Annotated in this window: 52 protein-coding genes and 1 tRNA gene (1 of these 53 running past the window's edge); 9 read left to right on the top strand and 44 right to left on the bottom strand. The window is 33.4% G+C overall.

From position 1 onward, the window contains the following. Window positions 1–469, top strand: the 3' portion of a protein-coding gene (locus LZQ00_RS03195) for a ferritin (RefSeq protein ID WP_234511879.1). It extends 86 nt beyond the left edge of the window; the window shows 469 of its 555 coding nt (coding positions 87–555); its start codon lies beyond the left edge, outside the window; the stop codon is at window positions 467–469. Between the two features lie 153 nt (window positions 470–622). On the opposite strand, the gene LZQ00_RS03190 is transcribed toward LZQ00_RS03195, so the two are convergent. After that, the gene (locus LZQ00_RS03190; RefSeq protein WP_234511877.1) at window positions 623–2827 is read right to left on the bottom strand and encodes an FUSC family membrane protein; all 2205 of its coding nucleotides are present in this window, start codon (window positions 2825–2827) and stop codon (window positions 623–625) included. Between the two features lie 269 nt (window positions 2828–3096). On the opposite strand from LZQ00_RS03190, the gene LZQ00_RS03185 reads away from it, so the two are divergent. Continuing rightward, window positions 3097–5271 (top strand): S9 family peptidase, encoded by a 2175-nt coding sequence (locus LZQ00_RS03185; protein WP_234511875.1) that lies wholly within the window; start codon window positions 3097–3099, stop codon window positions 5269–5271. Between the two features lie 66 nt (window positions 5272–5337). On the opposite strand, the gene aroQ is transcribed toward LZQ00_RS03185, so the two are convergent. Both aroQ and LZQ00_RS03175 read right to left on the bottom strand, forming a co-directional pair. Next, on the bottom strand, window positions 5338–5763 hold the full coding sequence (gene aroQ, locus LZQ00_RS03180; protein WP_234511873.1) for a type II 3-dehydroquinate dehydratase: 426 nt from the start codon (window positions 5761–5763) through the stop codon (window positions 5338–5340). 35 nt (window positions 5764–5798) lie between these two features. Then, window positions 5799–7445, bottom strand: coding sequence for a gliding motility protein RemB (locus tag LZQ00_RS03175; protein ID WP_234511871.1), 1647 nt, complete (start codon window positions 7443–7445; stop codon window positions 5799–5801). Window positions 7446–7645: 200 nt separating this feature from the next. Here LZQ00_RS03175 and LZQ00_RS03170 point away from each other — a divergent pair, with 200 nt between their 5' ends. Next, entirely contained in the window at window positions 7646–9070 is a 1425-nt protein-coding gene (locus LZQ00_RS03170; RefSeq protein WP_234511869.1) for a glycoside hydrolase family 125 protein, read from the top strand. A gap of 63 nt (window positions 9071–9133) precedes the next feature. On the opposite strand, the gene LZQ00_RS03165 is transcribed toward LZQ00_RS03170, so the two are convergent. Next, window positions 9134–9685 (bottom strand): hypothetical protein, encoded by a 552-nt coding sequence (locus LZQ00_RS03165; RefSeq protein ID WP_234511867.1) that lies wholly within the window; start codon window positions 9683–9685, stop codon window positions 9134–9136. Window positions 9686–10156: 471 nt separating this feature from the next. On the opposite strand from LZQ00_RS03165, the gene murI reads away from it, so the two are divergent. Beyond that, window positions 10157–10987, top strand: a complete 831-nt coding sequence (murI, locus tag LZQ00_RS03160) for a glutamate racemase (protein ID WP_234511866.1) — start codon at window positions 10157–10159, stop codon at window positions 10985–10987. A gap of 54 nt (window positions 10988–11041) precedes the next feature. On the opposite strand, the gene asnB is transcribed toward murI, so the two are convergent. After that, a complete protein-coding gene (asnB, locus tag LZQ00_RS03155) occupies window positions 11042–12730 on the bottom strand; it encodes an asparagine synthase B (RefSeq protein WP_234511864.1) in 1689 nt (562 codons plus the stop codon). 398 nt (window positions 12731–13128) lie between these two features. Here asnB and LZQ00_RS03150 point away from each other — a divergent pair, with 398 nt between their 5' ends. Together LZQ00_RS03150 and LZQ00_RS03145 are read left to right on the top strand one after the other, a co-directional pair. Continuing rightward, window positions 13129–13572 (top strand): VOC family protein, encoded by a 444-nt coding sequence (locus LZQ00_RS03150; RefSeq protein ID WP_234511862.1) that lies wholly within the window; start codon window positions 13129–13131, stop codon window positions 13570–13572. Beyond that, a complete protein-coding gene (locus LZQ00_RS03145) occupies window positions 13572–13952 on the top strand; it encodes a VOC family protein (RefSeq protein WP_234511860.1) in 381 nt (126 codons plus the stop codon). The genes LZQ00_RS03150 and LZQ00_RS03145 overlap by 1 nt, the downstream gene beginning before the upstream one ends. A gap of 128 nt (window positions 13953–14080) precedes the next feature. On the opposite strand, the gene LZQ00_RS03140 is transcribed toward LZQ00_RS03145, so the two are convergent. The 4 genes from LZQ00_RS03140 to LZQ00_RS03125 form a co-directional block, all read right to left on the bottom strand. After that, complete coding sequence (locus LZQ00_RS03140) at window positions 14081–15052, bottom strand: arginase (protein ID WP_234511858.1); 972 nt, start codon at window positions 15050–15052, stop codon at window positions 14081–14083. A 95-nt stretch (window positions 15053–15147) separates the two neighbouring features. Further along, window positions 15148–15783: a hypothetical protein gene (locus LZQ00_RS03135; RefSeq protein WP_234511857.1), complete on the bottom strand. Its 636-nt coding sequence runs from the start codon at window positions 15781–15783 to the stop codon at window positions 15148–15150. Window positions 15784–15891: 108 nt separating this feature from the next. Further along, window positions 15892–19740, bottom strand: a complete 3849-nt coding sequence (locus tag LZQ00_RS03130) for a TIM-barrel domain-containing protein (RefSeq protein WP_234511855.1) — start codon at window positions 19738–19740, stop codon at window positions 15892–15894. A gap of 298 nt (window positions 19741–20038) precedes the next feature. Continuing rightward, window positions 20039–22495 carry a mechanosensitive ion channel domain-containing protein gene (locus tag LZQ00_RS03125; RefSeq protein WP_234511854.1) on the bottom strand — a complete coding sequence of 819 codons (2457 nt, stop codon included), beginning with the start codon at window positions 22493–22495 and terminating at the stop codon, window positions 20039–20041. Window positions 22496–22845: 350 nt separating this feature from the next. Between LZQ00_RS03125 and LZQ00_RS03120 the strand changes: the two genes are divergently transcribed. Next, window positions 22846–23283, top strand: a complete 438-nt coding sequence (locus LZQ00_RS03120; protein WP_234511852.1) for a hypothetical protein — start codon at window positions 22846–22848, stop codon at window positions 23281–23283. 53 nt (window positions 23284–23336) lie between these two features. On the opposite strand, the gene LZQ00_RS03115 is transcribed toward LZQ00_RS03120, so the two are convergent. From LZQ00_RS03115 to LZQ00_RS03005, 23 genes are all read right to left on the bottom strand, one after another. Then, a complete protein-coding gene (locus LZQ00_RS03115; RefSeq protein ID WP_234511850.1) occupies window positions 23337–24017 on the bottom strand; it encodes a M15 family metallopeptidase in 681 nt (226 codons plus the stop codon). A gap of 64 nt (window positions 24018–24081) precedes the next feature. Continuing rightward, complete coding sequence (locus LZQ00_RS03110; protein WP_234511848.1) at window positions 24082–25161, bottom strand: WG repeat-containing protein; 1080 nt, start codon at window positions 25159–25161, stop codon at window positions 24082–24084. Window positions 25162–25260: 99 nt separating this feature from the next. Further along, window positions 25261–25686 (bottom strand): hypothetical protein, encoded by a 426-nt coding sequence (locus LZQ00_RS03105; protein ID WP_234511846.1) that lies wholly within the window; start codon window positions 25684–25686, stop codon window positions 25261–25263. A 117-nt stretch (window positions 25687–25803) separates the two neighbouring features. Then, entirely contained in the window at window positions 25804–26463 is a 660-nt protein-coding gene (locus LZQ00_RS03100; RefSeq protein WP_234511844.1) for a vancomycin high temperature exclusion protein, read from the bottom strand. A gap of 171 nt (window positions 26464–26634) precedes the next feature. After that, a complete protein-coding gene (locus LZQ00_RS03095) occupies window positions 26635–27222 on the bottom strand; it encodes a DKNYY domain-containing protein (RefSeq protein WP_234511842.1) in 588 nt (195 codons plus the stop codon). A gap of 5 nt (window positions 27223–27227) precedes the next feature. Next, window positions 27228–27965, bottom strand: coding sequence for a carboxypeptidase-like regulatory domain-containing protein (locus tag LZQ00_RS03090; RefSeq protein ID WP_234511841.1), 738 nt, complete (start codon window positions 27963–27965; stop codon window positions 27228–27230). A gap of 196 nt (window positions 27966–28161) precedes the next feature. Continuing rightward, window positions 28162–28485, bottom strand: a complete 324-nt coding sequence (locus LZQ00_RS03085; protein WP_234511839.1) for a hypothetical protein — start codon at window positions 28483–28485, stop codon at window positions 28162–28164. A gap of 141 nt (window positions 28486–28626) precedes the next feature. Next, the gene (locus LZQ00_RS03080) at window positions 28627–29127 is read right to left on the bottom strand and encodes a hypothetical protein (RefSeq protein ID WP_234511838.1); all 501 of its coding nucleotides are present in this window, start codon (window positions 29125–29127) and stop codon (window positions 28627–28629) included. A 182-nt stretch (window positions 29128–29309) separates the two neighbouring features. Beyond that, window positions 29310–30833: a hypothetical protein gene (locus LZQ00_RS03075; RefSeq protein ID WP_234511836.1), complete on the bottom strand. Its 1524-nt coding sequence runs from the start codon at window positions 30831–30833 to the stop codon at window positions 29310–29312. 155 nt (window positions 30834–30988) lie between these two features. Further along, window positions 30989–31759, bottom strand: a complete 771-nt coding sequence (locus LZQ00_RS03070; protein WP_234511834.1) for an energy transducer TonB — start codon at window positions 31757–31759, stop codon at window positions 30989–30991. A gap of 226 nt (window positions 31760–31985) precedes the next feature. Further along, complete coding sequence (locus LZQ00_RS03065; protein WP_234511832.1) at window positions 31986–32780, bottom strand: DUF2071 domain-containing protein; 795 nt, start codon at window positions 32778–32780, stop codon at window positions 31986–31988. A 262-nt stretch (window positions 32781–33042) separates the two neighbouring features. After that, window positions 33043–33687: a hypothetical protein gene (locus LZQ00_RS03060; RefSeq protein ID WP_234511830.1), complete on the bottom strand. Its 645-nt coding sequence runs from the start codon at window positions 33685–33687 to the stop codon at window positions 33043–33045. Then, a complete protein-coding gene (locus tag LZQ00_RS03055; protein WP_234511829.1) occupies window positions 33687–34238 on the bottom strand; it encodes a hypothetical protein in 552 nt (183 codons plus the stop codon). The genes LZQ00_RS03060 and LZQ00_RS03055 overlap by 1 nt, the downstream gene beginning before the upstream one ends. Window positions 34239–34337: 99 nt before the next feature. Beyond that, a complete protein-coding gene (locus LZQ00_RS03050; protein ID WP_234511827.1) occupies window positions 34338–34769 on the bottom strand; it encodes a hypothetical protein in 432 nt (143 codons plus the stop codon). Between the two features lie 33 nt (window positions 34770–34802). Beyond that, on the bottom strand, window positions 34803–35405 hold the full coding sequence (locus LZQ00_RS03045) for a hypothetical protein (protein WP_234511825.1): 603 nt from the start codon (window positions 35403–35405) through the stop codon (window positions 34803–34805). Between the two features lie 40 nt (window positions 35406–35445). Next, window positions 35446–36222 (bottom strand): hypothetical protein, encoded by a 777-nt coding sequence (locus LZQ00_RS03040; RefSeq protein WP_234511823.1) that lies wholly within the window; start codon window positions 36220–36222, stop codon window positions 35446–35448. Between the two features lie 327 nt (window positions 36223–36549). Beyond that, the gene (locus LZQ00_RS03035; protein WP_234511821.1) at window positions 36550–36687 is read right to left on the bottom strand and encodes a hypothetical protein; all 138 of its coding nucleotides are present in this window, start codon (window positions 36685–36687) and stop codon (window positions 36550–36552) included. A gap of 307 nt (window positions 36688–36994) precedes the next feature. Beyond that, a complete protein-coding gene (locus tag LZQ00_RS03030) occupies window positions 36995–37216 on the bottom strand; it encodes a hypothetical protein (RefSeq protein WP_234511819.1) in 222 nt (73 codons plus the stop codon). A 24-nt stretch (window positions 37217–37240) separates the two neighbouring features. Next, window positions 37241–37750, bottom strand: coding sequence for an SMI1/KNR4 family protein (locus LZQ00_RS03025; RefSeq protein ID WP_234511817.1), 510 nt, complete (start codon window positions 37748–37750; stop codon window positions 37241–37243). 166 nt (window positions 37751–37916) lie between these two features. Next, complete coding sequence (locus tag LZQ00_RS03020; protein WP_234511815.1) at window positions 37917–38492, bottom strand: hypothetical protein; 576 nt, start codon at window positions 38490–38492, stop codon at window positions 37917–37919. A gap of 86 nt (window positions 38493–38578) precedes the next feature. Further along, window positions 38579–39241, bottom strand: a complete 663-nt coding sequence (locus LZQ00_RS03015) for a hypothetical protein (RefSeq protein WP_234511813.1) — start codon at window positions 39239–39241, stop codon at window positions 38579–38581. Between the two features lie 69 nt (window positions 39242–39310). Further along, on the bottom strand, window positions 39311–39865 hold the full coding sequence (locus tag LZQ00_RS03010) for a hypothetical protein (RefSeq protein WP_234511812.1): 555 nt from the start codon (window positions 39863–39865) through the stop codon (window positions 39311–39313). Window positions 39866–39929: 64 nt separating this feature from the next. After that, a complete protein-coding gene (locus LZQ00_RS03005; protein WP_234511810.1) occupies window positions 39930–40922 on the bottom strand; it encodes a hypothetical protein in 993 nt (330 codons plus the stop codon). A 603-nt stretch (window positions 40923–41525) separates the two neighbouring features. Here LZQ00_RS03005 and LZQ00_RS03000 point away from each other — a divergent pair. Then, window positions 41526–42032: a hypothetical protein gene (locus LZQ00_RS03000; protein WP_234511809.1), complete on the top strand. Its 507-nt coding sequence runs from the start codon at window positions 41526–41528 to the stop codon at window positions 42030–42032. A gap of 99 nt (window positions 42033–42131) precedes the next feature. Here LZQ00_RS03000 and LZQ00_RS02995 read toward each other — a convergent pair whose 3' ends face one another. Continuing rightward, window positions 42132–42995, bottom strand: a complete 864-nt coding sequence (locus tag LZQ00_RS02995; RefSeq protein WP_234511807.1) for a hypothetical protein — start codon at window positions 42993–42995, stop codon at window positions 42132–42134. A gap of 60 nt (window positions 42996–43055) precedes the next feature. Then, window positions 43056–43844, bottom strand: coding sequence for a hypothetical protein (locus tag LZQ00_RS02990; protein WP_234511805.1), 789 nt, complete (start codon window positions 43842–43844; stop codon window positions 43056–43058). A gap of 413 nt (window positions 43845–44257) precedes the next feature. Between LZQ00_RS02990 and LZQ00_RS02985 the strand changes: the two genes are divergently transcribed. Beyond that, window positions 44258–45442 carry a redoxin domain-containing protein gene (locus tag LZQ00_RS02985; protein WP_234511804.1) on the top strand — a complete coding sequence of 395 codons (1185 nt, stop codon included), beginning with the start codon at window positions 44258–44260 and terminating at the stop codon, window positions 45440–45442. Window positions 45443–45679: 237 nt separating this feature from the next. On the opposite strand, the gene LZQ00_RS02980 is transcribed toward LZQ00_RS02985, so the two are convergent. The 10 genes from LZQ00_RS02980 to pckA all read right to left on the bottom strand — a co-directional run bounded on the left by LZQ00_RS02980 (window position 45680) and on the right by pckA (window position 57531). Further along, window positions 45680–46351 carry a hypothetical protein gene (locus LZQ00_RS02980; RefSeq protein ID WP_234511802.1) on the bottom strand — a complete coding sequence of 224 codons (672 nt, stop codon included), beginning with the start codon at window positions 46349–46351 and terminating at the stop codon, window positions 45680–45682. Between the two features lie 66 nt (window positions 46352–46417). Next, on the bottom strand, window positions 46418–47101 hold the full coding sequence (locus LZQ00_RS02975) for a hypothetical protein (protein ID WP_234511800.1): 684 nt from the start codon (window positions 47099–47101) through the stop codon (window positions 46418–46420). A gap of 330 nt (window positions 47102–47431) precedes the next feature. Further along, window positions 47432–49498, bottom strand: coding sequence for a WG repeat-containing protein (locus LZQ00_RS02970; protein ID WP_234511798.1), 2067 nt, complete (start codon window positions 49496–49498; stop codon window positions 47432–47434). Between the two features lie 115 nt (window positions 49499–49613). Next, window positions 49614–49907 carry a hypothetical protein gene (locus tag LZQ00_RS02965; protein WP_234511796.1) on the bottom strand — a complete coding sequence of 98 codons (294 nt, stop codon included), beginning with the start codon at window positions 49905–49907 and terminating at the stop codon, window positions 49614–49616. Window positions 49908–49924: 17 nt separating this feature from the next. Next, complete coding sequence (locus tag LZQ00_RS02960; RefSeq protein ID WP_234511794.1) at window positions 49925–50254, bottom strand: hypothetical protein; 330 nt, start codon at window positions 50252–50254, stop codon at window positions 49925–49927. 106 nt (window positions 50255–50360) lie between these two features. Continuing rightward, entirely contained in the window at window positions 50361–51365 is a 1005-nt protein-coding gene (locus LZQ00_RS02955; RefSeq protein ID WP_234511792.1) for a DUF4844 domain-containing protein, read from the bottom strand. A gap of 1131 nt (window positions 51366–52496) precedes the next feature. Beyond that, window positions 52497–52573: transfer RNA gene (locus LZQ00_RS02950), tRNA-His, on the bottom strand. A gap of 274 nt (window positions 52574–52847) precedes the next feature. Further along, complete coding sequence (locus LZQ00_RS02945; protein ID WP_234511791.1) at window positions 52848–54626, bottom strand: AMP-dependent synthetase/ligase; 1779 nt, start codon at window positions 54624–54626, stop codon at window positions 52848–52850. 286 nt (window positions 54627–54912) lie between these two features. Continuing rightward, window positions 54913–55929, bottom strand: coding sequence for a class 1 fructose-bisphosphatase (fbp, locus tag LZQ00_RS02940; RefSeq protein WP_234511789.1), 1017 nt, complete (start codon window positions 55927–55929; stop codon window positions 54913–54915). Window positions 55930–55962: 33 nt separating this feature from the next. Beyond that, complete coding sequence (pckA, locus tag LZQ00_RS02935; RefSeq protein ID WP_234511787.1) at window positions 55963–57531, bottom strand: phosphoenolpyruvate carboxykinase (ATP); 1569 nt, start codon at window positions 57529–57531, stop codon at window positions 55963–55965. Window positions 57532–57671: the final 140 nt, after the last annotated feature.

Raw genomic sequence — 57671 nt, 5'->3', positions numbered from 1 at the left:
TTATTTAATGTTAGCATGTTGGGCTGACGAGCATATGTTGGATGGCATAAATCGCTTTATGATGAAACATTCGCAAGAAGAACGTGTACATATGGCCAAGATAATAGAATATGTACAGGAAAGAGGAAGTATTGTGAAGATTGAGGCCATTAAAAAACCAAGTCCTGAGCCTACAAATATTTTGGAATGTTTTGAAATGGTTTTGCAACAAGAAATTGAAAATACAGAGTCTATTTACAGAATTGTAAACATGAGTATGCAAGAAGGAGATTGGGCGACTTGGAATTTTCTACAATGGCTTGTAAATGAACAACGGGAAGAAGAAAAACTAGCACTAGACTTATTGGATAAAGCAAAATTAGCGGGTGGTATAGAGATGACTGATAATGCAAGATTTGAATTGAATAAATTAATTGGCAATACAGGTCAAGAGTTTCCAGTTGCGGATCACGTCAATCCACTTGTGTAGTATATTGAAAAAGAGCTGCAAAAAATGCAGCTCTTTTTGAAAATCAATTTGTTTCTTATATCGTCACTTGTCTTCCAAACAATAAGAAATCTTGTAAAAATTAGATCAATTATTGTCAGGTTCCAAAATTTTAACAGTTACAGAATAACTTGTTTATAAAGAACGCTTTACCAATAGCGAAATATCTAAAGAGTTATGATATAGTTTATCAACAACATCTAGCATCAATTCCAATTGTTCACCTATTAGAGCAATATCACTAGTCATTACAGCAGAAGACTGTTCTTGATTCGTGTCACGATTAGGAAATATAATCGCATAAGGTTCTGTTGAAAACAGGCCATAACACTTCTTCAATTGTGAAAGAATCTGATCCATCAATCGATACTGATCTTGATTATAAAGTAAAGCAGAACCTTGTCCCATCATATTGGTAAAAGCCATGGCATAGGAAATCAACAAGTGTGTATAAATAGAAAAATCATTTAATTCTTTTGTGAACGGGCGTTGATGACGAGGTTCACTCAATATGCGTTCGTTCAATGCATTTAATTCTGCTAAACTTAAGTAGATTTCCTTTCGAGCTAATTTGTAATCTGCAAGCTCAATTTCATTACCTGAAAACTTGCAGAAACTAATCGATAAAAAATGAATATTGGCTTTGATCACTTCTTTTAAATATGGTTTTATCGAATTACTTTCCCAAGTAGGAAGAATAAAATAAAAAGATAAAAATGCAAGTATACAACCTATAATCGTATCCAATAAACGTTCTTTCAATAAAACTATACCAAAATCGTCTACACCTGTAAAGAAATAATAGATAATAAGGAAACATGCTGTTATAAAAAACGAACCGTAAACATATTTACCACGCAAAAAAGTAAAAGCTAACAACATATAGATCAGCGTCAATCCCAATAAAACATAGGTGTTAGTAATAAAAAAAATATTGAGCAATGCTAGTAACCCACCTAAAAAAGAACCCTTTAAACGATCGATACTACGCTGTTTACTTAAACTAAAACCAGGTCGAAGAATCACCAGGATAGTAATATAGATCCAAAAACTATGTTGCGTTAAAGCAGCATATTCAGGAAAAACGAGCGGTAAGATTTTTGTGATCACATAAGCGATCAACATCACAATAGCTACTCGTAAGGAATGTCTAAAAATGGGTGAATGAAAATTCAAATGTGCCTGTAACTGAAGCCATGAAAATTTACGCTGTTTAAAAAATTTTTCTTTATGAGCTAATAAATTTGAATGATCATCAAGTTTCGCAGATTTGGATAGGACGCGATGTATTTCTCGAATTTTCTGCATCACATACCGAATATTGACCAATATCTTTTTTAATACAAGGGCTGCTTCTCCCTCCTCTTGTTCCAACGCAATAACAGCAACATATGCTCGGTCCCATTGGCCTGTAAATTGAATTTCAGACTTGGGGGCTTTTAATACACTAATGGAAGTTGAAAGTCTTTCCATCTCTTGTGCACAACTAATCAACAAACCAGGAATTAATTGATAAGCCTTTGTATCTCCGTATTGATCACGAATGCGATAATAATCATGATGAGAAGCGTTTATTCTTTCGAATAATTCCATCGTGTTTGCAAAAATAAAGGTTAACTGACGGTATTGAGAGCTGGCAAATTGCTTATCTGTTGCTGCTGAAAACAATATTTCCCGTACACTCTCCTGATGTTGATTGAGTAGGACATTTACTTGAATAACTCGTTTATGTGTTTTTGCAATAGCCATATTGCTATTAAAGAAATCTGCTTTCACACGTAGTAAATTTCCAATTTCATAAGCACATTCGGCTAAAACTTGTTGGCTAACACGATAAGGTCGAATGAAACGAACAAGCAATACAAACAACATATACCAAATTGCTCCTGCTGTCATCAACAGCGCTTCCAGAATGGGATGACTGTGCTCATGTGTGAGGGTCAAGCTAAAAAATAACGTTAACAAGCAGGAAGCTCCAATTCCCATTGCACGAATGCCATAAGCCGTAAGCATACATGCCGCAAAAGAAGAAAAAGCAATAAAAAGACCAAGAGATAAATCTGAAAAAGGAAGTATACGTGTTAACATACTCATGGTAAAAATGAGAAACACATTCACCAACATGGATTTTCTACGCTCACGATATGGCCCAACCAAATCTGGTGTACTCGCAATGATAACACCTATGCCCACCGTAACACCATAATGGAGTTGATTAAAACAGGCAAAAATAAGGACAGGAATAAGGACTGCAATAGTAATTTTTAGTCCTTCATGAAATGGTTGGCTATTGATGAAGAATCTGGTCTTTTGCCATAATTTTTCTATGAGTTTGAACAATGTGGGTTAGTATATGAATTTGAAAATTTATTTAATAACTATGCTATTCACTATAGCCATTTTACAACGGCAAAATTACCAAATTTAATACCACAAAAACAATAATTATATTCTAAATAGTTTTAAAATTGAAATTAAAACATACCTATTATATTGTTTTACATCAAAAAACAATATCTTATTTTACAGAAAATATCTTTATTTTAGCAAAAATCTGCTAAATAATCAAAAGAAAAACAATAATTTTAAGCACTAAAAATTTATAAAGCATGAAAAAACTCACGCTACTGTTATTATTAGCAAGTTCTATGGCCTATGGACAGCGAAACTTGAATATAGAAGAGACAGTCTTTGGCCCCCGCACATATGCTCCAGCGAACATAGTGAATAGCAATTGGATTCCAAACAGCAACAATTTTAGCTATTTGGATAAAAGCTATCAAAATTTAGTTCAAAAAACGGCCTCTTCCAATTGGTCAGAACAAATATTATTGAGCAAAGCCGATTTACAAACTGCTTTGCAAACAAAACTACCGAACGAACAAATTAATTTGTCCTACTTCCCTATAGATTATAAGTGGGAAAATGCAAATACCATTAATTTTACGCTCAGCACAAAACAAAACCAATACTATATTGCTTACGATATCAAAAATAAAACTGTAGCACATGCTATTTCATCTGATGTCAATGGTACAAATCAAGAATATGCAGGTGATTATAGTAAGGTAGCCTTTTTAATTGGTAATAATATCAATATTAAAAATGCGGATGGAAAGCTAATCACAGTTACTGATGATACAACAGATGGCATCGTGAATGGCAGTGATTATACCCATAGACAAGAGTTTGGTATAAAAAAAGGGATGTGGTGGAATAGTCAAAATGATAAATTATTGTACTATCGTAAAGACGAAACGATGGTGACTAAATACCCCTTAATACAATGGGATACACGAACGGCTTCTGTTAAAGATATCCGTTATCCTATGGCGGGAATGAAAAGTGAAGAAGTAACTTTAGTCATTTATGACACCAAAAATGGACAAAAGATAACATTGGCAACAGGAGAATCCAAAGAACAATTTTTAACCCAAGTAACTTGGGATCCTTCAGGAGCATTTATTTATGTGGGTGTGTTAAATCGTGAACAGAACCATTTAAAATTAAACAAGTATAGCGCACAGGATGGTAGTCTTGTCAAAACATTGTTTGAAGAAACAGCAACTACATGGGTAGAACCACAAACAGATTTAGTATTCTTACCTAATAATCCTAAACAATTTTTATATCAAAGTGACAAAGAAGGCTTTAATCAGCTTTATTTGTACGATACCGATGGAAAATTAGTCAAAAAATTAGGTTATGAGAATCTTATTGTACATGAATTGGGTGATTTTTCTTCCAAGGGCGACAAAATTACCTATACCGGTGTAACCAATAATGGCCTTGATCGTCAATTGTTTGAAGTTGATCTAAAGTCGGGCAAAACGACACAATTAACACAGGATACAGGTACCCATCAAGCTAAACTGAATGGTGATGGTACTTATGTATTGGATCAGTATAGTAATTTGACCACGCCGAATGTCGTTCAAGTAAAAGCAGTAAAATCGGGTAAAATTGATAAGGTCATAACCGCAGAAAATCCATTTTTAGGCAAGATAAACCCACCAAAAATAGAGTTTATTACATTAACTTCTGCTGATGGCGTTACTCCTCTAACAGGTCGTATCATTTATCCAAATGATTTTGATCCCAATAAAAAGTATCCTGTTATGTACTATCTATATGGAGGATCGCATTCACAATTGGTTTCGAATAAATGGCTAGGAGCTGCAGGATATTTTGATCTATATATGGCGCAGCAAGGTTATATTGTTTTCACAATGGATAATCGTGGTACTGATGCTCGAGGTCGTGCATTTTCAACAGCAACACATCGTCAATTGGGACAAGCAGAAATGGCTGACCAAATGAAAGGTATCGAATACTTAAAGTCCAAATCATTTGTTGATCAAGGAAAAATGGGTATTTTTGGATGGAGCTTTGGAGGGTTTATGACCACTTCATTCATGGTTCATCATAACGATATTTTTAAAGCGGCAGTTGCTGGAGGCCCTGTAATCGATTGGAAATACTACGAAGTCATGTATGGGGAACGGTATATGGATATGCCGCAAGAAAACGCAGAAGGCTACAAATTAACCTCTTTAATTGATAAAGCGGATCAATTGAAAGGGGATTTATTGATTATCCATGGTGCCCAAGATCCTGTTGTAGTACAACAAAACAGTATGGAATTTGTAGAAGCTTGCATCAAAGCAGGTAAACAGGTTGATTATTTCCTATACCCTACACATGAGCATAATGTTTCTGGAAAAGACCGCATTCATATGTATGAGAAAATCGCAAAATATTTTGATCTTCATTTAAAAAAGTAACGAATACTTCATAAAAAAATCCCAATGACAAATCATTGGGATTTTTTATGTCTATACAATTTTAAACTATGAACGTGCTAAAAGCGCTTCCAGTCCCAAGCGATAACTGTCTAAGCCAAAACCGCAGATGACTCCGACACAGTTTTTCGCCAAGAAGGAATGATGTCTAAATTCTTCTCTGGTATGTACATTTGAAATATGTATCTCAACAACAGCAGTATTTACTGCAGCAATAGCGTCGCCAATAGCGACTGAAGTATGCGTGTAAGCACCTGCATTGAGTATGATTCCATCAAAATCAAAACCTACCTCATGAATTTTATCAATAATAAATCCTTCGGTATTACTTTGATAATAGCTTAATGCTACTGATTCATAAGCAGCTTTCAATGTTGAAAAATAACTCTCAAAATCTTGTGCTCCATAAATTGATTTTTCTCGTACACCTAATAAATTCAGATTAGGACCATTGATGATTAATATTTTCTTCATATCAAGCTTATTTGTGCTAAAATATCAATTAATTATTAAAAGTCACTGTACAACGATCTAAAACTTGAACGAAGACCAATAGAGAATACGCCCGATTTCATAGAAATGGGTTCATCATACTGAATCTTTTGATAACGTTGGGTATACCCCAATTCAAATCTTAAGTTATATTTAGGATTCAGCACGTAAGCAGCTTTGGCATCTGCATAAACAACTTGGCTCTTGATTCCTTGTCCAATATAATTGCCATGCATATTCGGAATGGTACGATAAGATTCGAAGATATTCCCTCCCATATTGCTTCCATCAGTAAGATCTAGACCTTTTTGATTATAATTTAATTGTGCTGAAAAATCAAATCGCTTCCAAGCATAATTCGCAATTCCTATAACCTCTCTAAAATTAGCACCTAAAGGATGTGCTAGAGGTTCTGCATTATTACTATAATTAGAACCTGAATCAAAATGGGCGTAGGTATATGGTCTTACGGTATTATATTCCACTAAGAAATTTAAGTTTTTCACATCAAACATATCATAACCTCTTATCCCCAATTGTACCCCCCATTTATTATGTGCGTAACCATTTCCTGCAAAAAATTCCTTAGCTGTGAACTCCCCTAACAGAAATTGTCCATAGGTGGTTACATTTTTTAGGACTTTATATTTGGCATTCAATCCCAAAAACATTTTATCAGGAGAAGTCGAATTATTCGATTCTACAGGACGCAAAAACATTAAGGGGTTGATATATGAAAAATCAAAGCCTCTTTTTCCTGCGGCATCGTAATTTGCCCAAGTAATTGCTTGAAAAAATCCGACAGAGAGTCTGTTTGTTGCATTATAATCAATGTATTGAAATACACCCCATTTCTTTCCATCCCCATAGCGTTGTGTCTCTCCTAAATCATCCGATCTTTTATTGGTTGGATCGTTCATATAAGCCCATACAGAAGTATATTGTACATTCCCGACCGTACCCGTTAATTTTAATTGCGAATAATTGGAAGAGAAATCAGATAATAATAACGATCGATAACCATCTCCTATAAAGTTTTTATCATAAGCTACGGTTGCTTGAAAATACTTACTAAAATCATAGGTCAAACTAGCCGTTGCATTCATCCAATCCTTTTTATTTCCACTTTGAAATTTCGTTGTTCCTTGTCCTGGCACGACCCTAGCATTATTAATATATTCATCTAAATACTGTGGGAATACGGCTTGATTTTCACTCGCACTTGTATAGAAGGTAAATTTATTCCCAATCGTAGCTCCTGCTTGAAAGCCTCTGGAGTTCATCCAAGTCCTGCGCTTATCTCCCATCACATCTTTACCAATTGTCAAATCGGGTAAGAAATCCGCATAAAATGTATAATCGTCCTTTGCTACTTCAATGAGATGTTCATTAAAAATTTTTCGCATAAACCAATTATCGGATGCCACTGGCTGATTCGCTTGTATAGAATCGAACTTCACCAATAATTCATCTTTAATGATAAATGGTTTGGAAGAGGTATGCAATCTCGTGGTGGGAGAATACAAGACGTCATTCATTTTTTGAGAAAACTGGTAGGAATAGGGTTGATATTTGATTTGAGCGCTTACTTCGTTTTCGCCTAACATACTCAGAGCAAATACTCCTGTCAATGCTAGAAATTTTAATGAACCTTTTTCTTTCATGAGATTTTTTTAAACAACAAAAAGGAGTAGCAAAATCTATTCCCAAAAACAAAATAACACTTTTTTTTGTAGTAATTGTTTTAGCAGAGAATAAAATAATTATGCTAAAACGTATTTGCTTTTGGTTTCAACGTTTTTTTATTATCTTGCCGTAATAGAAGACCAGTATGATAATAAATTACCTTTTTTGTATTTAAAAAATGAAACGCAGAACATTCATTCAAAATTCAGCTGTATTAGGAGCAGGATTATTTGCAAGCAAAGTCTCTTTTGCTACGATGCAAACTTCATTTCCGACGGTGCGTATTCCAGCAGATAAACGTTTATTTTCGAGTAAAGCTGTCGAAAATGCTATTGCAACGTTTGGTAAAGCGACCAGCAACAAAGAATTAGCTTGGCTTTTTGGTAACTGTCTCCCAAATACCTTAGACACTACTGTATTTCCTTATGTCGAGAACAATCGTCATTATACATATGTCATTACTGGAGATATTGATGCAATGTGGTTACGGGACAGTAGTGCTCAAGTATGGCCATACATGGCGTTTATGAAAGAGGATAAAAATTTAAAAAACTTAATAGCAGGGTTAATACATAAGCAAAGCAAGTGTATCAATATCGATCCCTATGCCAATGCTTTTTATAATGATCCAACAAAAAAAGGAGAATGGTTTAGTGATCATACCGACATGAAACCTGGTATCCATGAACGTAAATGGGAGATTGATTCGCTATGCTATCCAATAAGACTTGCTTATCATTATTGGAAAGAAACGAATGATGGAACTCCATTCAATGAGGAATGGGAAGCAGCGCAAGAAAAAATTTATAAAACATTTGTAGAGCAACAACGTAAGGATAGTTTAGGCCCTTATCATTTTATGCGTACAACTGGTCGTGGATCCGACACCTTACAGGTGGATGGCTATGGATATCCCGTTAAACCTGTAGGATTGATCTGTTCTAGTTTCCGACCATCTGATGATTCGACGGTATTTTCATTCTTAATTCCATCCAATCTTTTTGCTGTTGTCAGTTTAAGACAATCAGCGGAGATTTTGCGAAAAGTAAAAAACAATGCGATTTTAGCTGGTAAAATGGAAGCTTTAGCAACTGAAGTTGAACAGGCTGTTCAAAAACACGGTATTATAGATCATCCTCAATTTGGAAAAGTATATGCATTTGAAGTAGACGGTTTTGGATCATTCTTAATGATGGACGATGCCAATGTCCCTAGCTTACTTTCATTGCCTTACTTGGACGCCGTTAAAGTCGAAGATCCTATTTACCAAAGAACACGTCAATATGTGTTATCTGAAAACAATCCTTTTTTCTTCAAGGGTACTGCTGGTGAAGGAATTGGAGGCCCACATATTGGACGTGACTACATCTGGCCAATGTCCATTATGATGCGCGCCTTTACCTCAAATAATGATCAGGAGATCGTGCATTGTGTTAAAATGTTGATCGCTACACATGCGGATACAGGTTTTATGCACGAATCTTTTCATAAAGATGATCCTAAAAAATTCACCCGTAAATGGTTTGCTTGGCAAAATACTTTATTTGGAGAATTAATATGGAAAATTTATAAAGAAAAGCCTAACTTACTGAAATTGATTTAGTTATATGAGTTTTATGAGGGTTGATTTTACCCTCATAAAACATTTATATAGTTAATATATATTTTACCAATTATCATCGGTCTGTTTAACTATTTTAAACTGCGATTCAATAGCATGTGACATGATTAAGCTCTCTTTTTTAATAAAACCTTTCTTTAAACCATTGCCATTACCAACACTTTCCTCAATTGGAGTTTGTTCGTAATCAAGACCTTGTGTATTTATTCGACTTAGACTAACCACTGGTACATTACTACTAATATTTACAGCTGTTATTCTGTACCTGCCTTCTTTATAATCGATTGTAAAAAAAGCTTTAATCTCTCCCAGTGCATAAAATGATGTGGTCATCCTTGAAAACCCCACTTCTGACGGATTAGTTTTTATATCAGTCCCTAAAAATGTGATCTTATTTTCTTTTATTTGAATGTCTGAAAATTTAACATTTGATTGAACAGTATTTACAAGATCATCAAATGTCACATCTTTATTTTCATAAACCTTTTGCCAGTTCACACGCCCTTCAGGAGTAACGATGAAATTATTAGCTTCTAATTGTCCAAATGCTATCAAATAGTTAAATGACACACATATAAATAATAACAACTTTTTCATATGATTATAATTCTAAATATTTTTCTTTTTAATAAATTTTCTTATATTTTTTAAATCTGATACTCGATGAGCAATTATAAAATCCATCTTTTCAATGGATTTATCAATATCCGTTTTGTTCACATCTTGTGAACTTTAATTTACCGAGATTGTCTCTTGTGATTTAATCAAAATACAATATTCCAAGTATCATTCAGTGCTGAATTATTTTTTTTAATACTAAGAATTAATACTGGCTATACTTTCTTAAAACATAATGTTGCAAACATACGTGATTTTAACGCACAATATTTTCGCTTACAACAAATAAATTGCAAATATCTGTATTTAAATCTATTTTAAGTAACTTTTGTATTTATTTTATTGTTAATAATGGAAAATTTATAAAGAAAAGCCATCTTTGCTTAAACAAATATAGGATACCCTATTGCCATAAAAAAATGCTATAAGGAATCCTTATAGCATTTTTTTATGGAGCAAGAAAAACAATTAATTGGTCCAATTGGGATATTTGATTCGGGATACGGAGGTTTATCGGTATTCAAAGAGATTAAAAAACAATTACCACAATACGATTATATCTATTTGGGAGACAATGCACGTGTCCCTTATGGTACACGATCATTCGAGGCTGTATATGAGTTCACCAAAGAATGTGTTTTTAAACTATTTGATTTAGGCTGTAATCTCGTCATCTTGGCCTGCAATACAGCGTCAGCAAAAGCTTTACGCTCGATTCAACAACATGACTTGCCTCCAGGAAAGAAAGTATTGGGTGTTATTAGACCTACAACAGAAATTGTAAAAGCATTCACGACCTCCAATAAAGTGGGTATTCTTGCAACAACAGGTACTGTAAAATCTGAATCTTATAAAATTGAAATCAACAAATTCAATCCTGAGATTGAAGTTTTTCAACATGACTGTCCTTTTTGGGTCCCGCTAGTGGAAAATAATGAAATGGATACTGAAGGAGCGAAATACTTTGTGGAAAAAGACATTCATAAACTTTTGGAACAGTCGCAAGATATCGACACCATTATTTTAGCTTGCACCCACTACCCTCTTTTATTACCAATAATCAAACAATTTGTCCCAGAGCATATCAATATCATTTCACAAGGGCCTTTAGTTGCTGAAAGCTTAAAAACATATTTGGATCGTCATCCGGAGATCGATAGCAAAAGTTCTAAAAACGGAAGTATGCAATTTTTCACAACAGATGATCCTCGAGATTTTGAATCGAAGGCAGAAATATTTTTCGGTCAGAAAATTAAAGCTGATCATATAAAAGTTTCATAAAAAAAGACTTGTCTGTTAGGACGAGTCTTTTTTTATGAATGATATGAACTGATATTAACTTGCAATCACCTCTTTTTTCGCGTAACTGTCATTATGTACTGCAGCCACAGCTCTACCAGACGGATCATTTAAATTTTGGAATGAAGCATCCCATAATAACGCTTCTGGTGTACTACAAGCAACAGATTTAACCGAAGGAACTGTTTTCGCAGCAGCCTCTGATGGAAAATGCGATTCAAAGATCGTACGGTATAAAAATTCTTCCTTGTTTTTAGGTGTATTGATTGGAAAACGCGTTGCAGCCGCAGCAAACTCTGCATTGGATACCTTTTGCTCAGCTTGCTCTTTTAAGGTATCGATCCAACTGTACCCCACACCGTCTGAGAATTGCTCTTTTTGTCTCCAAGCAATACTTTCGGGTAGATAATCTTCAAAGGCTTTACGAACAACCCATTTTTCCATACGACCATCTTTGATCATTTTATCTTGTGGATTGATGGTCATCGCGACATCCATAAATTCCTTATCCAAGAATGGAACACGTCCCTCCACTCCCCAAGCGGCCAGTGATTTATTCGCGCGTAAACAATCATATAAATATAATTTCTTCAATTTCCGAACGGTTTCTTCGTGAAACTCCTTTGCATTTGGAGCTTTATGAAAATATAAATATCCACCAAACAATTCATCCGATCCTTCTCCTGAAAGCACCATTTTAATTCCCATAGACTTGATTACTCGGGATAATAAATACATCGGTGTAGAAGCACGTATGGTCGTGACATCGTAAGTTTCTAAGTGATAGATCACATCTCGGATGGCATCAAGCCCTTCTTGAATAGTAAAATTGATTTCGTGATGAATAGTACCAATGTGATCAGCAGCTTTTTGAGCAGCAATTAAATCAGGTGCTCCTTTTAAGCCTACAGCAAAAGAATGCAATTGTGGATACCAAGCTTCTTCTTCATCGCCAGATTCAATACGCTTGGAAGCAAATTTTTTCGTAATTGCTGCGATAACAGATGAATCTAAACCACCTGATAATAATACACCATAGGGTACGTCCGACATCAATTGACGATGTACAGCTGCTTCTAAAGCATCTCGTAATTTTGTAATATCCGTCTCTGCATCTTTTACTTGATCGTAAGATTCCCAATCACGTGAATACCAACGCTGAGGCTCTTTACTTTCTACACTATATAAATAATGTCCTGGAGGAAATTGATCTATTGTCGTACAAAATCCTTCTAACGATTTTAATTCAGATGACACGAATAATTGTCCCTTAGCATCCGAACCATAATATAATGGAATAATACCCATATGATCACGTGCTATAAAAAATGAACCATTGCGCGAATCGTATAATGCAAAACCGAAAATACCATTTAATTCTTCAACAAACTGAGGACCTTTTTCTAAGTATAAAGCCAATACCACTTCAGAGTCAGATTGCGTCGCAAAGTTATAATGAGGAAGACTGTCTCGAAGTTCTTGGTGATTGTAAATTTCTCCATTTACAGCCAACACAACTTTCCCATCAGGGCTATATAAAGGTTGACTTCCAGATTTTGGATCCACAATCGCTAGACGCTCATGTGCTAAAATTGCACTGTCTGAACTAAAAATACCAGACCAGTCTGGTCCGCGATGACGAATACGTTTAGACATTTCCAAAACCTGAGGTCTTAGGACTTCTACAGATTGCTTTAAATCAAATGCGCCAATGATACCACACATATTATTATTTTTTTATCGTTTTTATCTTTTGTTTGAACTATTGATACAAAGTAAAACAAATAATAATGAAATTCATAATTTATTTTAAATTTTATTAAAAATTTAATATTCAATCGTTTGTTTTATTGATAAACACATCGTAAAACCCTCAAAATACAATCAGAATAAAAATTATCAAATACATAAAACAAAATCACCGCAATCGAAGTTATTATTAAGGGGGTATATGCGAAGAAAGATTTTTTATCAGTAAAACATATATACAATTTATGAAAAACCATTTATAAGCAGTCAATCGACTGTTAATCCTAAAATATGCGTACTGGAACTATCTACTGACATAGAGTTGTCAATCTAATCCTTAAATTTGATTTATCTTAAATATAAAAATAAGAATTATGGCTATTTTACATGCTTATCTAAATTTTAATGGTAATTGCGAAGAAGCTTTCGAATTTTACCAGTCTGTTTTCAATACGCCTTCACTAGGAACACATCGTTTCGGTGATATGCCTGCTGATCCGAATTATCCAGTACCTGCAGATGCAGCAAACAAAGTCATGCATACAGCAATTAAAATCAACGATTCTGTGATGTTAATGGGATCTGATTGTATCGAAGGTTTTGGACACAAAGCAACAGCAGGTACAAATGCTTATCTGATGTTGGATACCCAAACAGCGGAAGAAGCTCAAAATTTATATGCAAAACTTACTGTAGGGGCTCAACATATTGAGATGCCTTTGGGAGAGCAATTTTGGGCAGAATTGTATGCATCTTTTCAAGATAAATATGGTATTGCTTGGATGATTCATTTTGAAGGAAACAAAAAAATGCAATAATGAAAAATACAGTTGTCTATTTTGAAATTCAAGCAAGTGAACCGTCCAAATTAGTGGTGTTCTACCAAGACATCTTTGGTTGGAAATTTACAAAAGATGAAAACTTACCTATTGTTTACTATCGCATAGAAACTGAAGGAATGATGGGTGGATTACTACAGCGCCCAGCGGAAACTCCTCCTACTCATTGTGGGACGAATGCGTTTACCTGCTCTATGGAAGTTGACAATTTTGATCAGACAGCCGAAAAGATTATAAAAAATGGTGGTCAGGTCGCCCTACCAAAATTTGCAATACCAGGACGTTGCTACCAAGGCTATTTCATCGATACTGATCATAATGTCTTTGGCATATTCGAAGTGGATGATCGTGCACATTAACAATTAAAGAGCATAAAAAAGATGAATAGGTACTATTCATCTTTTTTTATATCTATCTAAAAATATTTGGTATTGTTCATTGGTGATCCCCTACTTAACGTTAAAGACTACAATTATAGTTTAGATTGTCACATACTTTTACTGTATATCTTTTCGATTGATTTGGTGACTTTTTCTAATATATCAAAGGCTACTTCGGCCATTTTGTTTCCTTTATTATCTAATAGCGGATTAACCTCTACCACTTCAAAGCAGGTCACTTTGTGACAACTCAAAATGTTTTGAAGTAACAGAATAACCTCCGAGGGATAAAAACCTTTTGGGACTGGCGTACCTGTACCATCTGAGATAAGTTCGCTATCCATACTATCCACATCAAAGGAAACATATAGCATATCACAATCAGCAAGTCTTTTATTCATCTCTTCTACACAGTTTTCTACCCCCTTTTCGCGCACCTCTTCTACCGTATAGTTTTTGATGCCTAACGAATCAATCAAGCTATCCTCAGGCTCTTCTGTATCTCGAACACCAAAGTAAATTAAATGATTCGGTGTCAGCTTACCAATTTCTCCTCCTAATGCTTTTAGCTTATCCCAATAATGAACCGTCTCCACATCAACCTCATTAACAGCACAAGATGGATTATCCTGATTCATGGTTGCCGCCAAGGGCATTCCATGTAAATTTCCTGATGGAGTGGTAAAAGGAGAATGTATATCTGCATGCGCATCAATCCAAATTACACCTAATGTTCTATTTGGAAAGGCTGATTTTATTCCAGCGATAGTCCCGATGGCGGAAGAATGATCTCCTGAAAAAACCAATGGAAATTGACCATCTTCTAGGGTTTCCTCCACGACTGCACTCACTTCTTTACATTGTTTTAAAACCTGTTTAATTCTTTTCGCAAAAGGATTAAGTCGACGATCATAAACCGCATCATTGCGTGTCTGCACATCAACAAATGGATATTTATGAAAATATTGACTCCCTTTGTTAATAGCAGCAATTTCAATAGCATCGATTCCTAAATCTGAACCTCGAGTACCAGCCCCAATATCCGACCTATTTTTGATTATCTTAATGGGTACTTTCATAGCATGTAATTCTTTCTAATATGCTAAACGATTTACAGTATAGCAATATGTTTGAAATCTAATTTTGTTTTTCATCTCTCTTAGAACTTCTTCAATCAACATGGAGACCAATAATGCATCATATACAAGTGTCCATTTTTAAAGAAGATCTTGATATGTCCATCATCAAGTGGCATACCGGTAGGAATATTTAGTACCTGCAATGTTCCTTCTTGATATACATCCATATCGGATAAATCAATAGGTACATGCGGAAATAATTTAGCAAAATCGTCAACAGTCGTCTCTTTATTCAGAATATGTCCTTTGTAACGAATAAAACTCGTTCCTGAAAATCTAAAATTCTCCACCGCAACAGAATCAAATCGTTGTTCAAATTTGCTTTCGTTCTGATATAAATAAAGACAATTTTTCTTCCAATGATCCAAGCTATCTGTAGGAACATTGGGTTCTCCAAAGGCTCCTCCATTGCAAGGAGGATCATCAAATACACTGATACTACTATCGATCGTAGGACCAAAAACAGCATCAAATTCACTTTTCGAAAATACCCATCCTAATTTTCCACTAAACGCAATGGAATCATAGATCATGGCTAAGGTATCTTTAGCGATATTTGTCGTATCCTGAACAATTCCTGATGGCATGCGATGCACAATACTCGTTTTCTTATCCTGATTTTGACAAGATAACAGGACAAAAATCAACGGTATAAAAAGCACTATGCGCATCGTGATAGCTATGGATATAAAGATAATTAATTTCCCTATACAATTGAAAAGGAACACAAAAAAAGCTCTGAAATTTCTTCCAGAGCTTTCCTTTAAACAAATGAAAATTTAGAATTTCACTGTATTCAGATTTTTATCCACTAAAAATCCTTGAACAGCCTTCAATGTAAATTTAACATCTCGTTTTGCTTTTAATTTCAAAACGAATAAATCTTCATTTCCTGTTATTCCTGCTTGCTCCCCTACGTGTATAAAAGTTGGATATAACACTTTTTCACCACTGGTATGCAAACGGTCATTCGTCAGATTTTCCATACCTTTTACAGCTAAAGGTTGTACAGATACAAACTCATAATCCTGCGATTGATAAGGTAATCCAAAACTTAGCCCATAAACAGATTTCAGATTTTTACCTTTCACCGTAATTTCGATGATTTCATCTTTCTTAAAGCTTTGTTTTGAAGTAGACAAACTGATTTGACCAGCAATTTTTTCAATTTTAGTGTCATTGACTCCACCGTCTAACTGTGTTGCTACAACAGCGATATCATAAGCATCAATTAAATCATTTTTATTAATGTCACCATTACTCACATATCCTTCAAAATCAGCATCACCTTTTTTCAAACCTGTATAGTTCGTATAAGATGTCAAATCATTTCGATCAATCAATCGATCGTTATTGATATCTCCAGGAATATAACTTTCTGTACCTGGTACTTTGAATACATATAATTCACGACCAGAACCAAATCCGCCTACACCTTCCGTAATCGCCAATTTGACATAACGTGCTGTTGGGTGATTCGCAAAGTTGAAGATCTTTATATCCTCATTATTCACCCACTCAAAAGCACCAGCACTAGTCCAATTTTCTTTATCGGCACTGTAGTATACTTGTCCTTTCAATAAAATACCATTACCTCTTCCTGTTCTAGGTAAATAATGAAACTTATCCAGTTGATTGACAGATTTCAGATCTAAGATCATATCAAATGGAATAGCTTTTTTACCCCATGCTGTATGCCACATGTTTCCTTCATCAAAATCAAGTAATTTATCCATTTCTGAGCCCTCTTGATTCTCTGCAGATATCTCTCCTTTGATTCCATGAATAGCGAACTCTAATGGGTTTGTTTTTGTTACCGATTTAATTTCAGTCCAATCGGAAACTCCTTCTTTATTAACTGCTCGCAATTTGAATGAATAAGCCGTCTCAGGTGTTAACCCTTCAAAGAGTAAGGAATTATCTTTAATGGTTGTATAATGCATATTATTAAAATCAATTTCATAATAATCTGCATGATCTACTTTATTCCACGAAGGTGTTAATGTATAAGCGCCTTTATTTTCGTCTGTAACAACTGCATTTTGAGGTGTTGACATTTTACCTATAGAAACTCGAAAGCGGTCAACAGGAGCAAATTGAAACCCCTCCACTGATACATTTACTGCATTTGCTGTAATATCGGTAACTGCTAATTTGATATATACCAATGGGTTTTTGGTGATGATCTGTTTTTCAAATTCGCTTCCTTTCGTAGCAAATCTATTCATATTAGGAGCAGCATCATAGAAATAAACATTCTCTTGATTCGCCAGTTCTGCTAAAGATTTTACTTCCACCAGCTTCAGTTTATTCTTGCCAATAGCAGCCGTTATTTTTTTAGGTTTTGCCGTAACATTAATTCTAAATTCCGTTTGTTTATCTTTAATGAATCCTTCAAATTCACCAACAGTTGGTTCCACAGACACCGTTACTTTATTTTTTATATCCAGTGTAGACTCAATGAAAGTAGATGCTCCTTTTCCAAATTTATAAGCTTCAGAAATTCCATCATCATCATATGCTGTGAACGATGTCTTTCCTGCAGGATAAATTTCGTAAATACGTAACCCTTTATTTATTTCCTGAACATTATTGTTGGGATTTGTCATTGGAATAATAGCACCACTTTTTATAAATAAGGGTAATTTCCAAATCGGGGCATCAAAATTATTCAGTATAGTATTTCCTTCAAATTTGTCTCCTGTAAAATAATCAATCCAAGTACCTTCAGGAAGATAGATGCCATTACGTACATCATTTCCCTTATCATCCGATTTTGTCGCTTGATAGATTGGAGCAACTAAAAAAGAAGGACCATATAAATATTGATATTGGGTTGCTGTTCCTTGTGTATAGGCGTTTGGATATGCTAAAAATAATGCGCGAATCATTGGCAATCCAGTTATAGCTTCCTTAGCAATACTATAGGCATAAGGTATTAACTCAGACTTTAACTTCAAGTAATTCCGATTGATCGAAGTAGCAGATTCTCCCAATGCTTGTGGATATTTTTCATTTGATCCCCATCCATCCATATTCAGTTCCATTGGGGTAAATGTTTTCCATTGGAAATCACGAATATTGACCGCTGTATTTTTTCCGCCAAAAATACCATCCATATCTGAGGTAATATTGGGTTGACCAGACAAACCAGATCCAAGATAAGTAGGGATATGAAAACGAATATATTCCCAAACACCACCTGTCTGATCACCTGACCATATTCCAGCATAACGCTGCGTACCTGCCCAACCGTCTAATGAAATGGTAAATGGTCTCGCATCATTGCCATAATAAGGAATAATATGACCTACATCTGCAACTCCATTTAAACCAAAGGAATAACCTGCACCAACCCAAGCAACATCTGTCTTCAATACACGAACTCCCGCATCTCTTACTTCCTTCACAATATCACGTTGCAATAAAGCACTTACTTCTGGTTTTGGGTGTAAATCAGACTGTGTCCACAAACCAATCTCCACTCCATTTTTACGCGCATAATCCCCTAAGCTTTTGAGATTCGCAATATTACCATCTAATGTTTCTGTTTGTCCATAGCCTGCTCCGTAACCATCATTAGGCAATAACCAACCAAATGGCATGTCATTCTTTTTATAACGATCAATGACAGCACGGGCTGAAAATTGGTAATTATTCAATTCACCATTTAAGGATTCCTTAATACCCCCATTTTCTTTTTGACTTTCTTTATATCGTTTTCCATCTTCGAACAAAATTCCTTTCTCATCTTCCTTCCAATAATCACGATTATAGGCGTTCAGATGTCCTTGATAAAAACCAAATTTTGGAAGTAAAATAGGATTTCCTGTCAATTGATAAAAATCATTTAATAGTGGAACAGCACCCTCGTTGATCATAAAGAAGACATCTAAATATGGGGTATCGTGTGTTAACTGAACCTGCCCTTTTTCTTTCAATCCAAAGTCATATTTTCCAGGTTTAAAGGTGTACCACATAAAACCATAGCCTTTGGTTGACCAATAATAAGGCGTCGGAGAAGCTACTCCGCCATCTGTCCAACTATTTTGATTTTCTATAGCTATCGCTTTCCCCTTGTGAGAAAAACGTCCATTCTGAACACCTCCACCATAAAAATACTCTTCAGGATTTTCTTGCAGGCTCAAGGTTACTTTTCCTTTTTCAAACTGAATAGGTTTTGTAAATACGACAGACTCATTTTTATTTTTTTGATTAACAACTTTAAGCAAATTTGTGCTTTTGTCGATCAGAATAGTGATCTTATCTGTTGCAATCGTTATTTGATTGTTGGCATCAGCAAGGTTTAGATACGGAACAGCCTTTCTTGGATTTGAGACAAGTATTTCAGCAGCAGGGCTGGCTTCAGGATTGCGGAGAATACCACCTGCATTATCTTGAAATAATCTAAAAATATGATCTCCATAAAAATCGAACGTTAAGCGTTGATTATTGGAAAACAGAACCTCTATTGTCGTGGCATTTATTTTTTTAGCACTGACAATAGTTAACGCTGGATTTGTTTGCTTTTCAATGCCATCCATTTTAGAATTGGCTTGAACTTGAGCAAGACTAACCATTAAAGGAAATGCTAAAGCAAACATAACCTTTCTGTGTTGTTTATACATTATATTACAATTTTTGTTTTCTGATTTTAGTCTAGCTGTTTAGTTAAATAATCGTTTGTTTTAAAATTGTAATTTTAGTTATGTAAATGTAGAAAAGAAATTTGAAAATAGTGGAATTGTATCTATTAAAATACATTTCCCATACCGCTTAATAAAAGACAAGATCTTCACGATATCCGTTATAATCAGCAGAACATCCATGTATTTTTCATTGTATCGAATATAACATGGCGATAATAATCCTAAAAAAGAAGTCAGCATTTTTAAAAATGCTGACTTCTTTTTTGTCCGTATTTGGTTATTTTGGAGGAATAATACTGAAGAACTTCAATCCTTCCCTTTTGAAACGTATATCTAATGCGATTAAGACATCGCTTTTAAATCCACCACTATTGGTCGAATTCGTAATCCAACAACCAATATTTAAATAGATCATCTCTTCACTAATATCCTGTACCGAGATTGTTGCTCCTAATTCAGCTACACTATAGGTGCTCTTTTCTATCGCTTCTCTAATCCAGGATTTCGAAACGTCCAAGTCAGCACTGCGATCCACTTGAACAACAAAACTCGTTCTTGCATAGTTACTCGATAGTGTCCAGTTGACAACTCTTCCGGATAATAAATCGCCATTCGGGATGATAACATCTGCTCCATCTCCAGTATTTAATACACTCGCACGAATACCTATTTCTTTAACACGGCCTTTTTTATCCATCAATTCAATCTGATCTCCTACACGAAAGGGTTTATCAAAAACCAAAATAATTCCCGATACAAAGTTATTGATGATATTCTGCATCCCTAAACCAATACCAACACTTAGTGCACCTATAATAACGGTTAACTTATCTAAGCTTAGACCTAAAGCGGATACAGCTATAAAGAAACCAATGACAATAATAATTAACCTAAATAAAGGGAAAAGTGTCATCTTCTGATCGTAATCTTTACTGATCGTACCATTCTCCCCTCCGATCAAGAGTAAATTCAGGTTCTTTTGAAACCAGTTTGCCGCAGTCAGAATAATAACTGCCAGTACGAGATTCCCAAATGTGAAACTGGCACCTCCAAAATGATGTGCGGTGCTTAAAAATTTAGAAACAGCGGCCGCTAATATCGCCGCGAATTGTAAATTATTGGCTAAGACAATTGTCGACAGTAAAAAGCACAGAAATTTCAAAACATCTCCTGTACTTTTCAATGCACGAATCTCATTAAATCGAAGCCAAAAACCTTTTCTAATTCTATTTCTAGTAAATTGGTTCTTAACATCGTTCTTGATCATGCGTACAAAAAAAGTTAAGGTAAAGGACTGCATCAACCCTACCGCTGCTGCAATACTAAAACTTCGAGAATGATCAACATAACCCAATATATTTAAGAAGATAGCGGCTACATTTAATAGCGTAAAAATGATAAATACAGGAAGTTGTGTGTAACCTGCTGCACTCGGATCCTTAATTGTTCTTTTCAAATAGAAGACAATAAAAAGAGCGATAAGATTAAAAATGATACAGAGAATTCTAAAGATGAGATCTTCGCTTGCAACCGAGTTTACAAATACATCGAAAATATAAAAAAGAAGGAGCAGACCTATAATTTTACCTTGATTCACCGTAAACTTCTTTCTCAATATGATCACAAAGAGACACATAATGAGTAGCTGTATTCCTTGAATGACTACTGTAGGTGTTACAATAGAAACTAAAGGTAAAAGTGTAAGCAGCAAAATAAATGCTTTACCAATAGGTGTCCAAAAATTAAGTCTTGTCGTTGTGTCACTTGTGCTATTATTATGCTTATTCAGAATATAAGCCGTGGAGATAATCCAGTATAAATAAGCGAAGACCAAAATGACCAATAGAATTCTACTTGTCCAAGCGGTTTTATTGACATACGTATCTATGGATTTACTCTTTTGAAAGTTATTTTTTAAATTACTGATGATTTTTTCTTTTGTAACTGCCGTATTCTGCGCTTTCCACAAAGAGCTTTTTGCTTTGGTAGAGTCAGAGACGACACGTTCGACTGTAGGTAATTTAGCAGCAGTTTCTTTCACATTCTTAGAAAGACCATAATAAGCTTTCAAATTATCATTGGTAATCGAAACAGAGTTTTTTAAAGAATCTATTTTGCTTTGTACTTGCTGTTCAGCAGTCGTTAAATACGTGTTTAATCGTGTACTGGAGGTACTTATTGCATATTTTGTTCTAAAATCTTTTAATTGCGTCAGGGTATTGTTAAGACTGCGATTATAACTTGCTAAGCTACTTTGAAAGGAATTTAAATCAGAGATTTGTGACCGTGCATAAGCGGTCCAAGGTGCAATAGAATCTGTAGGAGTAGCTGCTGAAAAACTATTTACTTTTTCAACAAATTGTGTCTGAATATTTCGTTTACGTATCGCCTCATTCTCCAAAGCAGCGGCACGAATATTTTCAATATACTTGGTATTGATTTTTTTCAAATCAGCACGTATGCTGTCTCGACGAGGGCTTGACTGCGTACGGGTTGTATCTCCAGTTTCTCGTCGGGATTTATTATCTCGACGATAGGATTGTGTACGACTTGTATCCACAAGTTGAGACGGAGATTTATTGTCACTATAAGTTGTTCCAGGCTGGTTACGATTGCCCTTACCTGTAGACACATTTTGCTTTACTTGTAAAGAATCTGGTTTGGTTTGAGGTAAAATATCCTGAAGAAAGGATAATTGTAATAATAAGACCAATAAATACTTAAAATATTTCACGTGATAATCTCCTATAAATAAATGTCAACTAAAGCGTTTGAGACAAGCAAACAAAAGCTAATTTATGCTTGTAAAAATACTGAAATAAGTTCGCTTTTTAAGATTGACTATTTTCCTTTCTAAAGGATTAACAGGCGAATGAAATTAAACATCACTCATGCCTTAAGCATTCCAACAAAAGAAACGATACCCAATAGTAATAGAGACCGAAGAAATTGCATTGAGGATAAGCCAAAACAACAAATGGAGTGAAAGTACAAGAGAATAGCATGAACGCGAATACTCGTTGCATATTTTGGATGACTATCAAATTTTTATTTATCTTGTATTAGAAACTTATCGAATGGATTATGCTGACAAGATTAAACTACCAAATCGAAATACAGGCTGATAACGAAAAGGTCTGGAATTGTCTGTGGGAGCCAGAAAATTATAAAAAATGGACTTCTATGTTTTCTGAGGGTTCCTATTATCAAACAGAAGAACTTGTAACAGGAAATAAAATACAACTATTAACTCCAAAAGGAGATGGCATGTATAGTTTATTAAAAATTGTTGTTCCAAATGAGCTTTTAGTACTTCAGCATTTAGGGGAAATACAAAATTTCAAAGAGCTGCCGATTGACCCAACATGGGGAAATGCTGAAGAAGGATATGAATTGGTCAAAAAGGAAAATAGCACATTGTTATTGGTTTATGTAGATACATTGGAAAATTATATCGATAGTATGAATAAGGCTTTTCCTCCTGCATTATCGCTTCTTAAAAACTTGGCTGAACAAGAATAAGAATGCAAAAATGCAGTCTTGATTAAATTCAAGTACTGCACGATTACCTTTATTTATTTTACATTAAAATCAAAATATGTTTTTTGATAAGGCTCTTCTTTTAATGTGAAATGCCACCATTCCTTGTCATAGCCTTTAAAACCATATTTTTCCATCATTGTTTTTAATAGTGCTCTATTTTTTTTCTGTGCTAAAGTAATCTTTGGGCTACTATAATGAGAAATATCTCCAAAGAAATCAAAAGGGCTACCCATATCTAGCTCTTCATTATCTTTCAGTGTAATAACTGTTAGATCTACTGTGCTTCCCCTACTATGTCCAGATTTATTTGCGATATAACCTAATTTAAATAAATTCCGCTTATCAAGTTTAGGATAAAACTCTTGTTTGGCTATGGTGTCGCGAATCTCCGTTGCCCATTTTTTAAAATGAGTAACAGCTTTTTGAGGACGATAAGCATCAAAAATTTTAAGCCCCATTCCTTGTTCGTTCAGGTTTTTCTCCACTTTTTTTAGAGCATTTGTTGCAGCAGTGCTTAAGATAAGGACAGGTGATTCATATCCATTGATTTCTTCTCCAACGAAATTATGCGAACCATAATAACGTAGATCATAATGGATATGGGGGATTACTTCTTTGACATAACTAAAACCCTTCGGTAATTTCTGTTGTGCAAAAATTGTAGAAAGTGGACAGATAACGAAAATCAATAGCGGATACCAATACTTTTTCATGAAGTTATTTTATACCTAAAGTTAACAAAACAGAAAGAAGTTTTCACAGCATTTCTAGAATTTCTTATTTAGTAATGTATTGCCATTTATTTTGTCCGTCAAACTTTACAGCAGCAAAACCATCCGTAAAACCTCTTGCGTCTTTAAAAATTGGTTGGTAGTACCAGTCCCCTTTTTTATCAATAAAACCATAAAGTTCTTTTATTCGGCCTTCATGCTGCACTTCTATTGATGTCAATGCCATCCCATCTAAAAAATCATGTGCAATATTAAATTTCAAATCGATAACGACATTCCCTTTTTTATCGATAAACCCATATTTGTCGTTAAACGATACAGCAGCTAAACCTTCCGAAAAATCTCTTACCTCATCATAAATTGGTTTCACGATTACATTTCCTTTAATATCTATAAATCCCCATTTATCATCTTTCATAAATGCGGCTAGTCCTTCCGAAAAAGATTGCAATAATTCATATTTTGGTCGAATGACAAATTTTCCATTTTTATCGATCACGCCGAACTGACCACCCTGTTCTTTTTGGGCTATTGCATAGCCCTCTTTAAAGTCATCTATTCTATTAAACTCAAGTGGAATGATAAGTTCTCTTTTTTTGTTAATAGCACCATAAAGAAAGTCAGATGACAATGTTTTCCCCGTATTGTATACGATTGCAATATTTTCGTGAAAAGAAGTCAAAATATCGTAATTCAAATTTTTTAATACGGCATTTCCGTGTATATCTATATAACCAAAAAAGTGGTTATTTTTGACTACCGCTAAAGAGTCTGAAAAAGGGGTCGCATAATCATATTGATAATCAACGATTAGTTTTCCGGATAGATCTATATAACCGTATTTAATGTTTTTTAAATTGCTATTATGAACTTTAGCCCTCCCATTTTCGAAATTTTTTTCAACTTCAAATTCAGAGTTTCGAATAAAAGAATAGGGTAAAAAATTACCCATAGTATCTATATACTTATATTTTCCATCAATTGATACTAATGCTCTATGCTCATAATAAGGCATTGCCTCTTCAAAAAACAGACCATTGAAAGCAATTTTAGAGGCAATAGGATGAGGCTGCCCAAAAATGTAATTGGAACATATGGTCAAGACTACGAGTAGTATTTTTTTCATTTCCTTTAATTAACTTATACAAAATCTATGGCTAAAAATAGGATTCCTATCATTGCTGTTGAATAGAGGTACTCCTATTATTTTTCGGTAGTAATCTGATTACTTATCTATGAATAGGATGATCTTCTGGTTATCAATTTTTGATATAATAGTATCTCCCCTGTGAGCATCTATTTTGTATTTTTTTGAATTAAATGTTACATACGATTTGTTTGTGCTATATGTTAAAAGTCGATAAGGCATTTGCTCATGGCTATAATTATTTTTAAAAAAGCTAAGTTTTTGAACAGCAAAACCTTCACTACCCAGAAACCAAAATTCACTCAAGATCTTATGCTCATATTTATACACATTTTCGATCAAGTATTCCTTACCCTGAACGTTTAAATAACAATCTTGTGGATAAGTTCTGTATCCATCTTCCCTAGCTTCCGCCATGATTACCTTTAAATTAGATTTTGTAAAAATCCAAAAACCCAACATTAATAGGACGATAACAATTAAAATCGCTTTAATAATTTTCATAAAAACATGATTTCAGTTTAATTGCTTTAAAATTAAGATGAGCATATTTTCTTTTAGATGCTCATTTACAATTCGTATTACTTTGTTTACAATTCGTGCGAGTTGGTCTATCCCTTTTTATTCTTTGGTATAATTTGATGGGCCGTTTATGTTGACCTCTTCCTCTAAGAATCGGGGTTTTCTATCCCTCATCACATCTAAAACAGCTTTAAAAACGGAAAGATATTCCCTTAGTGCATAATATTTATAACCTTTATAATCTCCATTATTCGCCGAAAGTCCATAAGATTTTACACCTAACTTATCGCCCAAATAAATACACCTATTCAGATGATATTTTTGTGTAACTAAAATTGCAGTATCAACATTAAAGATATGTTTGGCTCTGTACATCGTCGAATAGCTATCAAAACCTGCGTAATCCATATAAATTTTATTGGAATCAATTCCGTGTTCATAACAATAGAGCTTCATGACGGTTAATTCATCATGTGCATCATTTCCATTATCTCCTGATAATAGAATTTTATCAACTTTACGCTGTTTATAAAGCGAAATGCCTGCATCTAATCTGTCTTTAAGATACTTGCTTGGTTTGTCATTATTAATCCCCGCTCCAAAGATAATGGCGACATTTGTTTTAGGGATATCTTCAACTATGGAAAAAATAGCATCTTCGGTTTTAGACTTCACGTAAAAGTTAATCCCTAATACCAGCATAATTCCTATCAAAGAAATATACATGAAGGGGTTTTTATACTTTTTTATTTTTTTCATTTATTGAAATAGAACATGTTCCTGTAGTTGTACTCGTATAAGATAGTGGTATACCATGTTTATTGAGGTTCTCGTTTTTTGGTTTCAAGATCATTATTCTTGAAATGCTGTATAGTTTTTATACTAAAGAAGTTAAGGACTATTTCTTTTTCAATCATTCAATAATACAACTTAACGCATTTCATCTAACTTTTGGATTGCTGCTTTTATTTCTTTGTCATTTAAGTCTTGATCTTCAATTTTTGATCCCCAGCTATAATAACCATTTTTATCTTTAGCGAAACACCCTGGTCCTGTAATTGTTTTAAATGTTTTATAATCGAGATTAGATTTTCCATCATCTCGCATCTTGTAAATGTTATTTTTATCCTTCGCATAACAATCTCCCAGAATTTCGAAAGTAGCATAGTCAGCATCAAAAATGTAAAAACTTCCTCCGTCAGACATTCCATAATAGTGGTAGATGTTATTCTTATCTTTATAAAATGTATTTCCAAGATTTTTAAAGGTCAACGTGTCTATAATACCCTTTAATGGTAGATTTTCATTAAAATCAAATTTCGTCAGGTAAAAATCTTCATATTTTATATCCTCATCCATAGCAATTACCCTGCTCGTCTTAAATCCTATATCTCCTTTGGTATTCATCCAAAGTCCACATTTCAATTCTCTCCAATTTTTATTTTCACAGCTGATGAAAATAATTATCGTTATTAAAATGGATAGTAGAACAGCAACGGTTAATTTATTACTGCCCATTTAGCCTAGTAATATCTTTTCTTCCAAAACATCCACCATTTTCTCTTTACTTGTATAGATATTTCGCCAACTATTGGATTTGTCTTGTTAATAATGAGATTGGTAATGGGTAAATCTTTTTTATAAACGATCGTTTCTGTATCCCTTTCCCAGCCCGTATGTTTTACAACTAAAATGATCGTATCTGCAACAAAATCGTTGGGGATTTGAAGTTTAAAATTTCCTAAGGTATCTGTTTGTGCACTAATTTTTGTGTTTTTAATAAAAACGGAAGAAAGTGTTACTACTCTATTTGTTCCCTCTTCGATGACTTTTCCTGAAATGTACTTTTGCAAGCTATCTGTTTCTAAAGTTTTGTTGGCTGTTGGTATATAGTTGTCTGATTGCTTATCATTAGGTTCAGTTACAAATTCATGTGGGGTCAACTGTTTATCTGTAGCAAATGAACTTTCCGTTGCACTCAAAATTAAAAGAGCAGTTAATATTTTGCTGAATTGAAAATTATTACTTTTCTGTTTAATCGTTAACAACCGATTCAGTTGTTCTGTTGTTAATCTGCCACAAATCACTCCAGAAGTACGGTCAAGATACTTGATTACTTCAACGTCTGTTAACGTTGCGAAATCAACAACATTTTTTGAACAGTGAGAACAATATTTTCCGCTTTCCGTTTTTGACATGGAATCCCATTGCACAATCTGGCAAGGGTTTTCAATATTTAAGATGTAATGCTGTTTTCTCATGTTCTTATATTAGTAAAAATACGGATAGTATACTTTTCTTAATCATCGAATTATCATCCGTCAGATTTCAATTGATTCCTATTTGATTTAAACTTATTTTAGTACAAGGTATATCTGTTAATACTAAAAAAATAAATCAGGAACAACAAAAAAGCCAATCGATCCGCTCTTTGACAGAAGAGATATAGTGTAAATTTTATTTTTTCTCCAATAACATTTTAGTTTCCTCTATAAACAAGTCTATCTTTTGAGTTTTGAAAAAACGTTTTAAGACAAATCTTTTATATTGAATTTCTATTGCCACATCAACACCAACAAATATTCCATATAGTGATTGTCGTATGGTTAGGAAGTTAAAATCATGATTGCCATATTTAGCAGTTTGTTTCCATAACATAAACATTCTTTTTGTTGTTATCGTTTCTTTATCACAATTAATTTCTACAAGAGAAAAGGAATAAGCCAGAAAAAAAATGCTAACAGATAACATTAAAAACAGCATGCTATTTTTATCTTTCATATTATAGGCATTAAATTCATACGTTAATATTCTGATAAAGAAGAATAGAAATAGTATAGCAGGAATTAAATAGGTATAATGTATCTTAAAAAGCCTATAAATATTGTTTTTACTTTTATAAAACTGTAGGTTCATATTGTTTTATTTCTTAATCAAATGATTTATTGACGGAATGATGCGTTCTTCAAATTCTTGTATTGCTTTATGTTCTGTTGGAAAAAAATTGCACAAAATAATACCACTGTCATATTTACTTTTCTGTCTTATAACCTCATATTTTATTGAGGAATGTACAGTATTTGTATAGACATCTATTCTTCTTATTTCTATAATTTCAGCAAATTCACAAACTTTTTTTGTACCAAATACAGTATGTTTATACAAAACTTTTTCATTTCCATCAAAAAATAAATAATTGAATGAAATGACAATCATGATAGCTAAAACTAAAACAAAAAATATCGGCAAGTGGAATGTCAACGTGGGTCTAGAGAACAGTAAATCCATCGTTATAAAAGAGTTGTAATGGAATATTACAACTCCAGCAATTATTACACTTAAAGCAAGTATGATACTACTTCTTTTCATGTTGTTCTTATTTTTAATAAAAATTTGATTTTCTGCGATTATATACTCTTTCATTTTAATGTGTTTTTTTATTCTCTTTTATGATACAAACTGAATTTGATTGTCAGGTTAAATCTTTATGTTATATTAAAGTTATCTATACAATCTACAGCATACCGTTTTTTGTTTGTCAGTTCGTGAAGGTTGACTGCAAGAAGTAAGACTATAGCAAAAATGCAATTCATAGCTTATTTTTATCATTTGTTTACGAGTCTTGCCAATTTTTGTATATCATCGAAATGATCAATGGTAATTTCATCTGGCTTAAAGTCTTTTAAAATTTTTAAATTTTTTTGTTTACTATGATATGCATAAATGGCTTTGTCATCTTTGAAGAAATAATCGTACTCTACAACAACAGGATGTTGTCCCCTACCACCATCACAAGGCACAATCACGTCAGCTAAAGCGCCTATAAAAACCATTTTCTCACGATTTCCTGGATTTTCTATCAGTTGATTCTCTATTAGTAATTTATCATCAAAAGCATAAGCTTTTACCAAGGACTTGACTACGGACTTATGGCTGATGCTATCTGTACTTTCTTCTCGGATAATAACGTTAGAACTTACTTGTAAAGCAGCTGTATAGGCCCCGTAGGATGCAATTACAGGAAATTTCTGCGTAAAATTAGGAACAGGTAATGTTTCATTAGGCAATAAGCGATTGTTTTCTATACGGTAATATTGGTATTTATCTACAAATGAGCCCTCGTTTAATACAGCCAAACCCGTTTTGTCTCTTACCAGACTTAAATCCAGATCTTCTACCTCATATGCGGCGCCCCATCCGTTAGCATAATATTTGCCATTGTGTACAATAATCACACTATCTGTGTTTAAAAATTCACCTTCAATAGGAAAAAAATTGGGATCAGTACCATCACTTAAACTAATTCCATCTTTAAAATAAATCCATAAAGTATTACTTCCATCACTCCAGACAGGTTCATGAAAACTATTCAAGCTGATATGCATCTTATTAAATCCTATCTTTTTTTCTGAAACAAACTGGTTAGTAACATCCGTTAGATTTAAATCATAATTAATGAGATAAAAATGTCGGTCATCACGCAAAAAATGATTATCAACTTCATCCGCAGCTGCAGTAAAAACTGTTGTTCGTGGATTCAGGTTTGTGATAGGATTATAGGTATAGGTGTTATGCTTATACTCGATGTTGATGTTTACTGCTGCTACTTGTTTTTTACTTTTAATGAGGTAATTGGCTCCGTTATCTCGATTAAAACTGTACAAAATTTCAAAATCTGCTGGAAGTTTATCTAACAGAACTTCTTCAAAACCTCGTTTTGCATCATTATTGGGTACAATATAGCGCCATTTACCACCAGAACGTATTAAACGGTTATTTTTTACCTGAACAAGAGCACTCACAGCATATAATTTTTTAAGAGTTACGGGCTGTTGATAAGGTATTTCTTTTGACAGCAAATAATAAAACTGATCGTTTTTAACCAGCATACTTTGGTCATCTTCATAAACCACTGTTAAAGACTCATGTACATTTGTAATGAGATACCGTTCCTGTGATACATAAGTAATATTATCGGGATCTTTTACAGTAAGTTGAAGATAATTTTTACCTGCTAATCGTACAAGGTTATAGTGTCTTATAATGTGGTAATGATAACATTCACTGGCCTGCAATTGGACATTGGTCAGTAATAGTATGAATGAAAACAAAAAGATTAGTTTTTTCATTTTTACGTTTAATTTTTAAAGTATTTTTTTGCTAATACGATCGTGTTCAAAGAAATATGGAGAAGTGTCTTCCACATCATTAGCACCTAGCACCCGCAGGGTTTTTATAGCTGTTTTCTGAATACCTATTGCTTTGAAAGTTCTTTTACATATAGCTATTCACTACTAAAACTTATCGGGAATCTAAAAATTGTGCGAACGGGTTTCCCTTCTAATTGACCTGGTTTCCATTTGGGCATTTTCTTTAAAACCCGCATAACCTCTTCATCACAACCATAGCCTAATTTTCTTTCTAGTAGTATATTGGTTACAGAACCATCAACTTCTACGAAAAACTTGACTACTATTGTACCTGATACATTATTTTCTTGCGCTTCTTTAGGATATTTAATGTTATTCGCGATATAAGTTCTAAATGCGTTTAAACCTCCAGGATATTCTGCGTCTACATCTATCGTTTGCGTAAAAACCTGATTTGAAGCTGCTATAGATGGGGCATCCATTATTTCTGGATCTGCAGCTTCCATTAGTTGTACAGATTTAGGCGGAGCAACAGTTGGGTAACTTGTCTTAAGCGTTAATAATCCTTTACTATTTTGTGTATATAGCCTTTGTACAACAGGCTTATTTTTGGCTATTTGAAAAAATGCGATACTATTTTCATCCGTATTGTAGTAACCCGATTTTAACGTATCACGACTATTTTTTTTAACAACATACTTAATCTCTCGAGCAATGGGTTTTGGATTTCCAGCTCTATACAGTTTATAGTAAGCGGTATCATTGACCGATTTAGAAGAATTATGTGTTTCGAAAATGGAATAATTAATTTTTCCCAACCAAAAATTATGGTCTAGTCTCTGAACCTGAGCAAACGAGGTTAACGAGATAAAAATCAACAGTACGGATAATTTAAATTTTATCATATTTTATTAGATTATTTCAAATAAACAGGATTCACTTCATCTTATAGCATGCATTTACAATTCGTAAGCATTAGTTTATGATTCGTAAATCCAAGATAGAAAATTCTTATCGTTTGTTTTTAAATTCTATCTTCTTTTCGAACACGTTCCTTCTAAATCATGTAAGAATTCGCAAGGGTTAGTTTATTATTTCTTATTAAAAACAATTAAAAATTTATATTTCGTTTTATTCTACCATTACTGCTAACTTTTGAGGTGGTAGTTCAATAACAAAATCTATTTCTTTCGTTAATAATACAGAATAGGGATGCTTCATTTGTTCAATAGTCAACAGTTCAAGTTTTTCAAATTTTTCGAAGTAAGCATTTTTACATTGACCAGTACTTATCTCCATAAGGGGATGCCATATTTTATAAGATCCTATATAATTGTCAGATCTTTTGAAATAGCCTGTTACTGGATGTGTCAATACGAGTCTTGCTTCTTCCGCACTACTGAAATCTTCTGTTATAAAACGAGGTACAGAATCTTCGATAATATCGATATTTGCATTGGCATTCTGAGCTGTTATTTCAATCTGATAGGAAGTGTATTTGTCAGTATATTCAAAATTTGTTTCGTATGTGGATAGAAACCAAGGCATTTTCCATACTTTCTGGGGTATAAATACAAAACGTGAACCCAACCCGGTTCCAAAGAACCATACACAGTTTTCTCCAGTTGTCTTGTTGATAATATAGGCGCGGTAGTTGGTTTGGGGAAACTCCAATTTCCAAAATGGTAATATGTTTTTAAAATGAAAATCTTTGTCGATAAAAGTTACTGCACTGACCATCCCCCAATGTTTTCCTTCAATCGTTATTGTATATATGTCAAAACATAGCGGAATGACTCTTCTTAGTTTTTCTATGGGAACGAGATAAGTGACGATACTGAAATGCCTGAGTTGTGTGGCTACCGTAAAGGTACTTTCTCTCGATATATTTTTTACGCAATTATGGATTTCTGTAGTTTTTTCCATTTACAATCATTGAGGACTGGGTTTATTCTTCGTATTCTTTGAATCATTGAGAAGTATGCTATTGATCATTTCTTTTTAATCAGGAATATTATAATGGATATTATAGTTGTAACCACTGCTATTGCCTGCAGCGTCATCCCTGCATACAAGTAGCCATAAGGAGGATCTAAACCATATAGGCTCTGTAGCCATTTGCCAGTGACAAAAGCTAGGGCAGCTATTATAAGCATGATGATGAGTACCTTTATTTTCATATGTTCTATTACTGGTTCAACTCAAACTCTAGATACAGCATGATCTTTCCATCGAGGGATTTAAGTTTTATTTCTTTATTTTTTCGATTGGTAAACCCTGCGCCTAGATCAAGGCTTTGTCTCAATAAAAATGGTTTGAAAAGCGCAATCACCTTGTCTTTGTACAAGAGTTGTAGTTGTAAAGAATCATCAATAATATCCTTAGGAAAAAACATGTTGGGGCCATATGACATATCGCTTAAACTTGCAGGTGCCTGAGTAATGAATGGATTAAAGCTGTTATTAATTTTGGCATAAACTACAGAATCTGCCAAATTGTATATTTGCAGTTGATAGTTGTTTTGTGCTTGTGACAGGTCGAGATCTGCTGCTCCATTAGGCGATAACATGTCGTTTTTTTCGCGAGCACTGTACCATTCCTTTAAAGAAAGTTTTTCTAATGAATCCTTCACAGCTGGATTATAAAAATCATTTTTATACAGCTGTATATTTTTTATTTTGGGTTGTAGATTTGCACCACTCTTATATTCCCGCCATTCGTCCCATACTGTAGGCCATATCTGCGTGAGTATAAATGTAAAGGCAACAAGTACAAAGAGGCCTATACCAGAAAATAGAAAACCGTTCAATAGTCTTTTGGTGAGCTTGTTCATCAGTTCGTGTATTGACGGTTGAGTACGGCGTAGATCATCATTTTACCATCAGTAGATACTTGTCTGACTTCAACCTGATCTGGATAACCCTTTTCTTTTAAGGTAGAAAAATGATCAGAAAAATGAAATTCGGGAAAACGACTGAACTCTTCTGCACTGTCTTTGGTATAAATCAAATAGAAAGTTTCGTTCGATTTATCTTGAGGAATGGCGGGTATTTCGTCGCTCCCAAAACTTACTGATAAAGGTGGTTGTGGTATGCCATTGGATACTTCAGAACTGGCATACGTGATGCTATCGCCTTTAGCTATCAATGAAAATCCGTATTGGTGCGATACATCCAGATCATCTTTTCTGTAATGCTTGTTGGCATAGAGCTTTACTTCTGAAATATGATACTGTACAACTTGTATACCTTGTTCCGATTCTTCTTTTCTAAAAGCAGGAATAATTTCTTTGGTCAGCATCATATAATAGAAACCACAGAAAAACAGGATAGCCAGCAGGAGAAAAACCTGAATGAGGCGAAGAGTAAGTTTATTGATTTGCATAGTAAACAGTATGTTCGCTATCAAAATTAAAAATGGTTTTAGAATTAACACAAGACCATTTACAATTCGTGGTGATCATTTACTATTCGCAAATTGTCTTTAATTAAAATTGATCTGTTCACGTTTATTTATACTATCTATTTGCTTAACAAGCTGTATTCCGTTCGTGCTATCCAGCACATGCAATTCTTCATCAAATTGCTTTTTCCAATCTTTACCATGTACCTTTTCCATTTCTTGAAAGTAGCGCTGGTTCTGATTGGCATACTTTGCTTTTAGCCGTTCTTCTTCTTCACCAATTTCGCAACCTGCCTCAATTCGTTGATAACGGAGCTTGTATTTTTTCACGAGTGTGTCAATACCATCATAAGCACCTTGTGGGGGTAATTCGCCTAAACGGTAATCTATCCACAGCAAACTTGTATCTATAGGAGAGGTAGTTATTGTTTGAGGTTTTTGATTACCTAACTTATTGGTGCAGGCAATAAACAAACTCATCATGAAACAAGAGATTAGGAGTATATTTTTCATTTTAGTATCGTATTTAACCGTTAAATTAATGGTTTATTTTTCTGTGTTTTTCTTCTCAAATTCCTTTATTTTTTTCATTGTCTCTTGTGCTCCGAAAAATAGAAGTAAAAAAGCACCTATCCCTAAGAATGGAAATGGAGCTTTTAATAAATTCTGTAGCAAGTTTTGCGCTACAACAACTTTTGTATGTCCATTTTCTTCCTTACTTATTTTAGGAAAAAACATCCCTCCTTTTAATGTATAATGTTTTTGATTACTTAAATTATTTGTCGCAATCTTAATTTCCTTATTGGTTATTGCAACACCGTTCAAATTATAATACAGTGTTTCAGCGCTTCTTGATGGTTCGATTATTATTGTTCCATTTTCACCTAAAAATAGTTGGAAAGAACCTCCGTATGTCTTAGGTTGCCAGCCGGTAACAAAACGCCCCTCTTTATCATAGACCTGAATAATTTGATAGAAACCATCGCCAATAATAATATTACCCTTATCATCAACAACAAAACCCTGAACATCAGACATCGGCTGCTCTTTTCCTTCCTTATAAATAATTCCCATTGCCATCCAACTAACAAACTGATAGATGATGAGCAATACTCCAATACCTTTTAGAATTTTAAATATTAATTTCACCTGTCTATTTTATAAAATAATGTTTGTTCCGTTATATAATTTATTCTTTTTCATTCTTTTTATAAAAATAAACTTTATAGGATACTGTATCCCTTGTAACTGCTTTCAGAGCAATAGAATCCTCGTTTTCATTTAGGTATGTGACGGACTTTATATCTCTAGCATCTACATCTGTGCTGTCGGTTATGTTAAAGTTCCCCATGGTATTAGGGAATTCTTGTTCAAAAAGTCCCTTATTTATCACAATACAAGCAACAGGTCTACCCATCACACTATAATTAGTAATTTGAAAGCGATAATCTTTTGTGATTTGTTTTTTATACTGTAATCCTGAACCCGTAGTGGACAATATAATACCGAAAAAGATGATACCCATAGGCAACATACTCAGTATCAATGCCAGTACAAGTATGCCTCCATATATTTTTGCCCAAAGTTGCTTCCAAAAAAGCTGCAAAAGGAAACAGGTACTAAGCAACCAAAGCCAGAACAATACACAATCACTCCAATAACCAACGAAACTTATTTTGTATTTGCTGTATAGCAGTAAATCCATGCCTGCAACGAAGCTCAGCATTAGACAGTATGTAAAATATAGTTTTCTATAACGTTGAAATTTATGTTGTTGCATCTGCTGATATTGCCACCTGACAAACCATATTACCAGTATGATCGTTCCTACCTTCCAAGCTAACATCAGTGGGTAATTAAGTAAATCCAGCAGTTTAGAGCGAATAATACTACCAGAGATTATATTATTGATCCCCCATAATAGTATTATAGAAATATAGCCGATCAATAAGGTTCTTAATTTCATGTAGGAATAGTCATTTCTGAAACAGATAAAAAAGATGTAAAATAAGGATATAAACAATTATTTACAACGTCTGCCATAGTTTAAATCCTTATAATTATTGTATCTAAAATAAGATTCGTCCGTTATAATTATCTAAGCTATTTACAATTCGTAAGAGTTGGTTTATTATTCGTTGTTGATGGTGAACGGGAAATCAGTTATGTTATACTTAGGTATGAATAGAAGTTAAAACAAACCTATTGATCTCTAATTATAAGTCTGTCTATTGCAATAGTACTTTCTGTGTCAACACGATATAATATAATTACTTCTGTTAACATTAGTCTTTTATATATCACAATAAGATTCGCTTAAATTCAAAAGTGTAATGATGTATTTTCCATTGAGTTTGGCAACTCCAAAAGCGATATCTCCTTCTTTTTCTATTAGATATACTTGGGTACTTATTTTTTCTATTTGTTTCACCTGCTTTATTTCGTTATCTGAAAATAGCAGATCATTTTCTTTATTTTGAGGATTTTATATGACTCCTGTGAAAAGTGTAACTTTATCGTTGTCAACAAATAAACCGTATTTAGTCCATTTGAATTCTTCACAATCATATTCTGGTGATTTTTCATAATTAACTTGATAGTTTTTAATATCCATGTTTCCAAATTTGTGGTATGAAATATATGAATTAGAAAAACTTACTTCGTCTATTTTTTCAAAAGTAATACCGTTCCTGGGTTTGGAATTATATAAAAACCGATACTTGGATCTACATACTTATTTAAAGCTTTTTCGTCTCTATTTTAAAAGCATGCACAATTTTCACAATTTCACTTTCTAACTCTACCTTAGGGTTCGTTGATTTATTGCGTAGCGCTATTTTTTTGTCTTTAGCGTAATTTGTAGATTTTTTCTCTTTTTCATTCTTGCATGAAAAAGAAATAAGTATCAGAAGTATTAAAAAGCATTTTTTCATATCATTCTTCACCCTTTCTTGCATCAAATCCTTATTGATTGTTCTATTTTATCAGACGATTTGTTCTAAATACTTTTTGTCCAATGTTTTCGTTGTTAATTTGGTCATAAAGTCTGAAAAGTCATTTGAAACGATTTCTGTTTCTTCAAATTCAGGTTCGCTTCCATAGACTATCTGTCCATAGTTGTCAGCAAGTAAACAAATTGCAAAATAGCAATAGAAGTTCCGACAAGACATTAAAAATGGAATATGTTTGTCCCAAAATGCAGTGATCTTATTTGTCTCTTCTGTTTCCATATCTTCTTCCGTTTCATCTTCGTAGGTATCCAGAATCATGATTTCAAATTCATTCCATCGAAATCCACTATCAGTCGTATCATTAAAATCTCCAATGGTGTTAAACCATGATTTTTCGTCTTGGGTTGCACAATATTTAATATCTGCCAAAAAAGTCAAATAGTCATTTGGTAAGTTGGGGTAACGGTCTAAAATTGTTTGGTTTAATTTCTCTTCTTGTCCTGTCTGAACAATAAAGTCTATAAGTTCTAATTCTTTTAACATAAAAATTGTATTGGTATATAGTAGTCGATGCACTCATCTGACAAAGACTTTCATTTAAATTATTTATTAAATATAATACTTCCACAATTCAAAGTCAAATCATTTACAATTCTTAAAGTGATTTATAATCTGTAAGAAAATTAGTTTAATCGATGCGCACAAATAGCTACTTTTTGATTTCGATACTTTCCAAAATTTGATTGAAGATTTTCATTTCATCTTCGTAGTTTTCAAGATCAGATGGTGCTAAAACGAAATTCCATAAGTCATTTTCTGTAAAAATAACCATTCTTTTAATTTTTCGTGTCACGATTCTCCCAGTATTATTTACATTCTCAACTACGCTGAAAACGGCTTCCGCACCTCGATAACTTTTGAATTTTATCGCTTTTGGAGATTCCGTTATTCTAAAATTTTTCCAATTACAATCAGGTTCTTGTGTATCTTCTTTTATTACTCTCAGACGGTTTTCTAGACTTTCAACGGGTGTAAAATCTTGTATCGTCTGCGAGTTTGGTTGGATAGTAATATCTTGTATGTTATCAATAGAAAATATACTTTCCAATCCATTTTTCAGGTTATCTAGTAGCAATACATCATTGTTTCCGAAATCAGTAATATCAACATAACTTTTGGGTGCTATAGCTGTTAAATATCTATTTTCCACCTTTCTAGGCTTGTTACAACTACTAAATATTGAAAAAATCGAAACCATGAGTATAAAAATTTTAAATGTTTTCATTGTCTGTTATGTCTTTTAATAGTACATTATTCGTAAAATGCTGATTCCTATGATGCAAGATCTTGAATGGAAAAACTAAGCAAGCTTTATTGTCTGTCCCAAATATTGTCATTGCTTTTCGTAGCATACTTGAAGTTATATTTCGTTAAAAGTGAATTTAAAAATCGTCTAAATACAGGCGACATCCCCTTCTCTATATTGATTCCGTTGGCGTCTAATGATTTAATACTTTCGGTCCCTGGTATATATAACATAGATTTAAGTTTGTTACATTCCATACACACCGCCATATAATTTACTGCAATATTGTTTTTGAAAAAAACAATTCCTAAATGAGGTTCCCAACAGATCGAAGAACCATTGTCAAATGATGTTGAAATAGTCAAGAACTTAAAAAGTTTATCTCGTTCTTTTTTTGTTATATAGGACTGTTTTAATCCACCTGTACGATCTAAAAGTTCGATTACCTGTTTAGTCATTATTCTAAAATCTGGTTCTTCAGGTGATGGATCAAATTCGTAGATCATTACGTTATCAAACGAAATATTCTTTATCGTTTTCAATAGATCCTGTCCCAATGTTCTATTTACACTAAAAGCAAGTGTCAAAAGGAAAAGTAAAAATACTTTCTTCATAAAATAGTTAGTTAATAGAATATTGGAGATATTTGGATACATGATCCAAAGTCGTGGCATCGGGTTGTCTATTGCAAATTTATTTTCCATATCATCAATTTCAGTGAATGACATCTATTATTTTGGTTTCAGTTTTTAGATTTTCTTATTTATACAGTCTGCTTTTATAACCTATAAAGATGTTTACTCTTTTGCTTTTATTGTATAATATGTATCAAAACTGCTGTATATTCGTGTTTCTTTGAGTTTACCTTTCTTATAAAACTTGAGTTTTGTTGTTTCTTCTGCTTTCTTATCGATGTATCTTATTTTTTCTAATCGTTTTTCTTGATCAAAAAATTCTGTTTTCACATTTCTTCCGTCCTCCTGATAATGAATAGTTGCTAAATGACCATTATTTTTATACGTATACGTTTTTGAATTATAAAAGTTTCCTTGTTCATATTTCCTACCTTCATACATATATGTAGAAGTATATTTTCCTTCCTTAACAAGCTGATCCTTTTCGTTATGAATAAAATAATAGGTTCCATCTTTAGGATTCTTTAACTCAAAATAGGTATATAGTCGAGGTCTACTACAAGGCTGATAATTTACGGTTTCTCGTTTTTCAAAAACAGTCGTGTCATTTTGGGATACAATTAATGTATCCATATGGGCAGCATTTTGAGCAAAGGCTATTTTAAATTCTAAAAATAATACGACTAAAAATATTTTTTTTATTTTATGAACTTTCATATGCAATTGATAATTTTTTATTACACTGCAATTTTCAGCATGTACTTATGTAATACAATTACTTCTATTTTTTGTAGACCTGTTCAATAACAGATAATACGACTTCCATTGCCTTCTCTGCCCCTATAGTTTTGTAATGATGCTCAAAGTTGTCCTGCATTGCTAGTGTCAAGCCTTTGAAACGTTGCTTATTATGTGTGCCATAAAATATCCAACATTTACCACTTTCTTTATCAAACATGATCACTACATTATTTTTGATACGTTCTTCGAAAGTCCACACCAGATGGGAAGCATAAAATTCTTTTCTTTCTTCATCCCACTCTTGTGTATCGTCAGGATGTAGCTGCTGAAAGGCTACCTCCACTCCATATTGTCTTTGTAGGGCGCTTATTCTGTTGTTTAATATCAAGGCATCCTCTTTGTCAATAATGCTGGTTTCCACATTACCAAATCCCAGTTCAACATAGTATGAGGGATCGACAACACCTGCATCACTCTGCTCCTGTTTTACTACAGCTACGGTATCTTGTTTCTGTTGCTCAGGTTTCACCTCATAAAGCTCTACACCCAACTTTTGACGGAAATGATCGTACACAGATTTTATAGTTTCTGCGGTATTTTTTGAAGCACTGCGCCATACCATGATCAGGTAATTATCCACGATCATATAAGCGACATAATCTTGAGTAGTAAGTCCGGTTAACACAGGTACCATCGCCTGTTTACTTTTAAACTGGAGGACATATACACCAGCATATTTATCATCATGGATACGATCTTGATACACTTCATAATATACGGCGTCTATACCTTCTATTGATGTGCCAGGTTTTAGAAAATATCGAATACCTTTTTCAGTGGTCATCACACCAGGATTTTGATTCATACCGATTTCTTCACTTACCTTTTTGGGAATGTTAAATATTTCCATCCCGTTAAAAAAAGATTCACCACATTGAAAGCTTTGCGGAAATGTTATTTGTTGTGCCTGTACTGGCTTTAGATAGGTCAACACAACAAAGGATATGACAAGTAATTTTTTTACAGTATACATAAGATGTTGATATCTTTTTTTACTTTATTATATCAAAACTACAGATGGCTTTCCTTTTATTTAAAACCATTTACAATTCGCCTAGACTGACTTATTATTCGCAGGTAAAATGCATCTAAAATATTGCTTATGTTTTGAAATTTATATTTTCCCCACGAATAATAAATTATACTATACGAATTGTAAACGGTTAAGAAATTTAAATTGTAAAAATATTAAATTTGAATATAGCGCAATATACATATAGCCATACAACAATTTTTTACTAAACACAATTATGAAACCACACCCATTTTGGGATGAATGAGGAGCCGACTGGACTGGATTTTCTGTTGTAATTTATTTTTCGTTGTCGTTTTTTGAAGATAAGAGACAGAAATATTTTTAGGTGAAGAATATAATGATGGTGAAGAAATCAAAACTTCACCAACTCGTATTCAATTTGACAAATTTGCAGAAACCTATAAAGATTTCATCGAGAATATAGAACCAAGTTTAGCTCATTTACAGCAAAGTACCTGATTTTAAACAAATGCATCTAATTAAGCCGTGAATAGCATTTGATGTAAAAGAATTAGTAAAATAAAAGATTAAAGGATAGAAATGATAATAAAAACCCCGATACCAATAGATTTTCTCGAATTTTTCAAAACAGGAAAATTCGATTGTATTAAATTAGGTCAAACGAAAGAATGGATTTTAAATAATTTTTCCAATCCTGATTCACGATTTGATGAGCGAATAAAGAAAGATGGTTTTGATATTTGGACTTACGGCAACATCGAATTTCATTTCTTTGGAGAGGAGTTATTTTTAATTTTTTCGGATCACTTCCTTCGTACAAAACTCAGAAGTGGTAAAAAATTAAAACTAAACAGATGGATTTTTAAAGATACAAGTAGACTCCAACTTTCATATGTTTTATTAGAATTAAACAAGAACAACATAGATTTTAAGAAGAAGACCGATAATCTGGGAATCAAATTAAGGCTTACAAGCGGTTTGGAACTCACTTTTGAAAACCGGGAAGACATTGAGAACCTTGATCCAAATGATTTCGAGCTATCCTCATTTGCTCTTATAGAAGAAATTCCTCAAAGATGGATATAGGATAATTCAATGATCGTAGTAAAAAAACACATGCTCAACCACTGTAAATTGGTATTTAAAATAGTGCTAGTCAAACTGAAGATACCTGAAGGAAAAACATTAAGGAGCTAGTGATTTGTAATAAATTCTTCTGATTAATTTTTCTTTCATCTCAACAAAACATTCACGTTCTGCTGTCTTAACTTGGGGCGGTCCATTAGATTTTCTTTTTTTCACCATTCTGCTTTTCGGTTTTAGAGGACAATAGTTTTGTTTAATGCGTTCCGTCCAGTTGCCAAACTGGTCGTATTTATAGCTATATTCATTTTCTTCCTCTACTTCAAAATACTCGTCTTTCCTAACAGACTCCCATTTTTTTATTTTTTCATAAACCAAATCATCTTTGTCATTATACCTGTAATTATAGGTTGATGGACGATCCGTGTTACTGTGAGACTTTATTACCTTTTCATTTACATTTGGATAACTTATCGTACTCCTTTCATAAAGCTTTCCATTTTCGTACATCGCTAGCCCAACTCTTTGCTTTTTTTCATTGTATTGGTAATAGAAATCCAGTCGACTACTGTCACAAAGATTGTTGATTTGCTTACTGGTCAATATATCTAAGCTATCCATATACTCATATATCACCAGACAAGTATCGTTTTTATATTCATCAATCTTCAACTCTTTTATTTCACGGTTTTTCTTGTCGTAAACAGATTGCCTTGTGTAGTACAAAGTGCCTACTGTGCTATAATAGTTCGTTTTGACAAGGTTACCTTTTTCATAGTACTCCACATAAGAGTTTTCCAGACTGTCAACAATGCCTTTGTTATAACCCGCTGGAATAGGACCTATCACGGAAATATTCCGTTCAGACATATAATCATTGACTACAATATGATCAATTTCAGGTTTTGACTGACCATAAGCCCAGTCAAATAGCAAGAGGAAAAGTAGTAAAAGTATCGGTTTCATTTTCTGTTTTTAAGTTTATTTTACAAATGATAGCAAAAACTTAATAAATCATTACAATCACTAATTGATGATTGCTACAAAATAGTTGAATAATTTAACCTCATGACCAGCGGCATCTATTGTTGATTTATACGCTTTCACATAGAATGTTTGATCGTCTTTCCATCTGATCTCTTCAATGGATAGCTTATTTTGAACCATACAACTGGCATATTCTTTAAAGAAATGATGATATCTGTCGGTTTCATTCACTTTTAAAACGGCAATACTTAAGGTTTCGGATTCATACTCTGGGTTTTGATAATAGACCATAAACTTATTGTTTGGAGATAGTTTTGGCAAAGAAACGCTCCAATCTCCTAAGGAAATAATTCGATACTGGTAATTGGTTATGCTATCTATTAATATCAATTCCGCAAAACCTAATCCCTCTGAAACGGAGTTACTTTGAATAGCAAATAGTTTTAATCTGTTATTGAACCCTAAATATTCATTTCCATTCAGTCTCTCTGGGGCTGTATTTTCATTATATTCTTTATACTTCAGTTTTGAAGATGAGGTTTGAATATAAAAGAATTCATCTACTTTTTCAACATTGGATTGTTCAAAATCCTTAGTTGCTTTTAGCTTATAATACTCGGATTGATCGACTGAATCTATTTTGAATTTAGGAAGCTTCTCGTAAGTATCGAAATAACCGATTTCAAGTGTTTGTTTTTCATTTTTATCCACTTTCTCTGAACGAACTTCTGGAGTAACGACTTTAGTTTCTTTTATATTTTTTGATTCTTTAAAACGACAAGAAATCAAAATTAAACATGCAATCAACATGGACAAACCTTTTTTCATTATTTAAACCTTTAGCTTAATTTAGGATACGGATTCCGCTATCAATATTAACATTTTACATATACATTCCTCAGTAGCATTTACAATTCGTTGAAGATCATTTATTATTCGCAAATTTTTAGAAATCTGTGAGGATACAAATCAAGAGGACTTTGTAATTATTAATGAACAAAGGACCATGGGGCTTACCAATCCGAAGTTGATGCTTAACCAACTATTGAAAACAAATGATAAGTTGAACAGCTATAAAAGACAGGTATTTATACGAATTGTAAATCAGTCATAGCAAATTGTAAATGATTTACAATTTATATTTTAGATATTGGTTTATTTATTCTATGTATTAGAACAAGTGATATAGCATGTTCTTAAACATTGAATTTTAGGTAATCACAGTTTTGAAAAGATGAACCATGAAAAAAATTTATGCCTTATTTCTTGTAGTTTTATTCTTTAATAAAGCTACATCACAGGGACTACATGTTCAAGATAAATTTCCTATCCACAGTATTACTGGTTATCAACCTGCGAACAATCTCAAATTAGTTGCATTCATTCCCAGCCTGTACTTGGACTGTGAATATGCCAGTATGCTCAGCACTTCTTTTCATTACTATTTTGTGCAGGGACTTGCATTTCCATCTGGACAAAAGCCAAAGATTGACATTATTTTGGTCGTAAACGATAAGGATAAATGGACAGATAATGATTTAACGAACCAGAGTAAGATTTTCAAACTCGAAAACCGAAATATATTGGATAGTATGAAGGTTATTTATGATGAAACTGGTTATATATATACATCCGTTGGTTTGCCTGTATTTCGTCCCTTTTCGAAACAACAGGTGCAACAAACGTCCTCCCCCCTGAAGATATCGTCAGATTCATTATCTTTCAACCTTTCTATGTCACCTGAACAACCATCCGATTCACTATTAAACAAAAGTTCTGTTTTATTCCTTTTAGATGCAGACAATAAAATTCTTTTTAAAGACACAGCCTACCGCGCTCAGGGAGAACATTTAAAACCGCTGGAAAATTATATGAAGCAATTTCTTTCCTTAACCTCGCGGGATACCAATCATCAGGAATATACTATGCTTAAAATCGGAGACAAAGCTCCTGATTTTATTCTGAAAGATCCGAATAATATCTTCCCAACAAAAAAGTTGTTAGATGATAAAGAAAAATGGAAAATAATCACATTCTATCCAGCAGCATTTAGCGGTACACTCCCGAGTGCTTTATCTCATGGGGGCATGCTTGCTCGTATAGCAAGCTGTTCTGCGCAAATACAGTCTTTCGATAAAATCATATTGGGATCTACTGAAATAAGATATGCTATTTCCAGCTCTACCATGCCACTGCTCAAGTATTGGGGTTCTACTTTACAAACATACAACACGGTTTACTTAAATGATGAGGACTATGAAATAGCCAAACAATACAACGCTTATAACAAAAATGGTTATAACAACAGGCTTACCTATATTATTGCACCTAATGGCATCATAAAATATATAGACTTAAACTATACCAATGAAGATGAACAACAACTACCAGAAAAGATGCGAGAGCTCACAAAATCCAAAAAATAAATTTGCTGACAGTAGATGGACAAGCGTTCTTTCTTAATCACTATGGCCGTTTATTATTCGTAAAATCTACTATTACCGAGTCAAGAATAATTGTGAATATCAACGAAGAATAAAAATAGATTTTTCGTATTTTTCGGTCTACACAAAAACAGACTGATTTTCCAACAAAAAACGAAAGCTGATTATTTACAATTTAGAAGGAAAATGTGACCGTATAGTGTAAATTATTAAAACTAATTATTTATAAATAATTAGTTTAGTTTTATCAAATTTACAATAATATCCTGCTTTCCATATTTCAAAATAACTTTTTAAGAAGTCGTGTTCAGGTTTATTTTTAAATGTTGGAAACCGTAAGTAATAAGACAGATAATAATCGCAGTTAATGGAATAATACGCTTCATTTAAAATGCTGATTAATCCATCCCCATCTTCGTTTTCAATGCTCCAGTCAGAAATTGTATCGTATAAATATGAATTTAAGTAATCATTTTTTAATTCTCTTTCCTCTTCATAAATGACAATTTCGTGGACATTTTCCAACATTTGTTCAAGTTCTTTGTCTTCCAAAAATTGTGAAAATATTTTTATACTTTCAATATGTGCCTTCCCTAAATGCTCCAACAATTCTTTATTTCCAGTGGAATCAGGACAAAAATAACCAGGAGAAATACCTTCTTTAAACTGTTGAAGCGTTTTCTGTTGAGTTGCTTCATAAATAGGTATAATTCTTTCTAGTAACTCTTGTCCCTTTTCTAAGGATACAAAGACTTTTTCTATGTCCTTTCCATCTGGCATAAAACATTGAAAGTAAGCATAAAATTCATCTGAAAGATCTCTCTTTTCTATATCAATTTCAATCCCGGGCACTAATTGGGCAAGATGCTCTGCATATTGTTTCTTATCCATTTTTATTTTTTATTTTATTTCAATATTTCACTCTCGCTAAGCAAGTATGTTTACTTAGTATTCATTTTATTCTTGTACATTGGTTATATTTATCTTTTCTAGCTTCAATTCTGAAAAGTATTTCTCGGGTAAAAATATTTTACCTGTTGTGAGATCAGTCTCGAAACTAGCAATATATTCGTTCCCTTGAACAATATGAGCCATATCTCCTCTCGCTGTTATTTCATATTCCGAACGAAGTAGTGGTATCATCGTTGATACTTCAGGCGGTAACCATCTTCCTTTTTTATCCTTTTTTGAAGATGTAGATGGTGCTGAATAATATTCCTGGAGAACAAAAAAATCACCGACAGCTCCTACATCTTCCCATCCCTTTGGCAGCTTTATTTTCTTGTCATCGACTTCGCTTAGCAGATAATAGCTATTATTGTCTTTAATGCGTGTATAAAAAGTATCACGATATTCCAGATGACGCACATCGATATCATCATATTCCTTCATTTGTCCAGTATTGCGATTAAAAAGAAGGCTCTTTTTATTGGTATCGTGAAATACCCATTGTGATTTAGCATAAATATATTCTACAATACCGCCGTACTGTGGCGCTATTATTTCCTTACCAGAGGTATCTACAACACCAGTTTTACGCTGTATATCAAACAAACGGTAAGCCCTATTATCTTGAGCTTGCAACACAAGAGGTGTGTATATAGCTATTAAAAAAATAAGCTGGGAAAACCTGATTTTCATGTTATGTTTGTAAACTAATCGACAATTGGGGTATGAAAAATAATCAGAGAAAATAATTAATAATTGTTTTCCTGTTTCTGCGTCTTTTATTGTTTAAAGTAATGATTGAGCTGTTTAATTATTTGTATTCAAATGTAATATTTCTGCAGGGCTAGTTACAAAACCGTTTACAATTCGTAGGACTTGATTTATTATTCGTATATATTTTAAGATTTCCTTGTTATATTTGCAAAACTATTTCGTATAATGAGAATTTATTGCAATAACCAACTCATACCTAAGTATAAGGAACCAGATTACCAATTGTTGTTTACTGAAATGATGGGATTTCTATTGTTTCTTTATCAAATCGCCTTTATAATTGTAAAGTTTATCATTAAAAAGATAGGTTCTTTTTTTGCCTTTCCAGTTTAAGCTAAGACCATAGCTACCTGGCTTTTTACCCTGCAGCATATATTTCCCCATTTTATCTATAATACCATATTGATCTTCTGTCATCACAAAAGCGTAACCAGCTTGAAAATCATTTATTTCAGAAAAAATGAATGGAACAGTTAATTCTCCTTTGTTGTTTATGGCACCATATTTCCCTTCATCATTCCGCACCACCACCATACCATCTGAAACCTCTTCCATACTATCATAAATGGCAGGCTCCATAATCTGACCTTTTTCATCCAATAATCCATACCGACCATCTTTCATGAAAATAGCCATCCCATCTTTATAATTAAAAATAAGATCGTATTCTAACGGAACTATCTCTTTCAAGTTATTATCGATCAGTCCAAATCGATCATCACCATCTTTGTTAACTTGTACAACAACAGCTTTTCCATTATAAAAGGAATTAATAGCATCATATTTAAATGGACAAAGCTGATTTCCTTCTAGATCTAAAATACCATACTTGTCATTCTTGTTAGCAATAAGTAATGGATATTCCATTTCATTTTCAAGATCTGATGCCCGATTTACTTCATCAAATTTTTCATCATTCAGAGGTTGGCCATTTAAGTTTAACAAACTGTATGTGTCTTCTTTTTGTGCAATAATGACCTGACCTATTACTTGGAGTGATCGGTATGTTAAAGGAAGAATTAGTTTTCCTTCTTTGTTATACAGCCCATGTAAATATTCATTTTCATGATTTACAGTATCCCTATTAACAATTTTCCGTATGACGACCATACCGTTTTCCTGACCGTCTAAATAACCATCCATTTTTAAATTGATCAATACATTCTTCTTCTCATCAAAGTAATAGTTCGTATGATGATAAGCCGTGTCGGTAGCATAATAATAATGATCATTTTCCTTTTGCAATGATTTATATTGTTCTTTAATTCGAATGTTTCCATCTACATCGGAAATACCTTTTCGTTCATTTTCATCGCTAAAAACCTCATATTGGTTTTTTTTCGTTTCTTTATTATAGGCTGTAATATCCTGCTTGAATAATTTACTGTCTTCCTTAAAGTAAAATACAAGATGTGCAACATTACCTTTAAAGCCGTATTCTTTATAATCTACTGGAGATCTTTCAGGTAATTTAAGGGTATTGATCCTGTTCTTTACTTCATTGATCAAGTCTTCTTTACTCCCAAATTCATTGGTATCAATTTTTTTTACGAAATCAGCAAACAACAAATCTATTTCTTTTAATAAAATTTCTATGCTACCATCAGGTTTATAGCTTGAACGTGTAAAGTTTTTGTGATCGACAAGTTTACCATTGCTTGTAAGTGCATATACTTCCAACAAGTCTTTATTGATAGTCGTATCTACACGGAATTTTACTTTGTTTTTATTGACCCAATCCAAATAAATCTTACCATTTCTGTAAGACATTTCTTGTAGGGAAACATTCATTTTTACGGTTGCCATCTTTGTAGGGATATGCTGACTAGCAATAGCTTTCAGACTATCTATAGCCCTTAATCCTACTTCTTCACTACCGTACGATTTTCCATCTTTATAAGCCTGATTCACAACATAATTTAGGTCAAGATAAGCTACATGATCATCATCTTCTTGATCAGGAGGACTAATTTGGAAGTCAGAATTGGGCAAGGAGAATAGCTGATTAAAAACTGATGTTTTTATCGTTGCATGAAATTGCTCTTCTATCAACTTGGCATCTGGTAGTGTATATGGAGTTGTACTTTCTGCTGTTTCTTCCGTATATACGACTTCTGTTTTATTGCTATTAAAGCTGCTTATGCGTTTTAATTGCTGTTGAAAGTTATGAATACTTTCAACCTGATCAGCAAATACTATTCTTATTTCTGGAATAGATTTATTCCTTAACTGTTCTAGAAATTCTTCTTTTTCACTATCAAAAAATAACGACTGTGCCCGACTGCTAACCGATACGATTAACAGTATTATGATCATGAAATATCTATTCATTGTTATACTATTGAATATCTAAATTTATTTTCTAACGATGTATTTATTTTCTCTCCTCTAATTAACTATAAGGATGAAGTAATGTATCTTTAATTTCACACTACATGTATCGGTATTTATCCAACAACATGATAAACAAAGTGAGACCTGTGGTTGCAATAACGATTAGAGCAAGTGTAATCACAACCCACCAGATCATATTTTTTTGTCTTGCTCTAAAGAAGGTAAAATATGTTAGGATCACTACGGCTAAATTAATGACTGCTAAAATATTCAATTCAATAAAAGCAACCGGAATATGACTATCCTCATACCGGTATGTATAAAACAGATGTATGATACTGATCAGTTGTATAACAATGATAACTGCTGGTACAGCTTTTAATTTTTCCATATCATTCATTAATGCGATTACTGCTTCTTTTTTCCATTTGATAATAGAAAAATAAAAACCAGCAATATTAATTGTATGATAACAACAGCTAATGTAATTCGCTGATTTTCAAATACAATGTCTGAAATATATCTTTCATTTTTCCGTTTCAGATCTATTTGATTTTTCAATACTTTCTTTTCACATGTGTCTATGTCAGTTCTGGCATCAATCTCTTGTTTTTCCCACATGGCATAAGTGTCGTTCTTATTTGGTGGAATATCGAGCAAATGCAATTGCTTAATAATAAGCCAACCACAAATGACAATCGTAATTAAGGATAAAGAAAGTGCAATTATTTTTTTCATTTTTTATTTTACGATCACAAACAGCTATGTGGCTTTTACAAATATTTATCTTCAATGATAACATTTCTAGCGTTTAAGCAATAAACCATTTACAATTCGTAGAGATTTACTTTTTTAGAAATGGATACAACCAGTGATTTAGTTCTTCATTTATATTCACATTTTTTATTTCAGCTAACATATAATACCAATCAACCACTGCTTCACGATCCTCTGTTTCCAATTCACTCCTGCTCAATGTACCAATACTTTTGACGAGTCGTTCTTTTATGACTTCTTTGTCGTCATCATTGGATTTTTCACAGAAGTCGATGGCACTTAAGATCGTTTGGGTAAATAAAACATACTCCTCTGTTTCTATTAAATCTTCCTGCAACATCCATTTAAACCGTTTTGTCACCTGTTTCTTCAATTGGCTGTAAGTGGGTAAGGCGGATTGCATAAAATTACTATCATAAATAGTGGTTAGTTCTTTTTCAATACCTAAGTTTCTGATATCATTTACAGTGTTGTAGATGTTTAGTATCTCCAGGTTGCTGTTGTTGCTGCGGTTTGCATACTTCGCCATATCGATTAACAACATTTGTTTCATGGTCTCATCTGTGAGCAGGCCGTCTTGTCTTATAGTAGTCAGTGTATTTAATATAACAGTGTATTCGTCGGCTTTGATGTCTTTGTTAAAAGCTAGTTTCTTATAATTCTTTACCTGGATGATTAAATCATCCAATCTGTCGTTTCCAGTCTGGTATTTTGCAAACCAATCGTTCATAGCCTTATTGACTTGAATCTGAATTTCCATTTCTATTTTGGGCGGATAATTTCTCATCATCCTTTGGCTGCTGATACAATAATATGTGGAAGCAATCACTATAAAAACCTGATGCGTTATTTTGATATTTTCAAAGCTCTGAACTGTTTCTTTAAAAAGCCTTGTAATATCCTTTGCATCTATATCTTGGTGATTGAGATAATAATCCAAATCTTGTACTAGTCGATTGTTCAACTGTTCGCTTTCTGCAGATGTAAGTACGTTTTGCTGTTGCAGCTTTTTCGTTTCCTCTTTGGTTTGCTTTTTATTCAGTTCAATAATCTGTTGTGTCTGGTTTTGCATATTGTTACAGGCTGTTAATGTAATCAGGATAAAACATAGTAATGTCCTCATTTTTTTTGAGAATTTCTTTTAAAATAGCTTTTTAAGACGCCAGCTGTCAAAACCATTTACAATTCGTAAGGATCAGTTTATTATTCGTAGAATTAATGAGGAGTACAAGCTTATGTACCCTTGTCTCAGCAAACTTTCATTCACTTTCAGCTCCTTTGATTTATTATTCCAAAGGATCACTTCAATCCTCTTTGAAAACCAAAGTCTCTAGACCGAAATATTCTTGCAAGAATGTTATTGGGGCAACTTCAAAAGTTATAAAACGCGGTAAACTATTATCTCCAAATCTATATCTTGTTGCCATTGTTCAGCTTTAAATTTCATTGGTTTTGCCCTATTTCCAGACAGAGTGTTCAGTTTTTGTTGGATTTATTGACAACTGAAAGAGCGAACACTTAAACTAGATAGAGGTTAAACGCACTCTTATGATACATTAACTTCAACAGATATAGTAAAAAAAAGCAGCTCTTTTCAGAACTGCTTTCCAATCTACCAAAAGTAAATTAACCTTCGTGAAGCTATTTTCATACAAAAAGTAGCTTCACGAAGGTTATTATTACTAATACGTATAAAGACAATCTACAGCAGACATTGATCTCCTATATTCAAGCCAACCATCCAAATATCTTCTATCTTGGACATTTACACTTCTGTCTTTTGTCCATTTCATACCGCCTTTTACACCTGTCATCCCTGCTTTAGAGATTACAGTGGCTTTTTTTCTAACATTTTTAAATTTTTCATACCTATATAATTAACGTGAAATACTAATCTAACGATAAGGAAAATTACCTCCAATTCATAATATATATTCGCTTAACCTCCATCATTTTCCGTTCGCAATAGCATGATATTAGTCATTTTTTTAAAGAATGAAACAGAAAAGGAATAGCATGTAACAATATTTTTATTTTTTACAACAAATGGGGTGCCTGAGCAAGCATAAGTATGTGCCTAATCGATAAATGTCTTTAAAGACATTTCAATCACAATATATCTGAGAATCGGATAACGCTATTCAATGATTTGAAATTGGCGACAAACAAAAAAAGCAGTTCTTTTCAGAACTGCTTTCAAAATTGGGGTAAGTGATGGGGCTCGAACCCACGACCCTCGGTACCACAAACCGATGCTCTAACCAACTGAGCTACACCTACCGTGTTTTGTGCTACAAAAGTAGAACAATTATTGATATATAAAAACTGTTTATCGTATTTTTTTACAATAAAATTTTACAACGTTCATAATTAAGATTTTAAGTTTCGATCTGGAAGAAAATTTTTTCTTTTTAATCTGAAAACAAGCATGAGTGCATATATACTTGTTTTAGGATAAGAAGCTAATATACAACTAAACGTTATTTAAGAGCTATATATAATTAAAAAGTTATCTCCAATCGTATTCAGGATATCTTATTTACATATTCAGAAGTTAATCATTTTCATTTTGATAAAGCCGATCATATTCCGTCTTATATTTCTCCAAGATTACTTTACGTTTCAATTTTAACGTTGGTGTCAATTCTCCACCTTCAATAGTAAATTCTTCTGGAATAATCATTGGTTTCTTAATCTGTTCCCAATTACCAAAATGTTGATTTGCCAACCGAATCTCCTGATTTATTTTCTTTATAATTTTATCTTGTTTGAAAAATTCTTCTTTAGCAAGATGAACAAGACTGCTATCTTCCGATTTCGCCCAATCCAACAAGTGTGCATAATTAGGCACAATGAAAGCAGACGCGAATTTCATTCCATCTCCTACTACCATCGCTTGCTCTATAAATCTTGATTCCACTAACTTCTTCTCAATAGGCTGAGGAGTAACGTATTTTCCACCTGATATTTTGAAAAGCTCCTTCTTACGATCTATAATTTTCAAGAATTTTTCATCTACCCAAATCCCAATATCTCCTGTATGCAACCAGCCATCGATAATTGCTTTGTCAGTCTCTTCTTTATTTTTATAATAGCCCATCATGACATTTGGACCTTTGACCAAGATCTCACCATCATCTGCAAGTTTTATTTGAACATCTTTAACTGCTAGTCCTACAGTACCAACACGTGTCCCTTTTAAATAATGGTTTACTGAAATAAGTGGAGATGCTTCTGTCATGCCATATCCTTCGTAGATAGGAATTCTTGCAGCAAGAAAAACACGAGCTAATTTACTTTGTAAAGAGGCACTTCCTGAGGCCACTGTTTGTAAGCTTCCGCCTAAACCTTCATACCATTTATCTAACACGAGCTTGCGAGCTAAGGCTAGTTTAATATTATAAGCAAAACTCCTCTGCTCTGGATTTGGATCATACTTCTCTCCGATGGATACTGCCCAATCAAATATATTCCGTTTCATTCCCTGCAAATCATGTCCCTTTTTCATGATTTTCTCATATACCTTTTCCAAAATTCTTGGAACCGCAGTCATGATATTGGGTTTTACTTCTAATAAATTTTGTCCGATTTTTTCAAATGATTCAGCGATATATACCGTAATTCCAATATACATATAGGTGTAAATCACCATCCTTTCATACGCATGACAAGGTGGTAAAAATGTTAAGCCTCGATCATAAGCTTTACAGGGCGTGATTTCCTCCGCAGATCGAACATTCGCAATAATATTGTCATGTGATAACATGACACCTTTTGGTTTACCTGTCGTACCTGAGGTGTAAATCAATGTTGCCAAATTAGAAGATAATATTTGATCTTTTAGTTCTTGAACACGTTGATCCGATACTTTTAATCCAATATCGACAATATCACTCCAATTTCGCACTTCATCATCTTTTGCAATACAAAAAACATACTTAAGACTATAAATAGAATCTTTCAGGTTGATAATTCTTTTATATAAACTTTTTGAACTGACGATTGTCAACCTAATCTCGGCATCATTAAAAATATATTGATAATCTGTATCTGTAATATTGGGATAAATGGCAACAACAACAGCGCCTATTTGTTGAATGGCAAAATCAATAATATGCCATTCGACACTACTCTCCGCTATCAGACCTACCTTTTCATTTGGTTTAACACCTAATTCGATTAACCCTTTTGAAATAGCATTTACTTTCTTTAAAAACTCTTCTGTTGTAATAGATTTCCATTCATCATTGGTTTTACTTGAGAACATAGTCAAATTTGGATATAACTCCAACTGCCGACTAGCTAAGTCAAATATTCTTAATTTTCCCTCCATTTTGATCTTATGTTAATATATTGCCGCTCACCTGAAACTTATTCCCTTAAACAATAAAGTAAGAGAATAAGTTTTGCAAAACTAATGAATTGACAACACAAAGATTACAAGTTATAGGAATAAATACTTTTGAAAGGTTATCCATATGGAAAATACCCCCCTTCATCCAAAACTCTGCACAAGAAGTTTAATGAAAAATAACCAAAAAAAATGATGAATGCTTATTGAAATAGTTATTATATGAAAAAGGCTCTAGGAACAAACCTAGAGCCCTTAGCTTGATTTATTAGACATTTAATGAAGGTTCACACTCCATACGATAGAAATATTCGACCTTTTCAACCATTTTTCTACTTCCAATAACAATCGGAATACGTTGGTGTAATTCTGTTGGTTGGATATCTAAAATACGTTCGCTTCCTGTAGTTGCTTTTCCACCAGCTTGCTCAATGATAAAAGCCATTGGATTACATTCATACATCAATCGGAGCTTTCCCTTAGGAAAGGATAAGGTTTCAGGGTAAATAAAAACACCGCCACGAATCAAATTACGATGGATATCGGCGACCATGGAACCAATATAACGTGAAATATAGGGTCTTTTGGTTTCTGCATCTTCAATTTGACAATATTTTATATAATTCTTTATTGCTTGTGGAAATTTAATATAGTTTCCCTCATTGATAGAATAAATCTGTCCATTGTCAGGGATTTTCATATTGGGATGCGAAAGACAAAATTCACCGATAGAAGGATCTAATGTAAATCCATTTACTCCATTACCAGTTGTGTAAACAAGCATTGTGGATGATCCATAGATAATATATCCGGCAGCAACCTGTTGTTTTCCCTGTTGTAAAAGATCATTAGCCATCGTAATTCCCTCGGTTCCTCCTCTTCTGTAAATAGAAAAAATAGTACCAACGGAAACATTCACATCAATATTGGAAGAACCGTCTAGCGGATCTATACAAACAATGTATTTGGCATTTTTGGAAACAAAATCATGAGATAAGTCAATTCCTAATTCATGCTCTTCTGAAGCAACGTAGCAACACTCACCTCCTCGCTGTAAAGCCGAAATAAATTGAACATCTGCATAAACATCCAATTTTTGCTGCACTTCCCCCTGTACATTCGTCTCTCCATATCCTCCCAATAAATCGGCTAAACCAGCTTTATTAACTTCACGATTCACCATTTTTGCCGCAATACCAATATCGCGTAGCAAGCGTGATAGCTCACCTTTTGCAAAAGGAAAATCAGCCTGCTTTTCAATTATAAATTGACCTAACGTTTTCATATATGTCGACGATTAATTTAAAAAGGTTATATATTAAACGGTAGTAAAGTATGTATCCTGATATTTTTTGAAATTATTTTCAAAAAGTAATTTTAAAGCTTTCGCTTGTCCATCATACGCTTCATCATTACCCCAAAGCTCCTTGGCACTTAAAATTTGTTGTGGCACTTCCTGGCAAAATGTTGGATAATTTAACCTAAAAATAGGATGAGTCTCCATTGGATACTCTTCTAACTCTCCACTTAATGCCGCTTGAATCAAGCTACGTGTATAGGCTAATTTTATTCTTCTTCCGATTCCATACGGACCTCCAATCCAACCGGTATTGACCAACCACACTTTGGTATTCGGATTTTTTTTCAGCTTATCTCTTAATAACTCCGCATATTCCATAGGATGCAAAGGCATAAAAGCTTGTCCGAAACAGGCTGAAAATGTAGCTGTAGGTTTCGAAACACCCATTTCTGTTCCCGCCACTTTTGCGGTATAGCCATTAATAAAATAATACATCGCCTGTTCAATCGTTAACTTTGATATGGGAGGTAAAACTCCAAACGCATCAGCTGACAAAAAGAAAATATTATCTGGAGCGTCCACTAACTTAACCTCTCGATAGGATGAGATATAGGCTAATGGATAAGAAACACGCATATTTTCTGTAATACTAGCGTCCTGAAAATTAGGAATAGCTGTTCCTTCGTAAAATTTAATATTTTCTAATAACGAGCCAGACTTGATTGCTCCACAGATTTCGGGTTCGTGCTGTGGATCTAAACCTAAACATTTAGCATAACAACCACCTTCAAAGTTAAACACCCCTTGATTTGACCATCCATGTTCATCATCACCGACTAAGTAGCGATTTACATCAGCCGATAACGTTGTCTTTCCAGTTCCTGACAATCCAAAAAATAATGCGGTATCACCATCCTTACCAACATTTGCAGAGCAATGCATCGATAGTACAGCATTTTCGACTGGCAATACAAAATTTAGAATTGAAAAAATACTTTTCTTAATTTCACCAGTATAAGCTGTACCAATAACTAAAACAACTCGGCGACTAAAATCAATAGCGACACAATTTGAAGCATTCAGGTCTAATTCTTGATAATTTGGGATTTGCAAATCAGAAGCAACAAGAACCGTCCAATCTACTGTTGTATTTTCAATTCCAGGCGATTCAATAAACATATTCGAAACAAATAGATCTTGTGTAGCTTTTTCAGACACAACTAGAATGTGTTTCGCCAACTCCTCATAGGATACTGCTTGGCAGTCTCTTACAAAAAGTTCTTTAGATGATAAATAATCACTTACCAAATCATACAATTCATTGAATACATCTTTAGCAATTGCTTGATTAATCTCATTCCAGAAAACTCTATTTTCGGTGATTTCATCTTTTACAAGATATCGATCTTTAGGTGACCTTCCTGTAAATTTCCCTGTCAAAATATTCAAAGCTCCATTATCGGCTTGAGTAGCTTCTCCATTTTGAATAGCATGCGCAATGAGGGCAGTTCTATCCAATTGACAAAATACTGCTTTAGGTGCGTGGATACCCAAACCAGCTAACTGTTTAATCTTTGATAAAGTCATACTTTTGTTTTAAAATATTGACCAAATCTAGCTAAATATAATAGATAGATACAAAAAAAATTTAGCTTATTGTTGAAAATACACGGATTTAAATAATTGATTTTCAGTATATTAATTACATAAATTAAATTAAATATTTT

Origin of the sequence: Sphingobacterium sp. SRCM116780, assembly GCF_021442025.1 — a bacterium.
Classification (GTDB): Bacteria; Bacteroidota; Bacteroidia; order Sphingobacteriales; family Sphingobacteriaceae; genus Sphingobacterium.
The sequence above is the reverse complement of the archived record's forward strand: the minus strand, read 5'-3'. Positions and strand labels throughout refer to the sequence as shown.

Bases quoted from the DNA above. Each gene is read 5' to 3' on its own strand.
- LZQ00_RS02995 (WP_234511807.1), bottom strand. From the start codon at position 42,995: ATGAAACCGATACTTTTACTACTTTTCCTCTTGCTATTTGACTGGGCT.
- LZQ00_RS03130 (WP_234511855.1), bottom strand. From the start codon at position 19,740: ATGTATAAACAACACAGAAAGGTTATGTTTGCTTTAGCATTTCCTTTA.
- LZQ00_RS02970 (WP_234511798.1), bottom strand. From the start codon at position 49,498: ATGATCATAATACTGTTAATCGTATCGGTTAGCAGTCGGGCACAGTCG.
- aroQ (WP_234511873.1), bottom strand. From the start codon at position 5,763: ATGAAGAAAATATTAATCATCAATGGTCCTAATCTGAATTTATTAGGT.
- LZQ00_RS03140 (WP_234511858.1), bottom strand. From the start codon at position 15,052: ATGAAAGTACCCATTAAGATAATCAAAAATAGGTCGGATATTGGGGCT.
- LZQ00_RS03120 (WP_234511852.1), top strand. From the start codon at position 22,846: ATGCTGACAAGATTAAACTACCAAATCGAAATACAGGCTGATAACGAA.
- LZQ00_RS03000 (WP_234511809.1), top strand. From the start codon at position 41,526: ATGATAATAAAAACCCCGATACCAATAGATTTTCTCGAATTTTTCAAA.
- LZQ00_RS03135 (WP_234511857.1), bottom strand. From the start codon at position 15,783: ATGCGCATAGTGCTTTTTATACCGTTGATTTTTGTCCTGTTATCTTGT.
- LZQ00_RS03110 (WP_234511848.1), bottom strand. From the start codon at position 25,161: ATGAAAAAAATACTACTCGTAGTCTTGACCATATGTTCCAATTACATT.
- LZQ00_RS02960 (WP_234511794.1), bottom strand. From the start codon at position 50,254: ATGAAAAAAATAATTGCACTTTCTTTATCCTTAATTACGATTGTCATT.
- LZQ00_RS03105 (WP_234511846.1), bottom strand. From the start codon at position 25,686: ATGAAAATTATTAAAGCGATTTTAATTGTTATCGTCCTATTAATGTTG.
- LZQ00_RS02975 (WP_234511800.1), bottom strand. From the start codon at position 47,101: ATGAAAATCAGGTTTTCCCAGCTTATTTTTTTAATAGCTATATACACA.
- fbp (WP_234511789.1), bottom strand. From the start codon at position 55,929: ATGAAAACGTTAGGTCAATTTATAATTGAAAAGCAGGCTGATTTTCCT.
- LZQ00_RS03170 (WP_234511869.1), top strand. From the start codon at position 7,646: ATGAAACGCAGAACATTCATTCAAAATTCAGCTGTATTAGGAGCAGGA.
- LZQ00_RS03020 (WP_234511815.1), bottom strand. From the start codon at position 38,492: ATGAAAACATTTAAAATTTTTATACTCATGGTTTCGATTTTTTCAATA.
- LZQ00_RS03095 (WP_234511842.1), bottom strand. From the start codon at position 27,222: ATGGGCAGTAATAAATTAACCGTTGCTGTTCTACTATCCATTTTAATA.
- LZQ00_RS03055 (WP_234511829.1), bottom strand. From the start codon at position 34,238: ATGCAAATCAATAAACTTACTCTTCGCCTCATTCAGGTTTTTCTCCTG.
- LZQ00_RS03005 (WP_234511810.1), bottom strand. From the start codon at position 40,922: ATGTATACTGTAAAAAAATTACTTGTCATATCCTTTGTTGTGTTGACC.
- LZQ00_RS03165 (WP_234511867.1), bottom strand. From the start codon at position 9,685: ATGAAAAAGTTGTTATTATTTATATGTGTGTCATTTAACTATTTGATA.
- LZQ00_RS02945 (WP_234511791.1), bottom strand. From the start codon at position 54,626: ATGGAGGGAAAATTAAGAATATTTGACTTAGCTAGTCGGCAGTTGGAG.
- LZQ00_RS03015 (WP_234511813.1), bottom strand. From the start codon at position 39,241: ATGTCATTCACTGAAATTGATGATATGGAAAATAAATTTGCAATAGAC.
- LZQ00_RS03100 (WP_234511844.1), bottom strand. From the start codon at position 26,463: ATGAAAAAAATAAAAAAGTATAAAAACCCCTTCATGTATATTTCTTTG.
- LZQ00_RS03025 (WP_234511817.1), bottom strand. From the start codon at position 37,750: ATGTTAAAAGAATTAGAACTTATAGACTTTATTGTTCAGACAGGACAA.
- LZQ00_RS03060 (WP_234511830.1), bottom strand. From the start codon at position 33,687: ATGAACAAGCTCACCAAAAGACTATTGAACGGTTTTCTATTTTCTGGT.
- LZQ00_RS02990 (WP_234511805.1), bottom strand. From the start codon at position 43,844: ATGAAAAAAGGTTTGTCCATGTTGATTGCATGTTTAATTTTGATTTCT.
- LZQ00_RS03175 (WP_234511871.1), bottom strand. From the start codon at position 7,445: ATGAAAGAAAAAGGTTCATTAAAATTTCTAGCATTGACAGGAGTATTT.
- LZQ00_RS03090 (WP_234511841.1), bottom strand. From the start codon at position 27,965: ATGAGAAAACAGCATTACATCTTAAATATTGAAAACCCTTGCCAGATT.
- LZQ00_RS03065 (WP_234511832.1), bottom strand. From the start codon at position 32,780: ATGGAAAAAACTACAGAAATCCATAATTGCGTAAAAAATATATCGAGA.
- LZQ00_RS03070 (WP_234511834.1), bottom strand. From the start codon at position 31,759: ATGATAAAATTTAAATTATCCGTACTGTTGATTTTTATCTCGTTAACC.
- LZQ00_RS03010 (WP_234511812.1), bottom strand. From the start codon at position 39,865: ATGAAAGTTCATAAAATAAAAAAAATATTTTTAGTCGTATTATTTTTA.
- murI (WP_234511866.1), top strand. From the start codon at position 10,157: ATGGAGCAAGAAAAACAATTAATTGGTCCAATTGGGATATTTGATTCG.
- LZQ00_RS02985 (WP_234511804.1), top strand. From the start codon at position 44,258: ATGAAAAAAATTTATGCCTTATTTCTTGTAGTTTTATTCTTTAATAAA.
- asnB (WP_234511864.1), bottom strand. From the start codon at position 12,730: ATGTGTGGTATCATTGGCGCATTTGATTTAAAGCAATCTGTAGAAGTC.
- LZQ00_RS03080 (WP_234511838.1), bottom strand. From the start codon at position 29,127: ATGAAAGAGTATATAATCGCAGAAAATCAAATTTTTATTAAAAATAAG.
- LZQ00_RS03150 (WP_234511862.1), top strand. From the start codon at position 13,129: ATGGCTATTTTACATGCTTATCTAAATTTTAATGGTAATTGCGAAGAA.
- LZQ00_RS03040 (WP_234511823.1), bottom strand. From the start codon at position 36,222: ATGAAATTAAGAACCTTATTGATCGGCTATATTTCTATAATACTATTA.
- LZQ00_RS02965 (WP_234511796.1), bottom strand. From the start codon at position 49,907: ATGGAAAAATTAAAAGCTGTACCAGCAGTTATCATTGTTATACAACTG.
- LZQ00_RS02955 (WP_234511792.1), bottom strand. From the start codon at position 51,365: ATGCAAAACCAGACACAACAGATTATTGAACTGAATAAAAAGCAAACC.
- LZQ00_RS02980 (WP_234511802.1), bottom strand. From the start codon at position 46,351: ATGGATAAGAAACAATATGCAGAGCATCTTGCCCAATTAGTGCCCGGG.
- LZQ00_RS03050 (WP_234511827.1), bottom strand. From the start codon at position 34,769: ATGAAAAATATACTCCTAATCTCTTGTTTCATGATGAGTTTGTTTATT.
- LZQ00_RS03075 (WP_234511836.1), bottom strand. From the start codon at position 30,833: ATGAAAAAACTAATCTTTTTGTTTTCATTCATACTATTACTGACCAAT.
- LZQ00_RS03185 (WP_234511875.1), top strand. From the start codon at position 3,097: ATGAAAAAACTCACGCTACTGTTATTATTAGCAAGTTCTATGGCCTAT.
- LZQ00_RS03115 (WP_234511850.1), bottom strand. From the start codon at position 24,017: ATGAAAAAGTATTGGTATCCGCTATTGATTTTCGTTATCTGTCCACTT.
- pckA (WP_234511787.1), bottom strand. From the start codon at position 57,531: ATGACTTTATCAAAGATTAAACAGTTAGCTGGTTTGGGTATCCACGCA.
- LZQ00_RS03085 (WP_234511839.1), bottom strand. From the start codon at position 28,485: ATGAAAGATAAAAATAGCATGCTGTTTTTAATGTTATCTGTTAGCATT.
- LZQ00_RS03145 (WP_234511860.1), top strand. From the start codon at position 13,572: ATGAAAAATACAGTTGTCTATTTTGAAATTCAAGCAAGTGAACCGTCC.